The organism is Streptosporangium lutulentum, assembly GCF_030811455.1.
Lineage (GTDB): Bacteria > Actinomycetota > Actinomycetes > Streptosporangiales > Streptosporangiaceae > Streptosporangium > Streptosporangium lutulentum.
Genome location: NZ_JAUSQU010000002.1, coordinates 1 through 57,671, shown reverse-complemented (window position 1 = coordinate 57,671; position 57,671 = coordinate 1). Strand labels below are relative to the sequence as shown.

Below are 57,671 nucleotides of genomic sequence, written 5' to 3'. Positions count from 1 at the left end.
ACCCTTTCGTCGACTACCTGCAGGCCGGTCCCGGCGCCGGCTACTTCGTGACCGGCACGTACTCCGAGGAATGGACCCTCGGCGGGCACAGCGCCCTGATGAGCTTCTGGCGCCGGCCACTGCACGCGATGACCGACGCCTTCACCGCAGCCGGCTTCCGGATCGCCGTCATCAGCGAACCGTCCCCCGCACCGGGCGCCCGCGAATTGTTCCCCGAGATCTTCGCGGGCAAGCCCTCGGGGGCCTTCCTGTGCTTTTTGTTCTTCGTTCTTCAGGCCGACTGATGCCGTATCAGGCCACGTTTACCTTGGCGACGACGGCTCGGAGGCGGCGGTCGTCGGCATGACGGTTCCGCCACCCAGCCAGGGTGACGGCCACGCGCCGCCCGACACAGCACCCGGACGACGCGCCACACCGCAACAGGGCAAACGTTGCCGATACGGAACTAGAGTCCCGCCTCAAGCAACCTGAAGGATCCGCAATAGTGATGTCACCGCAGAGCGACGAAGAAGAACTGACCGGTGGAGGCATCAACCACGTCGTCCGGATCGGCAGCACAGTGCGGCGGCCCACCGGCCGCTGGACGCCGGCCGTTCACGCGCTGCTGGACCACCTCGCGGCGATGGGGTTCACTGGCGCCCCCACGAGTCACGGACTCGACAGCGAAGGCCGAGAGATTCTCGACTTCCTGGCCGGCCAGGTCCCCGACTACCCGCTGCCCGAGTACGCGCAATCGGACAGCGCCCTGCGTGCCGTCGGCGTGCTGCTGCGCGACTACCACGATGCCACCGCCGGTTTCATCGCACCGGCCGACGTCACCTGGTACTTCTCCCCGCAATACCCGGCCGAGGTGATCTGTCACGGTGACATCGCCCCCTACAACTGCGTCTTTCGTGATGGGCAACCGGCCGCGTTCATCGATTTCGACACCGTTCATCCTGGACCGCGGATCTGGGACGTTGCCTATGCGGCCTACCGGTTCGTGCCCCTGGCCGATCCCCACCGCGAGGACGGTATCCCTGCCGTCAAGGAGCAGGCACGTCGGCTGCGTCTGTTCGCCGACGCCTACCGTCTTTGCGACACCGACAGGGACGCGCTGACCGACACCGCGCGGGCCCGGCTGGACCACCTGGTCGGTCACATGCACGACCAGGCCAACGCGGGCAACGAAGCATTCGCCGCCCACATCGCGGCGGGCGATGACACCCTCTACCGCACCGACGCCGAGCACATCGCGCGGCACCAGGCCGTCTTCCAGGCTGCGTTGACGGCTTGATCTCTGCCTTGATGATCGCTCAGTTTTTCTGAGAGTTTCCCAACTGCCCGTTGTTCGCCTACCGCCGTCCGATATCGGCTCTTTGACCCCGAAACGTCAGCGAAGCCGTGTCCGGTGTGTCGTTCAGGGCCGCCTCGCCGGGGATTTTCTGGATCGCGAGCTGATCACCGAGCTCGGCCGAAAGCTACCCGCTGCATGAAATCGGGGTGTCGGTAAGGCCGTGTCACCAGGTACACGCGATTAAGACCCCCGACGAAACGATTAGTCGAGTAGGTGCTCGCGGTCGCTCAGTGTCGGTAGTTCACGCAGGTGCCGTAGCGGGGAAAGGATCAGCGGCAGGACCGGGATCGTCGCGCCGATGGCGGCCAGCCACAGGGTGGGGCGTGGTCCGAGGAGTTGGCCCAGCACGCCGCCGATGAGGGCGCCGATCGGGGTGGTGCCCCAGACGAGGAAGCGCATGGTGGCGTTCATCCGGCCGAGCAGGTGCTCGGGGGTCAGTCGTTGGCGGAAGCTGACCTGGGTGACGTTGTTGACCACGACGCAGCACGAGATCACCAGGTAGGCGCATGCGGCCGTCTATAACAGCCAGCCGGGCTGGGCCATCGGGATCAGCAGTTGGAACGGTGCGGCGATCGCGATCGGGACCCAGATCGCCGGGCCCTGGCCGATCCGTGCGGCGATCTTCGTGGCCGTCAGCGCCCCGAGGAGGCTGCCCACCGAGGCGATCGAATAAAAGAGCCCGATCGTGCCGGCGGACAGGTGCATCTCTCGGGCCAGCAGCACGAGGAGCATCGCCACCCGCGCCGCCGACAGCAGGTTGTACAGCGCGATGGACATCGCGATCGCTCGCAGCAGCCGGTTGCCGAACACGAACCGCAGGCCCTCCATCACCTCGGCTCTGAGATGGGTGTCGCGCGTGCGCGGCGGCAGCTCTTCGCGGGTGCGGATCCGCCTAACGAACAGGGCCGAGGCGGCGAAGCTCAGCGCGTTCAGCGTCACGGCCAGCGGCGCGGTCACCGCCTGGATCACCACGCCGGCGAGGGTCGGTCCGGCGACCTGGCTGCTGGCTCGCACGGCCTCGAGTTTCGCGTTGCCCTCGACCAGGTGTTCGCGGCCGACCAGGTGCGGCAGGTAACTCTGATAGGCCACGTCGAAGAACACCGTCAGCACCCCGGTCACCAGCGCAACCAGATATAGCTGGATCATGCTCAGCGCGCCCATGGCCCAGGCCAGCGGCACCGAGCCCAGCACCAGGGCGCGCCCGACATCACCGAAGATCAGTACGTTGCGCCGGCGCATCCGGTCCACCCATGCCCCGGCGGGCAGCCCGACCAGCAGAAACGCGATCGTGCCGCAGGCGGTCAATGCGCCAACCTGGAAGTTGGACGCCTCCAATGCCAAGACCGCTACCAACGGCAGCGCCAGCAGGCTGACCTGACTGCCCAGCTGGCTGATCGTGGTGGCAATGAACAGCTGCCGAAAGCCGAAATCTTGCAGCAATCCCCACCGGTTTCGCGGCCCCACCATTGCACCATGGTCACGCGGCCCGGACCTGTCAACGCCCCTACGCGCCGGAGCTTCTCGGGGAGGGGTCAGGAAGAGGTGAGCTGGGCCAGTAGCGCGGCGGCGGCCGCGGCCCGGGCGGCGGTCTTGCTCGCCCCGCTGCCTTGCGCGGAGATCGGCCGCTTGGCCCCGGCCGGGTGGGTGGTGGCGGTCGCGGTGAAGGCCGGCGCGTGCGATGGGCCGGTGGCCTCCAGGTGCCAGTCGATGCCGTCGATGCGGCCCTGCTGGGTCCACTCATTGAGCACGCTGACCGGATGATGCTCCCCCGCCGCCAGCGCGGGCACGGGCGCGCCGGAGGCCGGCGTCGGCGTCGCGGCGTGGGAGATGCTCGCCGGGCCGATCTGGATTCCGGCCTCTTTCAACCACGCCTTCAGGGTGAAGGTCGCCACGTGCAAGCTTTCGGCGGCCTGGCGGATGCTCAAGCCTCCCGACAGCAACGTCTGGGCGACCTCGATCACCCGCTCCCGCTCCCGACGCCGGTCGGCCTCGGTAGGCAGATCCAGGCGGGCGGCGTGTTCGGCCGCGCCCTCCCCCAGCATCTCCCCCGCCCGCACCAGGCAGGCGACGCTGCAGTACAACCCGAGCCGGATATGGCGGCCCTTGCCGCCCGGGGCGCGCTCCAGTAGATACCAGCCGGCCGGCACCCACACACCGCGCTCGGCGCGCTGGCACACCCGGCAGAAAAACGACCGCTCGCTTTCTTGGTGCCCGCCCCGGGTGGCGGCCAGGCCGCCGCGGCGCCGCGAGGCCGGAGGCGGCTGCAGCTGCTGTTGTTCGTCGGTGCTCACGGCGCACCACCCTGCCAGAGACACCCCAGCCCGGCAGAACCCGCGCGCGGTCCGCCGACCCCGACCGGCGGCGGGGGCGGCCGCGGCTCGCACCGCGCGCACCCCGTCGCCGGCGACGCCAGGAAAGCGGGAGCCGGCAGCCGGCACACCCCGCCTGACAAGAAAAATGACAACGCCAAAACAGAGCCATCCAGCACCATGTGAAGAGCAAAACAGATTGTCCAGGTCAATCCCATAGACACCATAAAAACCATTTGTCAGACTCATCTTCACACAATCAAAGATCACAGAAAAGGATCTTGGACGAAGGTATCTCCCGATACGGGCGGCCTTCGGCCGAAAGACCGGCACTGAGCTGGGCGGACGCAAGGAGGTGGTCGGCGTGGCATGGGTGACCAAGCTAGGCCCCTCCCAGACGCAGGTCGACTACCGCCTCACCGAGGGCGCCGGGTGCCGGCACGAACACCTCGGCGAGCACCAGGGCGACGCGCAGATGGCCTACCGGCTGGCCGATGAGCGCGGCCTGATGTGGATCGGCGAAGGCCTGCGCGATGTCGGCATCACTCCGGGCAGCGCGTTGACCGCCGAGCACTACGAGGCCGCGCGAGCCCTCATGGACGGCCGCCACCCCGAGTCCGGCGTGGTGTTGGTGGAGGCGAAGAAGGCCGTCGACCCGCGCGCCATGCTCGGCGGCGCACCGCTGCTGCAGGCCCTGGAGCAGACCGCGGCGATGCGCGAGATGACGAACACCACCGCGCTGCTGGGCGGCAACACCAAGATGGCCGCGCGCGCCGCGCAGCTGGCCCGGGGCGTGCAGCGCAAGGGCGAGGCATACCTCGTGTCGTATGAGGACGCGCGCAAGCTCGCCCGCGCGGCCGCCATCGACCTGAGCAACGTATATGAGGGCGAGCAGCTGGCCGAGGCGCGGCGCTGGCGAAAGGCTCGGGTGCGGGTCGGCAACCGCGGATATGACCTCACCGCGGACATGACCAAGTCCGTCAGCGCGCTGCACGGGCTGTCGGCCCCAGCGGTGGCGGCGGCGGTGGAGCAGGTGTTCGCCGAGTCGGTCATCGAGACCGTCGCGGCGGTGGAGGGCTGGGTCGCCTACGGCCAGCGCGGCCGCCAGGGCGGCGGCCGGCTCGCCAAACGCACCGACAGCAGCGGCCTGCTGGGCTGGGTGATGTGGCACCGCACCGCCCGCCCGGTCGACGGCCAAGCCCCTGATCCGCATCTGCACGCGCACGTGCAGATCGCCAACATGGTGCACGGAACCGACGGCAAGTGGTCGGCCGTGGCCGCCGGCGGGCGCGACCTGTACCGGCACGCGCACGCCGCCGACGCCTTGGTCAAGGCCCGCGTCCGGCGCCGGCTGACCCAGGAGCTTGGGGTGAGATGGGAGCGCGATCCGGTCACCGGGGCGTGGGAGATTGTCGGTATCGGCGAGGCGATGCGCACCCGGTTTTCCAAGCGCGACGGCCAGGTGAAGGCGATGCTGGCCGACCATGGCATGGACTACGACGCCACCCACCAGCATGCCCGGCGGGTCGCCAGCGCCACCAGCCGCCAATCCAAACAGAGCTCAATGGCGGACGGGGCCGCGCTCGTGGCGAACTGGCACGCCCAATGCGCGGCCGACGGCATCGACGCCGCCGCCGAGCTGGCCGCGTGCCTGCACCCCGGCGAAGGCCTGCCGCAGCGCCCCAGCGCCGAAGAGATCGCGGGGTGGATCTGGCGGGAAGGTGCCGGGTTGACCTCCCACACCAAGATGGTCAGCCGCGCCGATGTGCTGGCCGCCGTCATCGACGCCTGCCCCGACGGGGTGGCCGACCTGGTCGACGCCGAGACGCTGACCGATGAGGTCCTGGCGTTCGGCCCCGCCGTACGGCTGCCGGATGCCGGAGCCTCGCATCTGGTCAACTCCGCCCGCTACACCTCCCGCGACATCATCGACGCCGAACAGCAGGCCCTTCGCATCACCGGTGAACGCTACGACAAGGGCGTCGCCGTCCTCGACGCGAACGTGGCCGAACTGGCGATCGGCACCTTCGAAGTCGGCTACGACGTCACCTTCTCCCCCTCCCAGCGCCAGGTTCTGCAGCGTTTTTTGTGCGCCGGGCATGGGGTGGACGCGCTGATCGGCGTGGCTGGGGCGGGCAAGACGACCATCATGGCGGCCGCCCGCTCGGCGTGGGAAAGCCGCGGCCTGGTGGTCGCCGGCGCCGCGACCGCAGCGGTGGCGGCCGCGAACCTGAGCGCCGAGTCCGGCATCGGCGCGCGCACGATCTCCGCCTGGTTGATGCACATCGCCGACCCCGAACGCCCCGGCCTGGACGGCGTCGACGTCCTGGTCATCGATGAGGCCGCGATGGTCGACGACCGCGACCTGGCCGTCTTACTGAGCGAGGCCCAGCGCACCGGCACGAAAGTCGTCGCGATCGGCGACCCGCTGCAGCTGCGCGCGGTCGGCGTCGGCGGCACCTTCGCCGCGATCCACCGCCAGGTCGATGGCCTGATCCTCGATGAGAACCGGCGTCAGCGCGACCCGATCGAGCGCCGCGCCCTGCAGCTGTGGCGCGAAGGCAACCGCGGCGAGGCGCTGCACACCTTCAGCCAAGGCGGACGCGTGCACGCCGGACGCGACGCCACCGACACCCAGGCCGCACTGCTGGCCGACTGGAGCCGCGTTCGCACCAGCTACGACGAGGTGCACGACGAGCTCGCCGCCGTCCTGGTGCTCGCCGGATCCAACGCCGACACCGAACGAATCAACACGGCCGCCCGCGCGATCCGCCGCCAAAACGGGGAACTGACCGGCCCCGATGAGCTCTACCGGCTGCCCGGCGGCCGCACCCTGGCTTTGGCGGTCGGAGACCACGTCCGGCTGAGAAAGAACGACTACCGCTCGCGCAAGAGCAGAGGAAAACGCGCGGACGTGCTCAACGGCTACCGGGGCACCGTGCTCGCGATCAACCCCGACCGCTCGGTGGTGGTGCAGTGGCGACGGCCCGGCGCCGACGGTCCAGTCCTCATCGAGGAGCGGGTGAGCCCGGCCTACATCAGTGCCGGCGGCCTGAGTCACGGCACCGCGATGACGGTGGCCGCCGCCCAAGGCCTGAGCAGCGAGCACGCGCTGGTCTACGGGATGGGCCTGGATCCGCACACCCTGTATGCGGCGATGACCCGCGACCGGCTCAGCGCCCACCTGTATCTGCCGCGCACCATGCTGGAATCCGACGCCGACCGCGCCCGCCACGGCGAGCCCCGCAACCACGCCGAGGAGCTGCAGCGCGCCCTGGACGCCTACACCGCAACCCTGCAAGGCGACCGCGCTGATCGGCTCATCACCGCCGAGCCCGAGCCGATCGCCGCGGTGCGCGCCCGCGAGCGGGAAGCCGCCGAGCAGGCCGAGATCCAGGCGATCGCCGACACCGTCGTCGCCCGAGCGATGCTGCAGGAGGTCACCCATCCGCAGCGCCCGCACGGCCTGCTCCCCCAGGAGGACCTGCAGACCCGCCTCCTCGACGCGGCCGCGAAGCTGTCGGGCTTGGCCGAGCTGGTCCAGACCGAGCAGCGGCGCGAGCGGGCCCGCGCCGAGCAGGTCGACGCCGTGCGCGAGCAGGTACGCGCCGAACTGGTCGGCGAACGCGACCATCTCGCGGCAGCGCTGCCCGACCTCGAGCGCGCCGGACACCGCCACCAGACAGCGCAGGCCGCACTGCGGGCAGCCGAGCAGAAGGCCGTCACGCTGGAGGCGACGCTGCGCACCAAGTACAGCGGGCGGCTGCGCGGCTGGTTGCCCAGCGGTGAACGCTCCCGGCTGACCGAACGACTGTCGCAGGCGAAGGAGAAGCTGACCGATCTTTCGCGCCGCGCCGACCTCGCCGACCGGGCCGAGCAGGCCGCACAGCAGAGGGCGCTGAACGGCTCTCCCACCGCCACGACCACGGTCGACCTGCACAAGCGGCACCGCATCCTGAACGGCTCGCTGTCCTTCGCCGCCGCGCTGGAGAAGGAGAGCGCCGCCCGGCTGGAGACGGTCATGCCGGGGTTCGCCGACCGCCAGCGCGTGCAGGCCGCCCGGCTGACCGTCACAGGTGCCGGCGACAGCCTGGCCGATCGACACCACCGAGCCCGGCAGACCCTCGCCGCCCTGAGTGCCGAGGCCGACTACCGCCACCAGCTCGACGATGCCCGCCGGCGCGGCGAGGACCGCGCTCGCCGTCATCCGGCCGCGCCCGCCATGGCCCAAATTCGGCGCGAGCAGGTACAAGAACAGGTTGCGGCACGGCACCGCCCGCCCGACCTGGGACCCGCCTACCGGCCGCCCACTCCATCCGGCATCACCCCGAAGGGCTCTCGCCAGGGGTATGGCCTCTGATCACCGCTGGAGTTTCGCGACGTTCGCGAGGGCCCTACGCGCAGGCGCGTGAGAGAGCCCGGGTGGCGCACGGGCCGGGCACAGATGGCCTCCCCCGCCTTGCCAGGGGGCAAGGGTAGCCGTCGCTTGCCGCTGGTCAAGTCCCTACATCACCGTCGAGGTCAGCCGCCGTAAGGGACTTGACCAGCGGCGGCGCTGACGGCTGACGCAGGCCCCGGGCGAGGCGGGGCAGGGCGAGCGGGGATTCACTCGGACCCGACCTGATCATCGGAACGGGTAAACGCAAAGGCCGAAACCCGAGCCTGGCCAGCATCTACCGCGCCCTCGCCGAACACGACAAAGCCCAGACCTACCCCGACGCCATCGCCCAAGCCCACGCCGATTTCATCACCTTGCGGCCCACCGGCGTCTCCACCCTCCATCCGACTACCTCAACCGCAGGTTAGCCTTCGCAGGTCGAGCGACATCTCGGTGATAACGGCGGAGGAAACCGGGTAATGGGCCGACGATCGACGACAATGAAGGAGAAGGAGGGAGCCGATGGACAGTCAGGTTCCTTCTCGTCTCGGCGACGACGGGCAGGCGGCGGTGCGGCCGCTGACCGGCCGGCTTCCGGAGTCGGGAGAACGGGTGGAGGGTATCCGCTTGAGGGGGCGGGAGCTGGCTGAGCGGATACGCAAGACCGCAGAGCGGCTGCAGCAGGTCCAGGCCACCGCGAAGGACCTGATCCGTAAGATCAAGGCCGGCCCCCCTTCGCCGTAGACGAGCATCGCGGCAGACGTACCGGCTCCACCAGCGTGGTGTCACACCTCACCGGCGTCACTTTCAGAACGTGAGACGTGGCGTCCGCGCCAGGGGTGGGCCGCCCTGCCGCTGCGAGGCAGGGCGCCCTTGGACTGGTGCGGTGGCCAGGCCGGAACGAGGTCGGGGCGAGGTCGGGGCGAGGTCGGAGTGCTGTCGGAGTGCTGTCGGCGGCGGTGAGGACGATCGCGAGATGAGGGCGCCGGCCCTCAGGCCGAGCGGCGGCTCGCGTTGTCGGACTGGTGGCGGTCGCGGCTCTGCTGGAGTTCGGTGTTGATGCGCAGGGCCTCGGCGAGCTGGTCTTCCAAGATGATGATGCGGCAGGCGGCCTCCAGGGCGGTGCCCTGGTCCAGAAGTTCGCGGGCGCGGGCGGCCAGGCGCAGCTGGTAGCGCGAGTAACGGCGGTGGCCGCCCTCGGAGCGCTGCGGGGCGATCAGTTTGGCGGCGCCGAGGTTGCGCAGGAACGCCTGGGTGACGCCGAGCATCTCGGCGGCCCGGCCCATGCTGTAGGCGGGGTAGTCCTCATCGTCGAACCGGTGACCGGAGAGGTCGCCCGGCGTGGCGGGGAACCCATCGGCCCTACCGGCCCTGTCGGCTCTGCCCGCGGTGTCGGCCCGTGGGGCCGGTTCAGCCGTATCGGCGCCGGCGCGGAGCCTGGGCTGCGCGCGCACGGCCGACGCTATCGGTGCTTGGTCCATACAACCTTCCTGACAATCTTTTCCGAAATGCCAACAGGGCCCCGGCGCCATGATGCGCCGGGGCCCACGAGGTTCAACACCATCTACCGGCCCTCAGGGCCGATCTGTCTGTTCCGCATTGGCCGCCCGATGGGGCGGGGATGCGGGGATCGCGTATGCGTGACCGTAGACCACCTTCCGATCTGTGGGACTGCGGTACCCGTGCGGCGAACATCAGCCGACAACGGGCGATCCTGATGGCGTTCAACACTCCTTTCACTCTGTGCTGGCGCTACTTCCTCGACCTCATGCATCACTTGCGTACCGCAGCTGCGCCGTCCACGGCCGGGACCCTTCAACTCTTGCTGGTCCTGACGCGTCCGACGGTGGTACTCGTTACTCGTTCACTGCTTGGCTGCTGTTGCTGTGGCAGCGCGTCCACGGCCAGAACCCTTCAACCGCTCGGTCCTGGCACGTCCGACCTTCTGCCCGTTCACTTCTTGCCGCAGCTGCTTGTCCACGGCCGGGGCCCTTCAGCAACTGCTGGCCCTGGCGCGTCCGACGTTGTCTCTCGTTCGTTGCTGTTGCTGTGGCAGCGCGTCCACGGCCGGGACCCTTCAACCGCTCGGTCCTGGCACGTCCGACCTTCTGCCCCTCTTCACTTTCACTGCGTCGTCTTTGTCATCCAGCTATCCACGCTCGTCCGGGCAGTTCGTCGTGATGCCTACGTCCTGCTCTGCCCTCGTGGATCCGTTCCTTGCGATGTCAGAAACTCTACCCCCACCCGCCACGGATGTCTACTTCAGCCACTACAGATTTTCGGTACCGGGGACGTAAAGGGTTGAGCCTTCACGCCATCGAGAGCAGCGGGGCGACGGCGTGTTCGACGCTGTCGCGCAGCTCGAAGCGGGGTAGCAGGCCGGTGCGGTGCAGCAGGTGTCGCAGGCTGTGGGGGACGCCTACGAACAGGAGCCGGCCGGTGGCGGTGGCGTGGATGCGCTGGCGGGTGTGGGCCAGCACCGCCAGGGCGGTGGAGTCGTAGAAGGTCAGCTGCGACAACTCCAGCACCAGGCGGGGGCCTGGGCTCATTTCCCAGACCGCCTCCACGTGGCCGGTGAGCGTGGGTGCGGTGATGAAGTCCAGGTGCCCGCCGACCTTCAGCACGCTGCAGTGCCCGTGATGGGTCACCCGCACCCGCAACCCCGGCCCGCGATGCTCCACCTCAGTCCCCCTGGTCGCGATAGCGCCGTTGGATCCCCGCGATACCCCGATGAAGAGCGGCGATGCCCGTGGCCGCAGACGAAACGAAACGCGGCTTCGTCGAGGCCCGCCGCAGTCCGGCCGCCGCGAACACTTCAGGCAGCGCGAGCCGCACACCACCGCAACGACTGCCTGCCGTGTTGCCGTCAGCGGGCGGGCCCCCCGGGGTCAGACCGGCATGGTGTGGGCGGTGATCGCCGCGGCCATGTATCCCGACTCCACCACCGTCGCCGTTTCGATTTTTCTGAGAGTTGATAGTGCGATCTCGGCATTGGTAGCCAATTGCTGCTGTGTGTAACCCTTCTGAACGCGAAGCTCTTTCAATTTCAGCCCCAGACATGTCGCCGGCGAGGCATACCTTCTATCAGCTCGTTTTCTTCGCCCTAAAGCCACCGCATCGCCACTAGTAGTGATAAATTAATAGCGCTAGAAATTTATCACTACTATGACGCGAAGCACACTCCTCGACATGCTGAGACCAAGAAAGGCGTCATCATGGCCAGGCGAACGGCAATCGAATGGACAGAGGTCACGTGGAATCCTACGACAGGCTGTGACCAGGTTTCTGCCGGTTGCGACAACTGCTATGCGCTCACGCTGGCCAAGCGGCTCAAGGCGATGGGCGCCGAGAAGTACCAAAACGACGGAGATACTCGCACTTCAGGCCCTGGCTTCGGGCTCACGGTGCACCCTTCGGCACTGCGCCAGCCATACTCCTGGCGTACTCCTCAGGTGGTCTTCGTCAACTCCATGAGTGACCTTTTTCACGCTCGAGTCCCGCTCGACTTCGTGCGTGAGGTCTTCAAGGTTATTTCGGAGACCCCCCAGCACACCTATCAGGTTCTCACCAAGCGTTCCTCGCGGCTCCGCAAAGTCGCGCACTTACTCGAATGGCCAGCCAATTTGTGGATGGGAGTTTCGGTCGAGAACCACGATGCCCTCTATCGAGTTGACGATCTACGAAAAGTGCCAGCGCAGGTCAAATTCTTGTCCTGTGAGCCTCTACTAGGGCCATTGTCTGATTTAAAACTGGCGGGCCTGGATTGGGTCATTGCCGGTGGCGAAAGCGGGCCAGCACACCGTCCCATCTCTTCTGACTGGGTATGCGAAATTCGTGATCTATGCCAGGGAAGCCAAATACCATTCTTCTTCAAGCAATGGGGAGGACGTACACCCAAAGCGGGTGGCCGGCTGCTCGATGGACGCACGTGGGACGAACTCCCAGCTCGGACACAACCGTCTGACTTGACGAAGCCTCATGTCGTGATCGCCTGACCGATTTTGGCCAGAAGGACCGGGTGGGCCACTTTGCGAAGATGGGTAGGAAGTGACGTATGCCCACCCCCCAGCCGCTCCTTTGGTCCTGCGCACCCCACACACGAGCCAAACACGAGCTTTTGCGCCGATACCTGGAGGCGTGGTTCCCTATCCTTCTCCAGGGACCCCGCGCACGTGAATGTGTGACATACGTGGAAGGCTTTGCCGGCCCCGGTATCTACAAGACCGGCGAACCCGGGTCGCCTATAGTCGCGCTCCAAGTCTTCCTTCGTCAGCGGCGCCTTCTCGACACCGGTAAGAGAACGAACGTCGTTCTGATCGAAGAGAGAGCGGACCGGCTGGAGCGGCTGAAGAAGGAGGTCAACGACGCCACGACCCAGTACGGGAACGTTCCCGAGGGCATGAGGATCGAGTTCCGCAACGACAGGTGCGCTGACACCTTGCTCTCCGCCCTAGACGCTGTCAAAGCGATGAATACACCAATTTTCGCCTTCCTGGACAGCTGGGGTGGACCTGATATTCCCCTCGATGTCGCGCGAGCTATCGCTGGGGTTCCCTCCAGCGAGGTCCTCGTCACATTCGGTACGCGCTTCCTCATGCAATTCGGCAAGGCCGAAACACATCAAGCCGCCGGTGATCAAGCCTTCGGCGGGCCTTCCTGGCGCAAAGTCTGGGACCTTCCCTCCGACAAGAAAAAGAGTTTCCTCGTCAGTACCTACCGTGAGTCGCTCAAAGCGGCGGGCTTTCGCTACGTCCTGTCCTTCGAGATGCTCGGCGAGGGCGGCCATGACCTCCATCTCGTCTATGGCACAACGAACGCTCTGGGCCTGGAGAAGATGAAGGAGGCCATGTGGAAGGTGGATCCGATCCGCGGAGTGAACTATCGCGATCCTCGCGATCCAGACCAGCTGTCCCTGGAGTTCAGCTTCAATCCGGACACGGGCCCACTACGGCGAGCCATCCTTGAGGAACTGACCAAGGGGGAACGCACACTCGCACAGCTCAGGGAGTTCGCGCTCCTGGAGACCGTGTATCGCCCTCCTCAGGCAACAACCGTCGTCAGGGATCTCCTGGGACGCGGCCTTGTAGAGCGCGATCCTGTTCGTGGTCAGCTGAGCGCAGACAAGGTGATCCGGTTGGTACCCAAGGCCTCACCGGAGATGGATCCGCTCTTCTGATCACGGGGTGGAGACCACGACAATCATCCTGAGTCGCGGGCGATGCGCTCCAGCGCGTAGATGCCGCCCAGGCGGATGTTGAGCTTGTCCGAGCCGAGCTGTTCGATCGCCTTGGTGTAGCGATCGGTGACCTGGCCCTGCTCGCTCAACTCGAAGATGCGGCACGCGGTGGCGGCGTTGCGTGCGGTGTAGTACACCGCCACCAGCGCGATTAACCCGGTGGCGATCGCCAGCGCTCGCCCGCGGATCGCGTCCAGCGCCGCGGCCAGGTCCTTGCTGGCCAGGCCGCGTACCCCGTCGAAGTGCTCCAGCACCCACGCCGCGCCCGGACCCAGCACCCAGACCAGCCCCGCGACCAGTACCGCGAGCACGAACCGGAGGAAACCTGGCCACAACCTCATACCCGCCAGGCTGATCGATCCGTGCGGCCTTCATGGCGTGATGGCCGTCAGCGATGGTCAATCGTGACCGGGCGCTCGGGTGGCCCTTCGGCCGGCCGCGTCAGGTGCGGGGCGGGTCGCCGAACCGGGCACGGGCGACGGCAGGCGAACTCGCGTGCGCGCGGTCGTTCACTGCTCGCCTTGGTTATCGGCGACGGTGGTGCGGCAGACCTTCATCGCACTCAGTGGATAACCTTCATTATCCACTGAGAGCGGCCACCAGATCAGTGGATAACGACGTCCCGGAGCGTTGAGAACCCGGGACGGAAGTCCGTGGATAAGAAGGTGTGATGCCAACGAACACTCCCTGTGTGTGCCGCCGCGGCCAAGCGCCGCGCTGACCGCTGTGTTCCCCGACGCCCTGCGCGTTGCCCCGAGCGGTTTGCTGTGAGCACGTCCGTCGTCCGATGCGACCTGCTGCCGATCGGCGAGGAGCACTCGGCGAGCGTTGTCGTCGCGTTACCAGATCAGGCCGGCCTGCAGTGCCAGCACGATGGGAGAGACGGCTAGCCGCCGTTAATGGTAGGTGTGAGGCCGCCACCCGGCTCGCCGCGCAAGCCACTTCCCCATCAGACGTCGTCGCGACTCTTGCAGCCGCCAGTATCCATAAGATCAGATGTACGAATTAGCATCATTTTAGAACGTTCCATAACGTTAATTACTTTTACCCCTTACGATCAACGATCAACCAGTCGTCGATGGTAGGGGAGGGTCCATGCCGACAGTCGAGAGCAGTCCCGAGTGGACTGACATCGTAACTGCGCTCTTCGCGCTCCTCGCGCTCCTGGTTGCTATCTGGGCAGCATGGAAGGCTAGTCAGCAAGCCGACATGGCAGCAGACTCGGCACGATTCGCTGGCACGCAGGCTGAGGCTGCCAAGGAGCAGGTCAACATCGCCCTACGCCAACTCGAACTCTCCGAGAAAGTTCGCCGCGAACAGCAAGAGCCATACGTCGTTGTCGATATTCAACCAAATTCCTCTATAAACAAGGCATTCGATTTGATTATCGAGAATGTCGGACCAACTGTTGCGCGTAACGTGAAAATAGCATTCGACCCCCCTCTTGAGCGCTTCGAGGAGCGCGAGGAAGGCGGTTTGGAGCGAATCGCAGAATCCTTTATATTCACCGAAGGAATCCCATTTATGCCGCCTGGGCGCCGCATAAATCTCTTTCTCGACTTCGGCTATAAGCGCCTGAATTCCGACCTGCCTACCGGCTACATTGTTACAGTTAACGCGGAGGGACCGTACGGTGCAGTCGAGCCTCTTATCTACAAGATCGATCTTGGAATTTATACTGGGTATGTCGGAAGTCTCACGGTAAAGAATATACACGATGGAGTTAAGGCGCTCGAAAGAATTGCAGATAAAGTTAGCTTGATTGAGGGAAAGATTTCCCGATCTGCTAAACGTGCATTCCCTCCAGAAGAGTTCCTCGGGCCGATCGAATAAGGATAATAGGTGTCCCAAATTCCTGGCGAGCCCATGTGGACCGACGTCGTCTCAGCGTTCGGCACCTTGACCTCCGGTTTGATTTCGGTGGCCGCCCTGGTAGTGGCTGGGCTCGCCTGGCGTGCCACCCGCGTCCAGGCCCTGATGTCTCAAGAGACTTCGGCTGATACACAAAGGTCAGCTGACGGCACTCAGGACCAAGCCCACACAGCACGAGAACAGCTTGAGCACGCCGAGAAGGTCCGTCGTGAGCAGCTTGAGCCCTATGTGGTCGTCGACATCCAGCCGTCGATCCACAATACGCAGGCCTTCGTCCTGGTTATTGAGAACATCGGTCCGACTGTCGCCCGCAATGTGAAGATCACTTTTGATCCCCCAGTAGAGCGCCTCATGGAGCAGAGGGAATCATCGTTCGGCAGATTCAAGCTCGCCGAGACGTACATCTTCACTAAGGGCATCCCCTTCATGCCGCCTGGTCGGCGCATTGAGTTGCTCTTCGATATCACCTTCGAGCGGCTGAACTCTACACTTGACATGTTCTATGAGGTCACCGTGGAGGCCGAGTGGACAGAAGGACGCGTCGAACCCATGAAATACCCTATCGACCTCGCGCTCTATCAGGAGTGGGAGCTGCTCGGCCTCAAGAACATCAATGATGGGGTCAGGGTGCTGGAAGAGGTCAGAAATAAACTCGGAGAGATCAAGAACAAGCTCCCATCTAACGGAGTTGGATCAGGGGTGCTGGCTGACCGATCGCATCAGCGCGAAGCGCACAAATCCTCGACCCGTGCCCGTCTTGCAGCCATCTTGGGGCGCCGTTAATACTTGGAGCCCTGCACCAGCGACTCCGAGGCGGTCCGACGACCGGGAAGTAAGCCTTTTCATTGGCGCGCGTGGACGCGGTAATCCGGCCTCACCTGGTCGTTGGGCGGGCGAGGCTGAATTACCGTGGCGGGGGTTAGAGGCGCTTCCAGCGCCATTGGCCGTTGTTGTACACCGAGCACTTGTACCTGCGGTTGGTGACCTTCGCATACCCGTACTTGGTGCGGGCCGCCTTCGGGCAGTACGCGCCCGGGGTGATGCACCGCCACACCAGGCCGACGCGGCGATAGCTGCACGCGGCCGTCGAGCTCTTCGCGGACGCCGACGCCGCGGTGGTGACAGCGGAGGCGATGGCGGGGCCAGTGGTGGTCGGTGCGATCAGTGCGGCGGCGACCAGGGCGGCGGGGACGAGCCGGCGGTTGAGTAAGAAGTGCGCCCGAGCGTGGAGTGACAGGGCGCCTGTGAGACGACCGAGTCGCGGGCCGGTTGCCCGCTCTCCCGCGTTCCCGTGGAGCTCCTGGTTCGCGCCGCGCTCCGGGGGTCTTCGCGCCGGTTCGCAGGGCTCCCCGGATAACTGTCATTATCCGGGGAGTTCCGCTACGACCTCCCGGATAACGCTGCTCTGGGCCCGGAGCTAACCCCGGAAAAACTCCCCGGATAAGAAGAGGTGGCTGGAGCTGACCGCAACCGTCCACGGCAGCGTCGATAACGTGGTGCCGATCTGGCCAGCCACCGCTGACCTGGAGGCCGCAGTCGCGGCGATTGCCGCGTTCACCATGCATCTACAGTGTTGTTCCCTGGCTGCTCTCTCGCAGTCCCAAGATCTAAGCCCCGTTCATGCTGTTGCCCACTCACTCCGGCGGGTTTCCTCCTGGGGTTCTGTTTCGGTTTCCTTTCTCCTTTGTCGATCACGCTTCCTCAAGCCGCGGAGACAGCAGTCCGTCGATCTTCGAACGAGGGTTGGGGAGCGACAGACCACAGTTGCCGCAATTCGAACTTCGGTTGATGAATGACTCGCCGCAGTAGCGACAGGTGCCCTGGTCGGGTAGGTCCAGCGCGTGGTGAAGCGCTTCTGCGACGGCCGGGTTGGCAGCATCAGTGGTGGTTATCTGGTCAGCTGCTTTGTCGCGTACGAGCGCGTTGGGATGACCGAGTCCTTCGACTAGGAGGGCGAGGCGGTCGGCGTCAGCGCTGGCGCGTTCCATCACTGTGGCCACGAGTATGGGGTCGGCAGTATGCCGCCAACGGGGGATGTATCGAGTGGGGTTCATGTAGAGCGCGGTGAGGGCAGCAAACCGTTGTTGGCGTGCGGGGATCCTCGCTTCGGCCTGGGCGGCGGCCGCAGCGGCGGCTGCGGGCTGATCCGAATCCAATACCTGGACTAGGACGGTGAAGGCGAGGTAGGCCAGCCAGTAGCTTTTGCCGAATAGCCGGGCTGTCGGTGCGATCACTTCGGAGATGTCGTCGTTCCAGCTGAACCTGCATTTAGGTGGATCGTAGGCCAGGTACAGCCAGGCGTATCTGTCGTCGCGAAACTCGGCGAGGAACGACGCCGCTTCGGCCGCGATCATGCTTCGATCGAAACCTCCCTGACTGAGGAAAACCTCCACCACAGCGATGACATCGTCTTGGTGCTGTTGGACGGCGACTTCAAACACGCCGGTCTCAAGTCGACTGATGGCCAGGCCCTCGATGAGGCGGCTGAGGTGTTCGAGCCGACGCCGTTCCACTACCCGAAGATGGTGCGGCTGGTCTTGCTGGGCCAGGTGTTCCAGCAGCCATCCAAAGGTGGTTTCAAATATCTTTCTGCTCAGGCCTACCGTTTTCTCTGGGTGTTCGCGCTGTTCTGTCGGTGGGTCGTTGCGGAACCCACGTTGACCCAGTTCATGCCGTACCGCCTTCCAAGACTTCGACGGGCAGAAATGGTAGGCGACCTGCCGGATGTGTTCGGCCATGTCCTCTTCTCCGGCGCGGAGCCAGCCGGTCGTCGCCAGTATGACCTCGCCGAACGCGCCGGCCGTCTCGTTCGGAAACAGCATCGCTTGAGTTCGGGTGAGATGTGGCGGTGGCGGTGGCGTCGGCGGTAAGCCGGCCAATGTCGCGGCCCGGCACGTCGCCTCCGCCGTCGGGTCACCCCATCGCTGTTGGAGAAGGGCCTGCCACACGAAAGCCGTCGTGGCAGGCAGTTTGGCCTTGATGACGGCCAGGATCCGGTTCCGCTCGGTTGGCGGTGCGGGTAGGTCGACCAGGTATCGGACGATCGTCGCCTGATCAGCCTCTCCGGAGGCCGGGAGGGCGCCGAGCGCATCGACCAGGCGCCCGACAGCGGCTGGTGAGACTTCTGCGCTGCTCTGGAGGCCCGACGCCACGGCGATGAGCAAGTCTCGATCCGTACGGTCGACAGCCACGTCGACAACTTCATCGGCGGCGGATCCGTCAAGCGAGGCAAGCAGGCTCAATACCTCGAACGTCGTCGACTCAGCGGCGAGGTGAGTGATGGCGATTGTCCGGTCAGTCGAAGATAACCCGGCAACATACCGGGCCGCGGCCACCTCGACGACGGGCCGCGCCAAGCTGGACAGGCACCCGTAGCGATCCAGTACGACGATGCCCGCCTCATCCCAGAAATGCACCGCCGCCTTGGCGAGAACTCGGGCGACCCCAGGCGCGAGACCGTGCTCGGTCATGTACCCGGCGGTTAGTTCAGCTTGGATCGCTTCAGCTCTGGGAGACTCAGCGTGACTGACCACTGTCCAGGCAAGCAGGCCAAGGGCGGTGCGCAGGGCATCGGCGACCTGGAGGGCAGGCAAGCCCGGAGGCAGCTCAGCACCAATACGGTCACTGCGGCTCTCCCAGTTAGATGCCACCCATCCAGTGGTCCGCTCCAGGAGATGCGCCGGTCCGGTGACCTCATCCAAGGAGTCGCGCTCGGCGGCGTCGATCGCCAACGCGGTCAACAGCAGCGGCGTTTCAGCCAGCCTAGGGACCTGCGCTGCTCTGTCGAGGACCCACCGTAACCGCGTCTGTACCCAGTCTCTGTCTCGTCTATACCAACGGGCGAAGGCCTCCAGCACTTCCACGACCACGGGCTCGATCTGCTCAGGAGGAGCAACCCACCGCTGTTGCCAGCCCAGCGTGGCTGCTTGCGCGTAGGCGCTGGCGCGGGTGGCTAGGACAAGATCACAGCCGGCATCGAGGCGTTCAAGCAGGCGGCGCAGCCACGACACAACCATGGGGCGGTGATCGCGGGTCTCATCCAATGAGTCCAGGCAGACCAGCAGCGAACCCTCCTCGGCGGCACGGCGAACGGCGCCGGCCAACAGGTCACGGTCCTTAAGCGGAGTAGCAGCCGTCGCCAGCTCAACCAAAGTGTCGAGCGGGTCGATGCTGCCGTCCAGACGCAGTGGGCGCCCACAGCTGGTGGGGGCGAGCAATGCCCGAAGATCGACAAAAACCGGCGTCGACCAGCCGCGTTCGGCCTCCCGCGCGGTGAGTCGGCGCAACATGGTGGATTTGCCCGCGCCCGGTTGCCCCAGCAGCAGCACCCTGCCGTGGCGGCGCAGCACTTGATCCAGCTCCGTACTCTGTTGTGAGCCATCGGCGTCGGTTGGATCGTTGGTGACTCTGGTCAGCGGTACCGCGGGAATCGGCGGCAGCGCCGTCCCCAGCGTTAGCAGATTCACCGTCTGCCCTTCCGCGATCAGGCGGTGACGGTGGCGAGACAGAGCCGCCTGCTCGGCCGCTCGCCTGGCTGACCTGCATCCGTCGGCGTCCGCGACCACATCGAGCTGAGCTTTGCGAAGTACCTCAATCCACCCGTCAAGATCGAGACCAGTGCGGCGGGCGGCACGCCTACGGTAAGCACCTGCCAATGCATCAAAGGCGGTTGGCCCTTGCCCGACCGCTACCACGATGCCGTCTAACAGGCCGATGGGAACCGCATCGCCCCGGCCCGCTGACACGTCGATAATCGCGATGGATGCGCGCTCAAGCACCTCATCGACTACACCCGGTCCCCGTTGGATGAGTGCGGCTGAAAGTTCCTTGAGTACTGACTCCTGTCTGAGAGTGAGCGCGCCGGCATACGGGTCACGACGCCGATCGAGCGCGTCGGCGAGGTGCCGCACAGATGTTGACGCTGATTGGACCACGGCGACCAACGGGGTTTTGTCCGTTGCCGAAGTCGAACATTGGTCAACCCATTGATCGATGACCTTCGTCAGCGGATAGCCGGGGCGCAGGTCAAAATCCAGGTGCCGCTTCACCTGCACCAGGACGCGATGACCGCCGACGAATCGAACCTCAAGGTCGTCCACTGCCTCGTCTACTTCGCAGCGCACTACCACTGGAATACCCCGTGCCCGCTCATCGTCGCCAAGTCGGACCTCGATGCCACGCAACCCGAAACTGGCCACGAACGCGGCAAGGTCGGCCCGCAGCTCTGCGCCCAACTCGTTGTTGGCACCACCCAGAGGGCCGGGCTGAGCAGTGGCAGTCGAAGGAACAGCGTGCGACTCCCCTTTCACAATGCCACCTCGCTTGGGGGAGCCTCGCCACTGGCCAGGTAGCGGTGCAGAGAGGTTTTGGGGATGGCGGTCTTGGCCGTGATCTGGCCGAGGGATTCGCCTTGAGCTTTGAGTAGAAGGGCGTATTCGATCTTTTCAGCCGGGTGGGCGATGGCGCGGCCGATGTGGCGGTCGTTGGCTTCGGCGACCGCGCGGGCGTGGGCGGCGCGCTCGGCGGTGAAGGTGCGTTCCATTACCTGAGCTCGCTTCCATTGATCCACCAGTCCGCTAACTGATTATCTGTCACCTCGGTGTAGTGATTTACGCAGGTACCAGGGAGACGGGATCGCGTTCGTTGCCGCGGCAGACCTGGTAGGTCCCGGTTTGGACCTCTTTTGAGCTGCTGCGGATCTTATCTTCTAGGCCAGGTGGCCAAATGGTGTCGTCGGTCCAAAGAACGCCGGTAAGCGTGTCCAGGTCTGTGAGATCCAGGTGGGATAGATCGGTGTCGGAGACATCAAGTTCTATGGCATCCAATTCGCTGGTGATCAAGTGCGCATTATTGATAGCGGTGGCCAGGTCGATGACTTCGACTCGGCCGCTGAGGACTTCGTCAATGTCACGGACCAGATCTCGGGCACGCGCGAGAGCATGGGAAAGGATGTGTGCGGCACCGATGGCATGTCCTAGGCCGCCGGCGGGTTCGGCCTTGAACACAGTGCCGGTGTCTATCGAGCGCGAGATGGCAGTGCTGATGTGCAGAGCATAGGTGTCGGCCAAGGTGTAAGCGGCGTCGAGACCGTAGGCGAGGGTGCGGACGACCTCGCGCGTCTGGAAATGATGACCTGAGTCGGAACGTTCTGAGGCATCCAAGGCACTACTGAGAGCTCTGACCTGGATACGTGTCATCAGAACCGCGACCATCCGCGCACGATCCAAATCGTACTTTCCGCAAAGGCCGTGAACGGAGTCGGCGATGGCATTTCCACCGTCAGCGGTCATGATCGCGACCAAGGCAATGGTGGGATCAGCCGTACGGCGTACCTGTTCGCCCAGCGCCGCCTGGGTGGCGTCCAGGAGGACGTTCAACTCCTCATCAGTGAGTTCGTCACGCGGGACGTCGGAGTGCCTGGTCATCGGTTGTCTCTTTCCTCTAACTCCCGGTGCTCGGCGAGCCTGCGTTTTAGTGCCTTACGCCCTTTCTTTACTCGATCGCGAACTTGTTGATCGGTCATGTTCAGTTGGGCTGCGATAGCGACTGCGGAGAATCCATCCAGATGGAACGCCATGACGCTGCGGCATTCTTGGTCCAGAGAGTGCAGCGCTGCCAACACCGCCAGGTGCTGAGCGATAAGTTCACCGTGATCGAGGCCAGGGTGAGGGGTTTCGGGGATCTCAGAGACCGGTTGTGCCAAAGGCTTCCGCCGTAGTCCTGGAGGCCGTCGGAGCAGGTTGAGCGCGACCTTACGGATCCAGCCTCGCGGGTTTTGAATGGACGCCCAGTATCCGGGCCGTCTCGTTAGTTCCCAGGCTTCGAGGAATGCCTCTTGAGTGGCGTCTTGAGCATCATGCATGTTCGCCCCGTAGTTCCTCAGGAACTTAATGACTGCCAGGTATTCGCGATCGTAGAAGTCCAGGTAGGCGGCCCGTGTCTCCTCGAGGCCGCCAGCCTGCAGTCCATCGGTGGCCACGCCAGCGGGCCGTTCGGAAGGGGAGGGAAGGTCTGTCATGGACGGTCATCACGTTGAGCTCTCCGACTGGCCGGGGCGCCGACCTCGATCACTATCCCGCGCCCTCCCAAATCGATAACGCGGCTGCCCGGCGGTAGGTGGCGCAGATGGTCGCGTCGAGAGTCTTCCCGGGATCGCTGCCGTCGTACGCGTCCCCTTAGCCATATGCCGCAGAGGGCGGCGAACGTGCTCAGTGTGGTTGTCACCAGCACCGTGATGGTGAGGGGATCCATCTCATCGTTTCCTTCCGGATCACTTCCTACAGGGCAGACCCACACCGGTGAGGGCCTTCTGCTCGATAAGTGGCCATCGGACAGCATGATCGGGAAATCGAAAACAAGATTCTTTTTAAGCCAACGCCGCGATCGACGGCGAACGTCTTCGGCGCTCGCCACCGGAGCGGCGTTGGTGACGCTCGCCGAGAGGGCGGGGCAGGGCTTGGGGTAACGCCGAAGGCGGCGATAGGTACGTGTTCGACTGATCAACTTTCGTGATCTTTTGGTGTGGTTGATGATTCTTCTATGACGAGACGGTCGCTGGTGTGGGCAGGCGGGATTTTGATCGCGGTGGCCGCGGGTCTGGGTGGTTACGTTGTCGGGGTAGGGCTGGAAGAAGGCGATCGGCTGGCCAGTGTGATCGCCGCGATCACCGGCTTGGCCGGGCTGGGGGTGGCCTTGTATGGGCTGAAGCGGCCGCCGGTTGGCGCTGCTCCTGAGGTCGTGGCTGCGGAGTTGGCCGGGGCGCCGCGGCCGACAGCGGACCCGCCGCAGCCGATGCCGGCGGCGGGGCGGTCCTACGGCGGGGATCATGTGGAGATCCACGGCACCTTCCACGGGCCGGTCCAGGGCAAGGGCACTCAGCACACCCCTCCGTCGGCGTAGCCGTGATGAGCGGCTACGACGGTGACCACGTCGAGATCCACGGCACCTTCCACGACAAGGTCTTCGGCAAGGTCGGCACCTACATCGAGCACTACCACCCCCCGGCCGCCGCGGCCGTGCAGTCGCAGATCGTCGAGGGTGTCATCCCCCAGCAGCCCCGCGGATTTCAGCCACGCGAGGAGTTGGTCCGGCAACTGGACGAGCAGGTCGCGCAGCAGGGGGCGGCGGTGGTGTGCGCGCTGACCGGCACCCCCGGCGTGGGCAAGACCCTGCTGGCGGCCTCGTATGCGTGGGCGTGTCAAGCGGCGGGGTGGCCGCTGGTGGCCTGGATCGCCGCCGAGACCGAAGATCAGATCCTCGCTGGTCTGGACGCCCTGGCCGCCCGGCTGGGAGTGCGTAGCGCTGACGATGACGCTGTGGTGGCGGCGGGCCGGGCGAAGGCGTGGCTGGCGGGGGCGGATCGGCCGTGTCTGGTGGTGTTCGACAACGCCGCGCAGGTGGAGGTGGTGCGGCGTTGGTGTCCGGCCACCGGAGCCACCCGGGTGGTCATCACCTCCCGCAACCGTGCCTTCCACCGCCATTACCCCCCGGTGGAGGTGGAGGTGTTCACCCCCGACCAAGCACGCGCTTTCCTGACCGAGCGCACCGGGTTGAGTGGTGAGGCCGCGGCTGGCGCTGATGAGCTGGCCGAAGAGGTCGGCTACCTGCCGCTGGCGCTGGCCCAGGCGGCCGCGCTGATCGCCTGGAAGCGACTCGACTACCGCGCCTACCTGCACTCACTGCGCGCCTTCCCGCTGGGTGAATATCTGAGCCCGCTGCCCGACGACCCCTATCCGGCCGGGGTGGCGCAGGCGATCTTGTTGTCGGTCACCCAGGTCGCGACCACTGTCCCCGGCGCTCGGGCGATGCTGGAAAGGCTCGCGGTGCTCTCCCCAGCCGGTGTTTCCCGCCTCCTGCTATATGGCACCCCGGTCTCCGTGGTTGATCGCGGTTCCACTGATAAGGAGCACGTCGGAACGCACGAGCAACAAGAGGCGCGGGTCGATGAGGTCGTGGCCCAGCTGGCCGATGCCTCGCTAGTGACCTTCAGCGAGGACGGCTCGACGGTGTTGATGCACCGCCTGGTTCAGCGAGTGCTGCGCGAACGCGCCCAGCACGAGAGTCGGCTGACCGACCTCGTGCTCGACGCCACAACCCTGCTGCACGTGTTCAATACCACCATCCCCGATGGGGCGAAGACCTGGGGCGCCCGCGCCGCGGTGGAAATGCTGCACGAGCACACCAACGCGCTGTACGCCCTCGCCTCCACCGCCGACACCCTCTCACCCGAACTGATCGTCCTGCGTTCCCGGTGCGGCCAGTACCTGGCCGACTTGGCCGATCTAGACCGTGCCATCGACCTGCAGCAGCAGGTACAGGTCGACTGTGAGCGGGTGCTGGGCACCGACCACCCCGGCACTCTGATGAGCCGTAACAATCTCGCCGGTGCCTATCGGGCAGCAGGTCGGGTGTCGGAGGCGATCACCTTGTACGAGGTGACACTGGCTGCGCAGGAGCGGGTGCTGGGCGCTGACCACCCCGGCACTCTGATGAGCCGTAACAATCTCGCCGGTGCCTATCGGGCAGTAGGTCGGGTGTCGGAGGCGATCACCTTGTATTTGGCGATGCTGGCCGACTGCGAGCGGGTGCTGGGCGCCGACCACCCCGGCACCCTGACCAGCCGTAACAACCTCGCCTTCGCCTATCAGGAGGCGGGTCGAGTGTTGGAGGCGATTACCTTGCACGAGGCGACGCTGGCCGATCGGGAGCGGGTGCTGGGCGCCGACCACCCTGACACCCTGAGTAGTCGTAACAATCTTGCCCTCGCCTATCAGCAGGCGGATCGAGTGTCGGAGGCGATCACCTTGTTCGAGGCGACGCTGGCCGACTGCGAGCGGGTGCTGGGCGCCGACCACCCCGGCACCCTGATCAGCCGCAGTAGCCTCGCCGGTGCCTATCAGAAGGCAGGTGAGGTGTTGGAGGCGATCACCTTGTTCGAGACAACGCTGGTCGAGCAGGATCGGGTGCTGGGCGCCGACCACCTTGACACCCTGAACAGTCGTAACAATCTTGCCCTCGCCTATCAGCAGGCGGGTCGGGTGCCGGAGGCGATCACCTTGTTCGAGGCGACGCTGGCCGATCGGGAGCGGGTACTGAGTGCCAACCACCCCGACACTCTGATCAGCCGCAGTAGCCTCGCCGGTGCCTATCAGCAGGCGGGTCGGGTGTCGGAGGCGATCACCTTGTATGAGGTGATGCTGGCCGATCGGGAGCGGGTGCTGGGCGCTGACCATCCCGACACTCTGGCCAGCCGCAGTAATCTCGCCGGTGCCTATCAGCAGGCGAGTCGGGTGTCGGAGGCGATCACCTTGCGCGAGACAACGCTGGCCGGCTGTGAGCGGCTGCTAGGCGCTGACCACCCCGACACCTTGGTCAGCCGTAACAACCTCGCCAGTGCCTATCAGCAGGCGAATCGGGTGCCGGAGGCGATCACCTTGTATGAGGCGACGCTGGCTGGCTGTGAGCGGGTGCTGGGCGCCGACCATCCAACCACGCGAATAGCGCAGCTAAATCTTGACGGGGCTCGTGCCGCCATGCGGTCGAAGCGTTCGTGGTGGCGGTACCTCATCAACCGGAAAGGTAAGGATGGTTGATGGGGGCCCATGAATTGTTCGTGAGCCCCTGCTATCAGTCGCCAAATAGTTGACTAGGTGGCACGGGGGCGTCAGTCGTTTTAATCCCCAGTGCCGAGTCGGCGGGCGTTGCGGCCGGTGCGGAGTTCGCGGAGGTCGGGGATGTGGTTGTACAGCGTGCCCGCGCTGACCCCGAGCAGCTTGGCGATCGAGGTGACCGAGTGCTCGGGGTTGGGCAGCAGATCCCGGGCGGCGCGCAGGATGTCGGGGGTGATGACGGTGGGCCGGCCGCCGACGCGGCCGCGGGCGCGGGCGGCGGCCAGGCCCTCGCGGGTGCCGGAGATGATGAGTTCGCGGATGAACTCGGCCAGCGCGGCGAAGACGTGGAAGACCAGGCGGCCGCCCGGGGTGGTGGTGTCCAGGCTCTCGTGCAGTGAGGTGAAGCCGATCTCGCGGCGGCGCAGTTCGGCCACCGTGGTGATCAGTTCTTGCAGGGAGCGCGACAGCCGGTCCAGCGAGGGCACGACGAGGGTGTCGCCGGGTTGCATGAACTCCAGCGCCGCGGCGAGCTCGGCCCGCTCGGCGTCGGCGCCGGATTTCTTCTCGGCGAACACCCGCCGGCACCCGGCCGCCTTGAGCGCGTCCAGTTGGCGTTCGAGGTTCTGGCCGCCGGTGGAGACCCGGGCGTAGCCGATCTTGATGCCGGACGGGTCGGCGGGTTCGGCGGCGAGCAGCTCGGCGGGATGCGGGGGCGCGGTCACCCCGGAATCCTCTCAGAAAACGGTGCCGGGAGGTTGTTGACAACCCCTGGTTTTTGAAGGGGTTTTTGACGGGTTTTCGGGGCCCCTGGAGGTCCTCTCTCATGATCGTCAATAAACGATCGTTTTCTGACGGACGATGGCCAATGCGGTCGCAGAGTTGTTGATCTACGTACTGGGTTCCGCGATCTAATGGGCATGGACCGGGACTCACGAGGTGTCTCTTCGCGGACCTCTCAGTCTGATCACCGTGAGGACACCTATGGAAGTCGTCGCGAGTCCCAAGGCGATGGACGGACCGACGGCCGCTGCGTAGTACTCCAGTCCCCCGACGCTCCACACGTAGAAGGGCATCATGATCGCGTAGTAGGCGACGGTCGTAGCGACCACACCGATCGCCCACACCCGGAGCCGTTTTCCGCCCCGCACAGTGATCGTGATCATGATGGTCACGCCGACGGGCACCAGCACTGCGGCAAGGAACGCGGCGAACAGATTGAACAGGATCGGTGTAGTTCACCCCCGAATAGAACGCCCAGACTCCCACTCACAGCGCCAGCGCAGCCTTGGCGAAGTCAGATCGTCGCACCCCACATCCGAGCGGCACCATGAGCGATTCGGAGCTGGGCGTCGAGGCCTAGCAGCGCGGCGGCACGCCGTAGTTCTCCCGCCTCCCGACGGTCACGGTCAGTTGGAGGCGGTCCCGGAAACCGAATGTCCCCGGGACCGGCCCGGGAGCTGGTCCCCTTTCCCAGGGCCATGACCACTACCGCAGCGATCCGGAGCAACCCGGGCCGACCGGCATACACTGGGCGCAGGCAGGATCCGCCTCGATGCGACCCCGAGGAGATGACATGACAGCTCAGCCGGAGGACCACCACGGCGCCGGGCACGACCCCGACGACATCCTGAGCCGTCTGCCGGCCGAGCATCGTCTTCAGTTCCTGGCCGACTACCGCGCCGCCCTGGAGGCCGCCGCCGAGCCCTGGCGCTACCGGCAACTCCAGAAGGTTCTCCACCTCTGGCACCTGCGCGCCCTCATGTACGCCAGCCCCGGCCACGAGCAGGCCCGCGCCGAGGCCGCCGCCGGCATCAACACCGTACCCGCCGAAGACGTCATCCCCGGATGGGCCGACCTCGTGGCCGCCCGCTCCGCCAGCCGCCCCGCGTGAACTACCACATCACCTACCACGCCTCCGCCTCCAGCAAGATCCCCGGACTGCCGCCCGAGGCGTTCACCACGCTCGTGGAGCGACTGCTGGAGATCGGAGACGACCCGCTGGACAGCAGCCCGATCCGCAGCGAGGAACCCAACTTCCGGCACGCCACCTTCGGCGAGCACGGCATCGTGGCGTTCTTCCTGGACCGGCCCGCTCGTACCGTCACCGTGTACGACATTCTCTGGGCAGGCTGACCCCACCACCTGCCTGTCGTATCTCCGCTGTAGCGAGAATTCCCTCACCGTGAGGAAAGAGATCTCTGCGTTAGGCGCTCCTCCGCGATTTCCAATCTGCATGAATTTGTCAGAGCGGCATGCTTACATCTGTTTCAGCCAACAGAGCATTAAACGCATCTTTCGCAGAGGGAGTGACCATGCCAGAGGGGAAGTATTATCGGCGCGGCCATTGGGTAAAAAAATCCACGCCGAAAAAGGTGAAGGGGTCGGGATGGGTGGTGGCCGCAGGGCTTGCGGCGCTGGCATGGTTCTGGATCCAAGGGTCAATCGAGCAGCAATCCGCCCCACCTCAGCCGGCCCCTTCGGTCTCCGAATCGGCTGCTCCTACCCAGGTCGGTGACGCCGACTCAGCGCAGGACCCTCCTATGCCGTCAGAGCCGCCGCTGCCGTCTGAGGGCCCGTGAAGCGCTGGGTAGCCAAGCAGATATCGTGGCTTCCGCGTCCGCGAATGCCCTTGGGGGTCACGGAGTGGGCTGCCGCAGCTGTTTTCGCGGGCTTCGCTGGGCTATTGGCGCTCGATGTAATCCGGGCCGTCATCGGCTTGATTTTCAGCCACTGGTATATCACGGCGGCGATGGCGGGTTGCGCCGTAATCGGCGCGGGAACCTGGTGGCAATGGACGCTGCGGGCGGAACGTCAGCGAACCGAACGGCTTTCCGCTTTACGGCTGAGCCTTGCAGATCTGGACGCCATGGGCTCGACTGCGTTCGAATATGCCACACGTGATCTCATGATCCGCGATGGCATCCAGGCTCGGCGCGTCGGGCAGCGCGGCGACCAGGCCGCCGATGTCATCGGCCGTGACCGCGTTGGCGGCGTCATCGTGGTGCAGTGTAAGCACACCACCACCGGCAACAAGGTCGGGGCGCCGGTGCTCTACCAGGTCAACGGCACGGCTCAGCCCACTCACGGCGCCGACATCGCGGTCATCGTCACCAACGGGGACTTCACCCGTGATGCCCGCCGACGCGCGCAGGACTTCCGTATCCATCTCATCGGCCGTAAGGAGTTGGCGCGCTGGGCTGAGGACGGGATCACGCTGCACCAGTTGTTGCGGTTGAGCCTGCCGCTTCGGCGCTGGCGACGGCTACGGCACACCGCGCCCCGGCTGACCCGTCATCCCCCCCAGCGCGAGGTCTCAGGTGTGGAGCATTTCGAGTGAGCGCTGCCCGCCGGGGCGCGACTGCGATCATTGGTCATGGCCCTGGGGGATGGGCGCTTCCTGGGGGCGGCCGGTCGGGTCACCCCGGGCTGAGGACAGCGCGTTCTTGTCGGTGATCCCCCTACGCTCCGGGCATGTCATCGGAGTGGCTGTATGAGCACAACAGCGGACGGACGTTCGCCTGGACCGACAACGGGCGGGATTTCTGGCGGCAGGGTAGCGGCACTTGGTGGGCCTGGCGCCAGGGTGATTGGCTCTACGCGGCACAAGGCGGACAGCCTCTCGGTTGGTTCGCCGGCGCGACCTTCTACGACCACGCCACAGGTCAGGCGCTCTACTACCTTGATCGGTAGCAGCGCTGCGGCGAGCCGCTGCGCTGGCACCGGCGGCCTCCGGCCATACCTCCACCGTACGCCCAGCAAACGGAATCACCCTGTGTTAGTCCATGTCAGCGGTATTCGGCCAAAATCTCCCCGAGGCTACAGCGCTCCTTGTCTCGGCGCTGCCCTGGCAGGGTTAACAACCGTGAGGAAACCGGCGGGACACTGGACAGGTGGCAGAACATACTCCCCTACCTGATCGGGATGCGTCTTACCTCGACCAGATCGAACGCGGTGCTCTCGACCTGAACACGTCCATCGCGGACGTGCTCCGCCTATGCGTCGCGCTGGGCGGCCGCGCCAAGTCCCAGCATCTTCGGGACTGGGCGCTGAAAGAGCTGAACGGCTACGAGCTGGACGATGAGCTGCCGCCGTACCGGATCGTCAATGCCTCGCTCTACATGGACAACACCAACCGAGCCGGTCTCAACCGAATTCCTCAACAGATCGCGCCCGCGATGTTGCCGAAGGAGGTCCGCGCCGACATCGGCGAGGAGATGCACCTTCGCCAAAAGATCGTGGTCCTCGAAGCCGAAGCCCGAAAGGCGCAGGCGCAGGACGAACATCTGACCTACACCTTCTCCCAGTCCGCCATGGTGGCGAACTTGATGACGACGCGCGGCTGGGAGAAGGGCGAGATCCCCCAACGGCAGATGGTCAGCGCCATCTACTGGCGGGTCAGTCCGGCCGAACTGCTCGGCGTGGTCGATCACGTCCGCACGGTGCTGACCCAGCTTGTCGCCGAGCTCGTCGCAACGATGCCTACTGGCCAGGAAGTGCCCTCCGCCGCCCAGGCTGACCGGGCGGTGAACATCGTGGTCAACGGCGGCGACGGGCACCAGTTCGTCCTGTAGGACACTTCGGGCGGCGGCCCGAGCGCGGCAACGGTGAACGGCACGGCTGCCTCACCGGCCACCGGTAACCAGAAGTGGGGGTGGATCTGGGCAGGGCTAGGGTTCGTGGTCGCGCTCGTCGGGACGATCGCCGGACTCGGGCAGTGGCTCAAGTGGGACTGGCCCTGGCTTGGAGGGTAACGTTCGGAGGGGCTGTCGTCGGCTCGCGCGTGTGAGAGTGTCGCGAAGCTCGCGAAAGTCCAGTTGAGGGTCAGCTCCTGCGGTCACCGGGGCGTCTCCGGAGGAGGCCGATCCCGACTCGGGGAACAACTTCCAGTTGCTCGCCGCCGGGTCCCTGGAAGGGGAGCTTCAGGCAGCCTCGGCAGGTGACCGCGCCCCGGTCGGGGTAAGCCGCGGCGGGGTTCCAAGCGTTGACGCCGACGATGTAGGCCGGACCAGGCATGCGTTAACGGCCCTGGGCGGTGGCTGCGGCCACCGCCCAGGGTGTGCTCGCGAATCATCTCGCATTCCATCTCCGCGAGCAGAAATAGAGGCTTGTTGTCCTACCACCAGCCGGTTGGTATGCCTGCAGCCCCGCATGCAGACCCGTGGGAGAGCGGCAGATGGGAACGCCTGAGGTCAGGGCATCTTGACGACCGCGCCGCTGGAGAACAGGTGAACCACCGTCACCGCGATCTGCACCGCTGCCCGTGCGGACTCCAAGGTGATCGGCTTGGATGTGCCGCCACCTGGATGCCGATCACGGTGACCGTCCCACAGCACCCGCATTAGCGCGGTAACTGCAGAGGCCGAGGCGGGCGCACCAACCTTGTCGTCGATCACTAAGGTGTATTTACTTGCAGCCCCGCCCTCAAGGTGGCTCAACACGCTGCCCAGGGTCGGTGTGCCGGCATTCGGCAGAGTCAAGGGGATCACTGCCGCCTCGACCGCCTTGACGGCCTCGCTGTAGGCCAGACTCGGATCGGGCCGAAAGGCGTAGGCTGCGGTCCACGCTTTCTGCAGGTGCGCGGCCGCGTCATATGGTTTATGCATAACGGCCTGCGCAGCCGCGTGCACGGTGTCGTCCACACGGGTTTCAAGTTCGCCTCGGTCATCGCTGATTCGCCACACCGAGTCCGCTTCCTGCAGACGCTCCTGGAGCTGGTCGACGAGGTGCTTCCACATTGCACGCTGTTCGTACATCGTGTAGTCGTCGCTGTAGAGCATCGGACGCATAGTCGTCAGTGCGGCGTCGATGGCTTCTAGAAGCTCGTCGCCGCGGGGCATAGTGATGACGTTCTTGCGCAGTCGCAGTTGCAGAGACATACCCAGCCCTGGGAAGTCCTCCAGGACGAGCTTCAGCCACGATTGAAGCATCTTCTCCAGATACGCGGGCAGGTCGTAGACGGGGTCGCGGGGGCCGATTTTACCGGCACGGCGCTCACGAAGAGGCCACCAAGTGCTGGATCTTGAGGACACGCCTCAAAAGGTAGACAACCCCTCCGACTTTTTGGTAACTCCCACGAACTCTACTGCCGGTCGTCGCTTTCCAGGGCCCGGTACAGCATGGAGCGGCCCACGCCGAGGTGCTTTGCGGAGACCCTCCCGGGGAGCGCCCCGAGCCACGCTAACCGTGACCGCTACCTCCGAGATCACCACGGCCGCGCCAACCACCGAGCAGCCCACCGGCAGCTGGCGCCGCCGAGCGGGCTCGGACCGAGCGGGCCGGCGCCGAGGCGCGCCAGGTGCGCAGGGACGCGGAGGCCTGCGTAAAAAGATCTTGATTGTGAGGTTCATATGGACAGCCAGTTCGGGCTCTTACTCCATGAAGGGCTCGATCGGCGGGCCCCCTATGAGGAGACACATGGACACGGCTACGGCAGTGGTCACGATCGTGACGGCTCAGACGTGCGCGCTACTGGGCTTATTGCTGCGGCTGCGTCGGCGGGTCCGACCCGCACAGATCCAAGACCAGTCCCTTACCGACATGGCCAAAGTGATCACGCACGGTGGTCAGCTGGAGTTTAACGAGGAGCGAGGCGCGGGACGCCGCCCGCGCATGACGCTGACCCACACTCAGGCTCCGACAAAGGGCAGGGCGGCGTGAGCGATCATGACCCGTCGGAGCGCACCACATCCCCGGCCTCCCCAGCTGCGAGCCGCCATGGCACGCTTGAGGAACGCAGCGCGGCGCGGCTCGCGATCGATGAGGAGTTCTCCTCCTTTTACCGCTCTACCCTCTGCCAGCTGGTCGGCTTTCTGGTTAACCAGGGTGCGGCGTTACCTGTCGCCACCGACATCGCCCAGGAGACCATGATCAAGGCGTATCAGCGCTGGGGTGAGATTAATCAGCCGAAGGCATGGGTTCACACAGTGGCCTCACGCGCCTTGGTTCGCATGGTGGCCAGCGCCCATGAGGAGCCCCTCGAACACGTCCCCGAAGCGACAGCACTGCTTCCCTGTGACAACGCCGCCGCGGAATGGGAAGCCCAGCACGACACGCTTGGGATTTTACGGAGCCTCCCGCACCGTCAGCGCCAGGTCCTGGCCTGGACGCTCAGCGGTTACACCCCCTCCGAGATCGCCGAACAGCTCCGCATCACTCCGAACGCGGTCAGCGCGAGCCTGAAGAAAGCCCGCCGCGCTACAGCCCAGCACCTCATGACAAGGGACGGGGAACAGTGAGCATCCACCATCAGCCCGGTCACCACGAGGAGACCGTCGACCACTGGCTTGAAGAACACCAGATCTCCCTCATGAGGGACCTCGACACCGTTCTCGACGTCGAAGCCGGCCTGCGTGAGGCTCTCCTTCCATCCCGTCACACCGCCCTTGTGGACGACCTCGACACCATCCTCGACGTCGAAGCTGGCCTCGCCGCGATCCTGCACTCGCCGACTACCCAGCCGAGAACGCACGCAGAAAAGCAGAACCTCACCCCCCTGGAGCAGACTCCGCATTCGATCAGCCCACAAGTCCGCCTGACACTACGGCGCCACCCCAACGTCGTAGCGGTATCTCGTGAGCTCGCCCTCGTTCTTGCCCTCGACCATGACCTCACCCTCGCTTACAGCTTTACCCACGATCTCGCCCGCGACCTCAAACGCGACCTCGCCCGCGACCTCGACCTCGACCTCGCCCTCGCCCGCGCCCGCGACCTCAAAGGCGACCTCGCCCTCGTCCGAAACCTCGTCCAAGACCGCGATCGCGACCTCGTCCGCGTCCTCGATCCCGTCCTCGCCTGCGCCTTCGACCGTGCACATGACCTCGTCCGAGCCCTTGTCCTCGGCTTCGGCCGCGCCCGCATCTTCGGTCTCGCCCGCGCCCGCAATCTCCGCCTCGTCCTCGTCCTCGACCACGCTCTCGCTCTTGCTCTCGCTCTTGCTCTCGCCCTCGATCGCGTCCATGACCTCGTCAATTTGTACGCGCAGAGGGTCCGGCGGGTCATCGGTGAAGTGCTGGGCCAAGATGTATCGATCTGCCAGGAGGACTCGCTACAGGCCTTCTTAAATGACTTCACCACAGCTGATTTACGCGCCGCCAGCTTGATCGATATTGATATGGAGGGCGTGCGCTGGTCTGAGTGTGGAACGCTCTGGCCACCAGAGCTGAACGTCGAAGATCTCAAGATGCGCTCAGAAGAGGTCGGCGTGGGGAGCGGGACCTACGTTGTTGGATCAGGCTCAGCAACGGTGCGTGACTTCGCTGATTTGGCGTGAGCGGAGGACCGCAGCCGCCTCGCCAGGCCGGTCCTGGCCCTCACAACAGCCTGTTCATCATCGAACGGCCCGAGGCCTCCACCGTGGGTATCGCTCCGGTCTGCACCGCTGGCCACGAGCGACCTGAAGCTCGGCGTCAAGGCCTTGTGGCGCGGCGGCACGCTATGGCTCTCCCACCTCGATCGATACCAGCAGTGCCAAACTCTCAGTTCGGAGAAACCATGCGCGTGTCATTCTCAGCAGCAGTCGGACGACTCGCCCTGCCCTTTTCGATGGCATCGGTGATGTGCTCAGCTCTCCTGGTGTCACCCGTCGCCACGGCTGTTGATCAGACCGTTGCTGCTGGTCAAACCTATGTGACCATGGATGTCGCAACAGGAAAGGTGCTCTCCGTTAGCAAGAGGCCACCCTCTGAGGATTTCGACCACACCATTGATCGCCGCCTGACCGGTCACGGACAGCTCGCCTTCCCGTGATCGGTCAGGCGTCAGGCAGTAGGTGACGAACTCGGCCCCACAACCGCGCAACGCTGGTCTTGGCAGGGCCCGAGCTTTGGCACTGGGAGAGACCTTCGGTGATCGTTTTGGGGAAGGAAAGGTGAAGCGCCGACGCGACGATCACTGTGGACAGTGCCACCGCGGCGGCGCTTCGACGCTCAGTAGATCAGGCTGCGGGAGTCACAGCAGCCTGATCACTTGGACTTCGCCGCTCTCACTGTCACGAAGCAGTAGCTCCTTGCCGGAGCTCAGCTGCTCATCGATGTAGTCGTACAAAGCGATAGCGCGGTTGACGATGTCTGTCTTGGTCAGGCCGGTGCGGTCCTGGGAGCGCTGCAACGCTTCCGTGGACTTCGGAATGAGCGCAGTAGTAATCCGTTCAGCAACGGCCTGCCGAGGCGACACGCCTTCACCGGTGATGGAGGACATTTGTCGGGGCTCCCTTGCAGGTCTGTTCACGCATGGACTGGCGCTGGGGAGAGGTCGGGTGGCGGAAGTCGGGCGGTGGAGGGTCGGGAAGTTGGAAGGGCCGGGGATGGAGGGAATCACCTCCGCCTCGCCCATCCATTTACCGTGTCACATGACTACACGGGTTCGCCAGTCCATAGGCATAATACTTACAGCTTATTACTGTTGATCATACAGGCAGGGTATGTGCATTCGTAACATGAAGAGCAGTGATTTGCTGCTTCATGGTCTATAGTCGGTGCCGGATCACGGTGATCCGAACGCACGTTCCTCACGCGAACCTGCCCGAGGTCACCGTGACGTCTCTCCGAGGAAAGCGTGCCTATGCAAGAGAAATTGGTACGACCTGCACCATCTGTGGTGCAGCGCCCATGTCGAGCGCGACGAGGAGAATCCCTCGATGTCTATAGAGCCCACCGTGAGTCCCCCGCCTGGCACTCCCACGGAGCCAGCTGAAGAGCCCTCGGCTTCGGCCTGGCTGGTTATCAGCGCGGCCCCCTTGAAAGGGGAGCTGCGCGCTCAGGTGCCCGCGCGTGAGACAAGCAACATGATCAACATGGTTGGCCGGATCGTAACCGCCGTGGCTCTTGTGCTCGGCGCGCCGGCGACCGTGCTGTACCTGGCCCCTGGAGCGGGACTGGACCCGGCGTGGGTTGTCGCACTCATCGCCGGTATTTTCCTGATCGCCGCAGTATGGCTGTGGCGATGCCACAGCTCTTTCCTCACCCGTGCAGGTCGGCGCCCGTCCCGCCCCCGCAAAAACTGACCCGCTTATATAGGCGGCGACGCTTCCCCTCAGCGTCGCCGCCACCTCCTGCTCATGCAAACCGCGGCGATCGACCTCAAGCGATGCGAGGCGCCCAGTTTGCTCCTCGGCGACCGGAGCGGCCCGCTCCAGCGGCACCACGTGCGCTCGGTCTGCCGCATCTGGCTGGCTAATAACTAGAAGGGGCCTGACGGAACCTGCGGAAACCCTGACACTCGAATCGGAGTCACCCGGACCGACGCCAAGACCGCGACCTCGGTCGACGTCTACGCTGGCCCGATCTGGAGACATCTCACCGCGAGGAGTACGGATCCGATGGCAGCAGCGCAGGAGGAGCCCATCTGGCAGCCGCTCAGCATGCTGGCCGTGCTGAGCGTGCACGTGAAGGAGGGCGGGACCGCGGCTCGCGAGCACCGGGCCGCACTGGAGAAGGGCCGCTTCGCGCCCCGCGTCCTCGATGACGCCACGGTCGCCCGGGTGAAGAAGGTGTTCACCCAGACCGCTGAGGACAACGCGTTGTTCGCCGAGCAGGGCCGGCGCTGGGCGGCGGAAGACCTCACCCCGGTCCAGCGCAACCAGGTCGAGCGCTACGCCGCCCTGGTCGCCGAGCTACAGCGCGAGACCACCGCGATCCTCGCCCTGGCCGACGAGCTCGCCACGACCACCATCGAGACGGTGCTGGCCACGAGCGATCTGGAGCTCGGCGTCGAGGCCCTGCGGCGCGGCGGCACACCGTAGTTCTCCCGCCTCCCGATGGTCACGGTCAGCTGGAGGCGGTCCCGGAAACCGGATGTTCCCGGGACCGGCCAGATGTCAGGTGACGGGGCAGCCGACGAACTCCGCACCACTGCGGAGTTCGTCACGACTGCGCAGGTCACATGGGGTGTTCATGGCGAAATCCGCAGGCGTGCACGCATCCGATCCGGCTCCTGGGCTCACGTCCCTCCGTGCATCAGCGTCACGACCAGCTGGGCGACCGCGACTCCGATCGCGACGACCGCGAGCAGAGCGTTGATGAGCCAGCCGATCACCGGCGATCCGTGGCCACCGCCGGACGGCTCACCGCCGTTGGTCACCGTGGTGGAGGTGGAGACCGGTCCGGTGTGGATCTGGACCGTGTTGCCGTGGCCCTGGATACGGATATCGGGCACTTGGACATCATCCGGCGAATTAACAGAACCGTCAAAATTACTCATTACGCGTCTTTCTTGGGGGAACGGGAAAGCCATTTGCTTTCCCTTCTCAAATGGTCCCAGAGCGGCCGTACTTTTTGTTAGTACGGGCCATTCGTGCAGGTGAGAGCGCCGTCGAGTTGTATTTCCCTTGGCGGATGTGTTCGCCGGATGTGCCGTATGACGCGTCGAGCATGAGCGTGCTGCGGCTCTAGCGTGCTGCGGCTCTAGCGTGCTTGGCGCCGAACTGCTGAGCCAGCCGCGTCGGGATGCCGTGAAGCGGTCCGGGGACACGGCCCTTCGAGCCCTGCATCGGTCCCGGACGGAGCGCCAGCGCGCCCGGCTCTGGATTCCGCCCCAAACCCATCCCTTTGCTCGCCGCGCCTTCCGTTCGGCGATCACGGGTTCTCTGGATCCCGAAATCTTGGCGATCATGACATGAAGATCAAATAGTTTTGACTTTTGAAAACTTCGAAATACTTAATAGTTTTGATGAAACAAAAGTGATAGAATGAGGGCATGACAGAGACGACCAGCACCACCGGCCCGGCCGACCAAGACGGCCGCGCGTGCGGCTACTCCCGGTGCGACCGGCGCATCGCCTACACCGGCGCCGGACGGCCCCGCGAATACTGCGGCCCGCCCGAGCGGGTGTGGGAGGACGGCAAGACCTGTAAGGCCAAGGCGGCCGAGGAACGGCGCGGTGCTCAGGCCGCCGGCCTGGATGGGGCGCTGGCCCTATACGCGGTGGCCGCGGGCCCGGTGCTGGAGGCGACCAGCGCGGTGCAGACCGACCTGGCCGCGCTGGCCACCGCACTGGGCGCCCACACCCGGCACGCCACCACCATCCGCGACACCACGCTGGTGCGGATCGGCGAGGCCGAGCGGGAGGCGACCGAGGCCTTGGCGCAGGCCGCTCAGGCCGAGGCCGGGCGCGAGCGGGCCGTGCGCCAGGCGGCGGCCGCCGTCGCCGACAAAGACACTGCGGTAGAGGCCCGGCGGGTCGCCGAGCGGCTGGCCCGCGACGCCGAGGCCGAGCGCGAGCGCCAGGTCGGCGATGCCTGGATGCGGGTGGTCGAGCACGAAGGCCGGCGCGCTGCCGCCGAGCAGAAGGCCGCCGACCAGACCGCGGCCGCCGCCCACGCCCTGTCCCTGCAGCAAAAGGAGTTCGAGCGCGCCGAGGCCCTGGCCAAGAGCAACCGGGAGCTGGAGAAGACCCACCGCGCCGAACTGGCCCAGGTGCGTGAGGAGGCGGCCGGCCAGCTGGCCGCCGTCCGCGCCGAGCACGCCGACGAGCTGCGCCGGGTACGCCAGGAGGCGGCCGATCAGGTCGCCGCTGAGCAGATGCGCGCTGAGCAGGTACGCGCCGAGCTCGCCACCGTCCGGGAGCAGGCCGACGCCCTGCAGGCCGACCTGGCCGACTTCCGCCAGGCCCACGCCGTTGAGATGGCCGCCGCCCGCTCCGCCACCGAGGCCGTGCGCGAGGCGCTGGCCCACGAGCGGACTCAGCGGGCCGCCGCCGAGGCCGCGCTGCGCACCACCGACAAAACAGGCCGGTCCTGACCTACCCAGCTACCCGTACCGGAGATGACATGAGCCCGGCCGGCGACCAGCGCCACAGCGACACGATGCTCGTCGCCCTCTGGACCGGCCTGGCTCATGTCATCGCATCGGAGAACAGTGGGCCATCCCCGGCCTTGATGTGAGAGGAAGAGTACGCATGACGACGTACACACACCCCGACGTGTTCGATATGGGCTGGTTATGACGGCTTGAAACGGCCCCACTCGGACGGCTTGAGCTGGACCCACTCGACCTCGTTGTTGATCTCGGAAACTCGATGTCGGCCTGAGCTGGCCCCAACCCGAGATGCGACGTCCAGAGGTTCCCGAGGGCCTCAACGCCGTGGTTCGGCGCGAGGGTGTCGCCCGCCCTGCACGTCGCCAGCCCCCGCGCCCGCTGGGCGGGCGATGCCCTCGCCTGGCAGGGGTCCGGGGACGGCAGTCCCCGGGTTCACAGACCGTGCTGTCGTCGGCGCTCCCGACCGACCGGGGTGGGGCCAAATCAAGCCGTCACCCCGATTTTCCGATGATCGCCAAGTGGTCCCAGGTCAAGCCGTCCAAAGGGGCCAAATGGAACCGTCCTAGCCAAGGGGCGTCCGGGAAGGGTGGGCGGACTCGCAGGAGGACCCCACGGAGATCGACTGGGCCGCCCGGCAGCGTTCCGCCGCCATCCCGTTCCGGGTCGTCGACGGCCGCCCGGTCAACCCCTGCCAGAAGACCGGCATCAGGCACGGCCGCAACGAGTTGGGCCACTGGGGGGAGCAGGTCTGCGCGGACGCCGTGGTGACCGCCACCGACGAAGCCGCCCGCCGGTGGCTGGTCATGGTTGAGCGGTCCGACGGCCACGGGTGGGCACTGCCCGGAGGCTATGTGGACTCGGGGGAGGACCCGGCCCAGGCGGCGGTCCGCGAACTAAAGGAGGAGACCGGCCTGATCTTGACCGGACTGCCTTGGCAGGTGCTTCCGGCGCGGTACGTGCCAGACCCCAGAGCGAGTGATGAGGCGTGGATGGTGACGGTGCCTTCCCGGCTCCACTTGGGTACCACCAGCCGGGAGAGCTTCCCCCCTCTCGTAGGGGCCGACGATGCCAAGCGGGCCGAGTGGGTGCGGGCGGACACCTACGCCGTGCTGGCCGCCTATCTCGAGATGACCTACCAGGGCCGGATATTCACCGCGCACCAGTCCATGCTGGAAACCCAGCTCACTTCCACCGTGAGCGAACTGAGGTCCGGATCCTGATGAAAACGTCGGGGCTCTGGTCTACCCTGCGGAGGTAGTGGCAGCTACGCCTGCCCGCTTCCGAGCCGTTCGGCGCCCACGTCGCCGACGGCAACGAGGACAAGGGTCTCCGACTCGCGTACCGATCTTCCCCTGCCTGGCTTTCGTGATCTTTCCTTGGCGGGGTGACGTGGGCACCTCCGCTGAGAGGACCCGATCATGACCAGCGACAAGTCCCGCAAGCGCGACATCCGCCGCCGCATGCAGCAGCACAACGAACCGTACGCCGAGGCCGCCCGCCGCCTGGCCGAGCAGGACGCCCCGCCCATCCTCGCCGACGACGTGCCCGCCGCCCGGGTGCCCGCCCCAGTAGCCATGATGCTCGCCCGCCACCTGGACGCCGCGACGCACCACATCGGCCGCGCCGAGCGGCTGGCCCGAGGGCATGGCGTCTCTGCGTTCGCAGAAGGCGACTCCCTGCGCGACAAGCCGAGCGGACCGCTCGCCGAGATCGCCGATGCCGCGACCTACGACCTGCACCGGCTGGTCGACTGGGCAGGCCGTACCGCGCACGAGTCCGGAGCGGTCCCCGCGGTGCCTTCGCCCTGGGGGGATGCGACCCCGAGTCAGCGCCAGGCCTACGAGATCCTTTACCCCGAGCGTCACCACTGGTGCGCGTCCCCCGGCGGCGTGCTGCCCGGTCCGGGAGAGCGGCCCCGCGACGACAACGGCCGCATGGTGACGCACAGCCTGCCCGGGCCCGTGACCGGCGACCGGCTGAGTCTGCGTGCCAGCGGCCAGAGCGTGGTCCGTGTCGGCGACGTCGCCCCGGGCACCCCGGCCGCCCCGATCTGGGACGCCGCCGAACGCCTGGAGCGCTACGCGTGCGAGTGGATGAACCGTGGCGGTGACTCACCCGCAGACCTGGCCGCTGCGCTCGACGGCCTGGAGGAGGTCGCCGAGCGCCTGCAGAGCGTTCTCGGATCGGTGACCGCCGAGATCGAGCGCCGCTATGCCGATGGGTGCCTCGAAGGTGGCGACCACGTCGGCCTGGCCGCGCAGGGCGGCCAGGCTGATGAGGCGGCTCGCACTCTTCACCGCCGCATCTACGCCATGCGCCACGCGATGACCGGCGCGGCCGCTGCACTGCCACCGGCCAGGCCCGGCACCGTGCCGCCTCACATCGCCGGCCCCATGGACGGCAAGACCCTGGCCGAGGTCCGGGCCGAGCTCGGCGACGAGGTCTTTATGCAGCGCCAGGTCGGCAAAACCCGCCCTGGCGATGACCGGCAGACCACGGCCCTGGCGCGGATCCTCACGTGGATGCACGTCAAAGGCGCGAGCGTCTATGACGCGCCTGCTCATGCGAAGACCGACGCTGCAGCCCGCCTGACCGGCTGACGCGGGCGGGCGAACAACACCGAAGGCCGCCGTCGATGTGACGGCGGCCTTCGGGCGAGCTGTCCTGGCGGTCTGGCGCCGGGGGCACAACCGGCTGTGGATCCCGTTCCGAACCGCTCTACGGTGAAGCCTCTTCCTCGGAGGACGACCCAATAGCGGCTCCCAAAGGGGCCAGGACTTCTCTGGCTCCACGCCTCGCCGGCCGTCCCCCGGGGGCACAACCCGGAGATGTTGGACGCTCGTGGTGAGGAGCTGATTGAAACCATACCCTACGAATGAACGCTTGTACCAAGCGTTTCTGTGAGCATAACGGTACCACCCCTACCCTTGCACCCCAATAGGTAGGGTTGTAGCCCACGAAACCCCTACGCTTGCACCCGAATAAGAGATGCGCCTGTGACCATGACTATGTAACCTAGTAATACTTCCTCTTACTAGTATGACTGATAGGGACGGAAATGGCCCCGGCGCAAGCCCCACGAGTTCCCGCGGAGTCGCTCGACGTTGCCTCGGGTCTGGCGCTGGACGCCGCGAAGAAGGCTGCCAGGATCGCCCGTAAGCGGGCACAGATCCGCTTGGGCTTCATCTCGCGCCCTACGTTCGACCCGCAGGCCCCGCTACCTCCCCTGGCCCGATGCCTGCGCGGTGGACGCGGCGGCCAGGTGCGACTCAAGCTCCTGCTCACCTACCTGTGGATGCAGACCAAGGACCACGGCGTCGCGCTGGCCTATCCCGCTCAGGTCTGGGCTCGCCTGCTCGATCTCGACCAGCCCGAGACCGCGGGCGCCCGGCGCATCAACGAGGCTCAGGCGTGGCTAGAAGGGCACATGTTCATCGCCACCCAGGCCCAGCCGGGCCACGCCAACAAGGTGACCGTCTTGAACGAGACCGGCAACGACGAGCCCTACATCGCTCCCGGCGCCGCGGCCAAGGCCCTCAGCAACGACCCCGAGAAGGCCAGGCCCCACTACTACGCCCAGATTCCGGCGACTCTCTGGACCAACGGCTACATTCAGCTCATGACCGGCGCAGGCCTGGCCATGTACCTGATCCTGCTCGACCAATACGCCCTCACCGGTGCCGCCCCCCAACCGGTCTGGATCAGTCCCTCGGCATTCAAGGCCTACTACGGGCTCAGCCAGGACACCCGGGCCGCCGGTATCAAGGACCTGACCGAACTCGGGCTCGTCACCACCGGCCGTCAATCCATCAACCCCAACGACTTCGACCTCGAACGCATCCGCAACGTCTATACCCTCAAGCCCGACCAGCTCGACGTACCGGCCCGCCGCCTTCAGCAACCCGTCCGCGGCTCCCGCGACGAGTTCGTCGACCCTCACCGGCGCCTGGCGCGACCAAAGATGTGAGTTCCCACAGGTGACCCCCGCCGCGCCCTCCGGCAGCCCCGATGTCGCGCTGGGCGCCACTGGCAAGGAGAGGTAGCGGCCGTGAGGAACACCGCCCGCTAGGCCTTCCCCAGGCCGTACCTGATGGCGACCATGTTCGTTGCGGCGAATCCGGGCGCCCGGCTGCCATGCTGAAACTCGGTTCACGAGGAGTCGGAAAGGTATCGCAGATGGCCACCGCAACCGCTGTACGCCCCCAATGGGAAGACGTTCCGTCCACGGTGTCGACGGCAGTGAGGCACTTGCTGGGTCATGACGTCGTCGAGGCGCGCTCTCAAGACGGCGGCTACACCCCGGGGCTCGCGGCGCGGTTGCTGCTGGAGGACGGCTCGCGGGCCTTCCTCAAGGGCATCGCGCTGGAGCATCCGGTGGCGGGCACCTACCGGCAGGAGGCCGAGCTCAGCGCGGCGCTGCCGGAGGCCGCCCCGGTGGCGGCGCTGCGCTGGACGCGGCAGGTGGGTGGCTGGGTGCTGTTGTGCTTCGACGACGTCGCGGACCGTCACCCCGCTCTGCGACCGGGTTCGCCGGACGTGGCCGCCACGGTGCACGCGGTGAGTCGGCTGCGGGAGACGTTGACGCCGTGCCCGCTGCCTGCGGCGCCGGCTGTCGCTGAGGTGCTGGGACCGGCGCTGCGCGGGTGGTCGCGGCTGACCGAGGACACCCCGGCCGACCTGCCCGCCTGGGCGCGCCGCAACCTGATGGCCCTGACCGCGACGGAGAGCGCGTGGGAGGCCGCGGCCGGCGGTAGCACGCTCGTGCACGGCGACATCCGCCCGGACAATCTCCTGGTGCGCGAGGCGGGTGGTGAGGTGGTGGTCGTGGACTGGTCGTATGCCCACCAGGGGGCGGCGTGGATCGATGTGGCGGCGCTGGTGCCGCACCTGATCATGGCCGGGCACGCCCCGGCGGAGGCCGAGGCGCAACTCGCGGACGCGGTGGCGTGGGGTGCGGCGCCTGCGCAGGTGCTGACGTCGTGGGCGGTGGGGTGCGCGGGCTATTGGGAGCACGCCTGCCGACAGCCGGCGCCGCCCGGGGTGCCGAACCTGCGGGGCTTTCAGGCGCGGGCGGCGGCCGCCGCGCTGGATTGGGCCCGGTATCGCACCGGCTGGTCATAACCCGCGACAACCGCGGCCGAGGGCCCGGGGCGGCCATGCGCACCCCGGGCACTGGGCACGCAATTGGAGGGTCAGGTGAGGGATGGCCCCGGCGATGTCGTCGACGATCTGGGACGCGGTGCCCAGGTGCTGGCCATGGCATGGACCAGAGCCGTCTGCCGCATCACCCAGCCGGGATCGCCCGCCTGCACCGCTTGGCGAATATCAGCCAAGACCGCCGGATCGGGGCGTGCTGGTCTGGCTCGGCGGGTTCGGATGAAGTGGGTGAACAGCGCCGGCAGCTGCCCGGAGTGCACGCCGTTCTTCTCTTTGAGTGCATACAGCGGCAGGAACCACATCTCGAACGCCGCCTGGGTGGCGGCGTCGGCTCGGTGGCTCTCATACAGCTGCGCCAGCAGGTGGGTGTGCTCGTACGGCACGTGTCCGTGCAGGGCGTAGCGCAGGCGCAGGCCTTGGTGGGTGCGGAAGGGCTGGCCGTGCGCGGCGATGTTGATGGCGGCGTTGGCGGTGGTGGTCATCACCGCGACCTCGGCCCGCAGCTGCCGGGCGGCGGCCAGGACCGCCACGTGCAGGCCGGCCCGGGGATCCAGCACCAGACCGGGCAACCCCACCGGCGCCAAACTGATGCCGTGCTCGCGGGTGCGCGAGAGGATCAGCCGGGTCGGTGCGTTGCCCGCGGCGTTACGCAGCTGCAGCGGCGGTCGCCGCCGGTAGACGTGGATGTCCTCGCGCTCCAGCACTGGCCGGGCCGGGTCGCGCTCGGCGACCAGGTGCTCCGTCCGGTGTGCCCGAGTGGTGGCGTTCCCACAGGCCCGGCAGGCATGAGCTCCGGTGCCGGTCATGTGCCCGCACCGGGCACACACCCGGACGTTTTCGTCGCAGATGACCAGCGTGCCGGCCGACAGGGCGGCGGCGATCATCTCTAAGGCCAGGTCGGCGACCGGGCGGTCGGCGTCGGTGACGATCCCGCCGCGCGGCAAGGGGCCGGGTGCGTACTTGGCGGCGATCGCGTCCGCTTCGACGTCGGCGCGTGGCCGCGGCGGCTGCGCACTCCGGTGACGGAGGTCTCCGGCCAGGGTGGCGGTGTTCCACAGGTGCGGCACCACCTCCTGGCCCAGGAGGTGGTTGGCCGCCTCCGCGATGCGGATCCCCACAGCCTTTCCCGGTTTTTCCGCGAACGTGAATTCCTGATTCTGTATGGGGCCGTTGAAGAACAAGTACCGCGACGCCATCACTTTCTCCTCTCTTTTCTAGATCAATGGCGCGATAACGTCGGTCTTCGTGAACGCGCCGTCGCTCATCTCATAGCGGAAGATTGCCGCGTTCGGGGTCTTAGCCGCCTTGGATTCGGCGACGACCTCTTCGACCGGCCGGTCCTCTAATAGGGCGCGCAATGCCAGGATCATGGTGTGGTGGGTGATGGCCACAATCGCCGATCCCACCCCCGGACCAACGCCAGGATCGGAGTCGAGGTTGGTCTGCAGGAGCTCGGTGAATGCCCGTGCTCGCTGCCCGACGCCGCCGGCCAGGGACTCACCGCCGCCGGGAGGAACCCACAGGTGCTTGCGCAGCCGCCGATCATCGGCCCCCTCGGGGTAGGTGGCGAACAACTCCTGCTTGGTCATGTAGGTCGCCTCCCCGTAGTGCTGCTCATCCAGCAGCGACGTGCGCCGCGGCCACCCGTCGGGCAGGCCGGGGAAGGCGAGCGTCGCGGTGTCGATCGCCCGCCGGTAGGTGGAGGTGTAGACCCGCACCCTCGCCCCGACCAAGGGCGCCAGGGTGCGGCCCAGCCATATCGACTGGTGGAAACCGCGCGGGGTCAGACCGACCACGGTGCGCGAAAGGTGATGAGCCGCCCGCCCCCCATAGGGGCGCCGATCATGGTAAAAGCCAGTGTATTTATCGGCGTTCTCTACAGACTCAGCATGCCGCACCACAGCCAATAGCATGTGCATACGCTACTGCCGCTCCGCGACCTCCTCGCGGATGAAAGGAAAAGACAGTGAGCGACTGGGAATTCATCAAACACCGCACCGCCGCCGACGGCGCGGTATGGCGCAGCACCGACGGCGGATTCTACAAACGCACCGGCGATCACACCGTGAAAGAAGAAGCCGACTTCCAGCGCCGGGCCGCCGAACTCGGCTACCCCGTGCCGCAGATCGTCGCCGACGGCATCGAGGAGGGCCGGCACTTCTTCACCGAGCGCAGCCTGGGTGAGGTCTCCCTGCATGACGCGGCCCTGACCGGCGCCGGTGGCCAGGTGGCCGACAGCGTGATCGAGGCGGCGGCCGCCATCTCCGGCCGGCTGCTCGAAGCCCAAGCCCGCACCGCGCTGCCCGCCGGGCCGCAACGGGTCCGGGCATGGGTGCGCCAGGCCGGCTTCACCGACAACGTCTTCGCCGAAAACCCCGACCTGGACACCCCCCGCGTGCACGCGGCCCTCGATGAGGTCGTCGAGCGGCTGAGCGGGGTGGCGATGTGTCACAGCCACCTGGACTACGGGCTGCCCAACGCCTTCACCACCGGGGTGATCGACTGGCAGCACCACGGCCTGGCCCCCCTGGGCTACGACGTCTACCCGATGCTCGACATCGTCGCCTTCAAAGGCGGCGGCAAGGGATACCGCCTCACCCCGGCGCAGCGGGCCCACTACCTGACCGCCCTCGATGAGGTCGCCACCGGCGCATACGGGTGCCCGCTGAGTGGGTACCTGGCCGACTTCCTGCTAGTCAAATGCCTGTTCTTCCTGGCCTTGATGCGACCGGTCGATGTCAGCCGGCACGACAAGCGCCTTAAATGGCACTACCGCCGCGCCCTTGCGCAGATGGGACTGGAGCACTATGCGTCGACCACCACGATCGACACCGCCACCTTCCCCACCCTGGCCCAGTTCACCGCCACCTTCGCTCCCACCGCCCCATAGCCCGCTGGGCAGGGCGCTGCCCCTGGTGCGCGACCGCGACTACCTCATGGACCGCCACGGCGTGGTCTTCAAAGTCATCGGCGACGTCCACCCGGGCAGCCACTACCTCGGCTACGTCAAATACCACCCCGACGACAACGGCGACCGCCAGCTGCTGGGCCGCACCTACCGGCAAAACAGCGTCGTGTCCAAATCCTTCGGCATCCTCGCCGAGCGGCCCGAATGCTACGTCTACTCCGACGTCCTGGGCTGCGTCATCACCGGCCTGCCCCGCCAGGAGGTGGCGCTGCGCTACTCCTGCCGCGAAGCCCTGGCCACCATCCACGACAACCCGGCCCTGGTCGAAGGCGCCCGCGCGGGCGCGGACCTGCTGGCCATCATCAACCGGATCGTCTCCCTCGGCGCCCAGCACCTGTTCGGCATCACCGGCTCCTTCCTGGTCGGCTGCTTCAACGACCGCTCCGACATCGACCTGGTCTGCTACGGCCACGACGGCTACCAGGCCGCCGGCGAGCTGTTCGCCGCCGGTGAGCTGATCCGCCCCTATGAGGGGGAGAACCTGATGCAGCTGTACATCCGCCGGGCCAAGTACATGGCCGGCAGCGCTTTTGACACCCTCATCAAGCAGGAACGCCGCAAATTCCAAGGCCTCACCGCCCGCACCGGTGCGCACATCAACTGCGAGCCGATCCGCGGCGACGGCGATCAGACCTTCGCCCGCACCACGGCCAAAGAGATCGGGCACATGGCCCTGCTGGCGAAAATCACCGACCACACCGAAGGACTCGTCACCCCGGCCCTGTACGGGATCAAGGTGAAGACGATCCTGTCTTCCACCGTGGATGAACCCGAATCCTTCGCCCGTAAGATCACCCACATGCGGTCCTACCTCGGCGCCTACACCGGGGCGTTTCGCACCGGCGACATCGTGCACCTGTCGGGCAAACTCGTCCACACCCACGACGGGACCCACAGCGGATTCGGCATCGAGCTGACACCCTGGAGCGTGACCGAGTCCTACCTCGCCACCCTGACCGGGTAACACCCCCGCACGCCTTCCCTCCCCTGTCGCCGGTCGCTGGGGCGCGGCCCCGGCAACCACGACGACCCGCACCAAGGACACGCGGCCGGGAGCATTCCCTGGAGGCGACCATGCGCCCTCCCGATCTCACACGTAACTGGAATCACGCCTCTAACCATTGCTTTTCAAGCTTGCAAGCTTTTAAGACCGGTCCGTCAGGGCCCCAGCGGGATCTCGGCGGGCGGCGCAAGAAGGGCCCGGTCGACGGCCGCACGCCAGATCTCCCCCGGGGTCGTCACCTGATCGGCCAGGCGCTCGTAGAGGGCAAGGGCGTCGACGTCGAACACCGGGGCCGGGCGCGCGTCGCGCCAGGTGCGCAGCTCCGCGATCGCCTCTTTGCTGGTGTGCCAGCAGGCCGCGTGCACCTGCGCCTCCAGCTCTGCGGGGATGCGGGCCACGATCTTCTCCGGCCAGCCGCCGTCACGTGAGCCGGGCCAGCGTCCGGCCCTGGGCGCGCCGGCCGGAACCGGTGGCCAGTCCACATCCCAAGCGCGCGCCGCCATCTCCCCCCGCACCGCGTGCGTAAGCAGCACGTCGACGGTGTCGGCCAATTCGCCGTGCTCACGCAGCTCGGCCAGTCGGCGCGTCAGGGCGGCGCGCCGCTCGGCGCGCTCCAGAGCGGCCAGGTGCGGCCCGATCTCCGCCCGCGCCGCCGTCAGCAGCGCGCTCCGCCGCGCCCGCTCCGCCTCCATCCGGGCGGTCAGTCGCTTGCGCGTGCCATGCGCCACCCGCGCCATCACCGCCACCGTTCCCGCCATACCGACGACCTTAACCGTCGAGCTGTACCGATCAAGCTTGCGAGCGTTCGAACCCGCGTCGGGTGGAGTTCACCGTGCTCTGGCCGCATTGCGGTTCCGCGTTTGGCTTTGTAGGTGAGATCCGGAGCCACATGTTCGCGAGCGGAGAGCCACCTCGGCCGGAGCGTGGGCTCGTATCGACGAGTTTGAGAGCCACCTCGCCGAGCTGTTCGGTTATCTGGGGTCGCCGTGAGGCGCCAGGCACGTAAGGCATGTGGGGTGGTGCGCACGTGGCTTACAGATATCCAGGGGTTGTTCTGTCACGTCAGCCACGTAAGGGACGCGCCGTGCTCCAGACTTCGCCCTGAACAGGAGACCGGGCAGGCCGGCGTCTGGAACGAGGTCGGTGTTCCGGTGGTCGCCGGCTACCTGGCGTGGCAGCGCAACGGCTGGCGGATGGAACGTCTTCTGGCCGTACCTGACGACGCGCCGAGGCAAGACACCTTGGAGGCCAGGGTCAACGCCCTGTTGTCGTTCTACCGTTGGCAGTTCGCCGTGTACGTGAGTTCGAGCTCTGACCAGGTAGACGGTCGGCTTGGTGACGCCCCGAGGCCGCCTCGCGGGTTTGAGCCCGGTGCCGCGACTGACGAACCTGGCGAAGAGTCGTGTCCTACCGGCTCGAGGCGCGGCCAACCGCCCCCGCTACGTCCTACTCCTCCGGCTCCCAGGCGCGGAGCAGGTCGAGCAGCCCTGTGTCTCCGTCAACGTGCAAGGAGTCGGCCGGGATACGGTCGTACAAGTAGAGGACCAACTCACTGGCCGTGCCATGGATGGAGGCGCCGGCTGCGTCCGAGTCCTCGCCGGTCGCGGCAGTGGGCGCGGGGATGCGGGTGGAGCGTGCGCCGTCGCCGTCGACCGTGAGGCGCCAGGAGCGGCCCTCGGCGGCGTGGAAGTCGAAGCCCGTGGGCTTGTGCGGCCAGGCACTCTGCGTTGCGCAGACGGTGAACAGGAACTCCTCCACACCGTCGAGTGCCACCTCGACTGGCAGCGGCTGCGGGGCGCCCCCGGTGAGCTGGGCGTCGTACGTGTGCACCGCGGTCTCCTGGGCCCGGTGCCGGGCGATACCGCCGGAGGTTTGCGGTGACTGCGACGCAGGCCACCACGTCCAGCAACCGCTCTCCGGTCCTGCCTCGCGCAGGGCGCTCAGCAGAAGCTGCGTCGACGCGGCCAGCCAGGCCAGCAGGGCCTCACGCTCCCGCGGCACTTCCAGAGCGGCGCGCGCAGCGGTGGCCTCGGCCGGGGGAGCGTCGGCAGGCCCCGCGCCGACGATGGCGGCCCAGAAACGGTCTCCCCCACCCAGGTGCTTCACCAGATCGAACAGCGTCCACTCGAGGCAGGTCGGCACCTGTGCGTCGAGACTGGGCGCGGCGGCGACCGCGGCGCGGAAGGCGGTCGACCGTTCATCGATCAGTCGCAGCAGGTCAGGGAACTTAAGATTCTTTTCCACGCCGAATGTCTATCACCGTGCATGACGCGGCCGGGCAGCGGGTGACCGAATCGACGTGAATCTGACCGGCTGCCGTCTCCGCGCCGCCGAATTCCACGGGGCGACCTTCACCGGCGGCGCCCGGTTCGTCGGGGCGCGGGGGCTGAAGGCAGCCGGGTTTGAGGGGGTGCGGCTGGCTCCTGTGCCGGCGGGCGTGGAGCGGCTGTGGCCGGATGACTGGCGAGCGGAAGATGCCGGGGACGGGTGGCAGACGCTGCGCCTAGCCGCCGCGGGCGGAGACACGGCGGAGGACGGCCCAGGTGCGGGGCCCGCCGGGAAGCCGGGCGGTTGACATAGCTTCATCGAGCGCCTGCCAACGTGCCTTACGTGCCTGAAAAGATCATCGGGCTCTGACCTGCGAGAAGAGACCAACAACCCCAGATAACGATCGCGGCGCCAGGCTCGCGCCTCTCCTCGTTGCCCCGGCCGGAGCGGAGCAGCAGGTCTCCGGCTCGCCGGTCATATCCGTCGAGCACGTCGGGCTCGACCACGTCCGCCGACCACTGGCGGGCAGTGGCCGCCGGCTCCCGATCTCACCGACATTTCTGAACGAGGAAGATCACCAAGTGGCTCTCAAAGTCGTCGACACCTGGCTCTCGAAGTCAGTGACGTAGCCACGCGTTGAAAGCTCTGCGGTGACTTGTTGAAACTAAGCTTGCAAGCCTGAAAACGTGCCGCTGGTCGCATTCCGTATCAGTGCTCATGCATATTCTGGGGTCCCCTTGCCCGAGCCGCGCGCTCTCGGGGCTGCGGCAATCCGGGAGTTCCAGGCGGCGTGCTGACCTGACAGCGACGGTGCTACCGGTTATTGTTTTGGTATGACCGCGAAGAAGATCTCTATCTCGCTGCCGGAGCATCTCTATGAACAGCTCAAGGCCCGGCCGCTGGAGTCGGTGTCCGGGCACATCGTGGCCCTGCTGGAGGCCGAGCAACAGTGCCTGGACTGGCTGGCCGAGCGCGAGCGCGTCTTCGGTGAGCTCCCCGCCGACCCCGAGGCCGAGGCCTACTGGAGCGCGCGGCTGCGGATGACGGCTGAGGAGGTGCTGGCTGAGAACATCGCCCAGGACGCCCAAGCTGCCCAGGGCGTCGAGCCGGGTGCGGCCGGTGGCGGACGCGGCCGGGCCGCATGAGCATCGGCCACATCCTGCACACCCCCGCGGTGGCCGCCTACCTGGCCGGCGAGGCGGCCATTCACCACCTGGTCAGCGCCGCCGCCCGCGAACTGATCACCCTCATCGTCCCTTCGGCCGTCCTGGCCGCGGCGACCGGCTCTCTCACCGCCGCGGCGCGCGCGCCGCTGACCTTCGAGACGAGCGGGGCGCGCTCGGTCAACCTGCTGTGCGCCCCGATTACCGTGCTCGATCACCTGGTGAGCGGCCCCGGCGACGACCCCGACCCCGATCGGGCGATTCGGGTCGGCCACCTGGCCTACGGGCTGAACCTGGATCTGGCCGACGCGCACACCGCCGCGATCGCCACCCTGCGCTGGTGGCCGATTTTCACCACCCGCGCGGCCGCCACCGGCCTGCTGCGCATCGAGCCCCGCCTCGCGCTCACCTACATTGGCTGACCCGCCGCCCGACACCAGGGCCGCGGCGATCGTGGCCACCACAGTCCTTTCGCGCTTTCAAGGCGATCCGCTACGGCAGGCCGCTCCCGCGTTGCCGGAAGAGTCCCGGCTTTCGTCGCCCACTGCGGCGGGAACCGGCGAACGATAACTCGGACTGAGCGGTTACCGGCGAAGCCTCTCCGGAGCGGGGTATGTCAGGGATATGAGTAAAAACACACCGTGGGACAAGGAAGCTGCCGCCCGGGTTCAGTCCGCAGCGGCACGCCATCCCAACAGTGCCAGCGCTCGTGATGCCCTGGACCGGGAAGCCCAGTCGCAGGCGGACAAGAACGAGCACCGACAGCAAGAGGATCAGGACAACGAGGAGTAGAAGTCGCTGAGGTGCCGCCGGGCGGTCACGGGCCGGGGCTGCAGCTCTTCGGCTGGCCTCGGCCTGCACCGCCCGGCGGACCCCAGCAAGATCAGTTCAGGTCGGCCGCGTCACCCAACTGCAGCCGGTAGCGACCCGGGGCGACGGGATGGCCATCGACCAGGAGGCGCTCGTTGTCGATGTAGGTAATGCCGTCACGAACCAGCAGCACGGGTAAGGCATCGTCATGTGATGTGTCTACAAACGAAGAGCGTGCCGTCGTCGGCTTGGTCATCGTCCGTGGATCGAGAGCATCGTGGTTAGTCTGTGACTGACGATCACGGGCAAAACGGGCGAGGCCCCGAGCTGGGACGACGGTCGCGCTACGGCCAGTGACCATGTGCACTCACGTCGCAAAACATCCAATCCTCGGCCCGCGAGTCGGCCATGAGCGCCCGCGCCGATGCCCTGCAGTAGGTATGAGGGTCCGATCCGCCAGCTCTGGCAAGGACAGGTTTTCTTACCCGCAGGAGAGAGAGGCCTATCCTGCTGCCACCTGATGTGTCCTGCAGGTGACTCATAATGTGTCCGGACATGAGCCGCCGGACCGTACGAGTCAGAGGACATCTCCGGACCCTGCGCAACGGCACTCGGATCAGGGTCCGGGCGCATGATCGGAGCGTTCAGACGGTGGCGACAGCCGGAGCTGGCGTTGTTATCGTGGTCGTCATGGTCGCGATCTTGGCCAATGTGTTTAGCGATCCATCGGCAACGGATCCCGTGCGCCCACCATTGCCGACGGTTCCGGCACAGGTGGAGACGGATCCGCCCCCCGAACCAGTCACCGAGCCGCCACCACCAGAGCCAACATGATCTTGTCGCACGGTGCGACAAGATCGCGGTTCCGCCGTTCTGGGTGACAGCGTGGGACGCGGCCGCGCAGGGCGTATAGAGGTTACCCAGCGCAATCTGCGCGTCGTACCGCACGTCCGGGTGACGGCCTAGCGCTGCCCTGGACGTTGCGGCTTGGCCGGTATGCTTGAGGTGCGAAAGAGTTCCATGAGGGCTGTCCTACGGGATGGCCCTCATGCTTTGCTCCCCCTACTTTCTGCATGGCGTCTCTAGGATGGTGCGCGCGTGCCACACGGTGTGCGGAACTCTTTCGCAGGAGACGATCATGCAGCAGATAACACAAACAAGCGGGGTGTGGAGATGACCCTCGCCGACGCGGCGGCCCTCACGCCACAGTCCGCCGAGCCAGAGGCGAAGCTGCCTGCACCTAACCAGCAGTTCCCGCTACGGGTTCCGCTGATGGAGGGTAAGCAGAATCTGAGGCTTCCCATGCCCTTAATCATCACGATTGGCAACCTGAAGGGAGGGGTCGGCAAGACCACCAGCGCCTTCTTCATCGCCTGCTACTTTGCACTCGTTTACGGCCTACGCGTCCTGGTAATCGACTCCGACCCGCTGAGCCAGACCGGTTACTCGTGGTATCGCGCCATTGTCAAGGCCGGAATGAGTTGGCCGTTCAAGCTCATCCCGTTCCCGTCTAAGCACGTTGGCGACTGCATCGACGATAACTCCGCTTCCGGCGACTACGACGTGATCATTGTCGACACCGGCGGCGAGAGCGACGAGATCTTCAAGGCTGCCGTTCGCAAGTCGCATGAACTGATCATCGCCGCAGCGCCGACCGAGGGCGAACTGGAACGCATCCCATCTTCGTTTGTCGCGGCGGCCGAGGCTGCCCAGGGCGTGCCGCAGGAGATCCGTGTTCGTGTATTGCTGACCAAGGTTCCTCCGCCGCAATCCAAGGAGGGCCCAGACGCCCGCGTCCAGCTCGACGAAGCTGGCTACGACGTATTCGAGGCGCAGGCAACGAACTGGAAGTGGTATCGGCAGGCCGTCAAGACGACGAATCCGATGGATGACCTCTCTGAATACGAGGACATCGGGGACGAACTCGTCATCGAATACATCGCTGATGCAGCATGACCAACGCCGATGAGAAGAAGCCACGGCGTCGTCCACCCACTGCTAATCGCGCTAAGGGGCGGATTGGCGGAGGCAACTCGCTCGATGACGCCGCCGAGCACACTAGCCCCGTATCACCTCTCGCTGGGGCTCCCTGGAATCCAACTGCCACCGTCGAAGGTGATGACACCTTTGATGATGCGCCCCTTGTTCCCCTGCAGGAGCCGGAACTGGAATCAGAGCCGCTGGAGCAGGTACTGACAGGACAGGTGGTCAAGCCCGACCAACAGAGAGGTTTCCTTGATGAGCCGGAATTTGAGCTGGCCCCAGCCGACGCCGATCCGCAAGTCCAGTTCGCTCACTACCAAGGGATCATTTCCAACGCGCGGCGCAAGGTCGAGCGGGTCCTCGATAAGACCGAGCGGTACTTCCGGCTGACAGCAGGCCCGGCTCTCATTGAAATCCATCGCGAGGAGAGCTATAAGGCGGCCGGATTCTCGACGTGGGCGGCAGCGACCGAGTTCTTCGGCTTGTCGGTGCGCCGCTCCTACCAGCTCATGGATTCCGTCCGGGCGATGGAGTGGCTGGACGGCGTCACCTCAGAGGTGCCCGGCGAGCGCCAGCTGCGAGCGATCCTGCCGATTGGTGACAAATACGGCAAGGAGGCGGCCCAGAAAGTCTGGCGGTTGGCCGAGGAGCGTGGCCGGACGTCGGGTTCAGCGCTGGACCAGGCGGCGATCGATCTGAACTTCAAAGTCGCCCTGGAAGCTACTCCCGCTGAGCAATCGAAGCAGGTTGAACTGGCGTGGCGATCGTTTGAGCCAGCACTGCAGGCACTTAACGATTTGTCGACGCTGCGGCGGATCGCTGCCGAGACCCCAGAGAAGGGGCGCGAGATCAAGGGCAAGCTGCAGGCTGCGCTCGCCGCGCTGGGCGATTTACTGGACGAAGAATAGTTGATCTTGTGTACCAATTTGCAACTTGGTACACAAGATCAACTATCTCAAGGGGCGCGGACTATGGGCCCGCGCCCCTTGTCGCGCAATAGATGTCATTCTGTGGATCCGTTTGACAAGAACCCGAGCTCCTTAAGGTTCTTATGCGACAGCCGTGGTTGCTCTGATCTGATGTAGCTGGTCAAGGTACGTGCGGGCATCTGGGTCGTCGCCATGTCGCTGCTGGACGACGCTGGCCAGCTCCCGGGAAACCATCAGCAGGCTGGGCAGGGACTGGCGGTCAGCGCCGAGCGCCTTATAGCCATAGCTAAGTGCCTGGTCCAGGTCTCCGGCCCGGGCGGCGACAACGCCGAGCGTGACGCGAGCTTCCGCGATCCGCATCGGTGCTCGCTCCTGCCCGTCGTGGTCGATGCCCGCTCGGATCACCTCGCGAGCGTAGGTCTCGGCGCGCAGGTCTTCACCAAGAATTCGATAGGCGTCCATGGCATAGAAGTCGTACTTGGCCGGGTCGACGACGAAGTGGTTGCTGATGTTGTCCGGGTAAGGGAGCGCTTCTAAGATGGCGCGGCCACGGTCAAGGGCCACTTCGACCTGGCGACGGTCGCCGATTCGAGCCCATGCCTTCGCCTTCTGCGCGGCGAGTTGCACGGCGACACCATGGTGTCCGGCGACGACCTGGCCTTCATCCGAGGCCGCGATAACGCCTCGGTAGTCGCCCTGGGTTAGCGCCATCCAGGCTCGCATCTCGTGTCCCCATGCCTGGATTTCGCCATGGCCAGCCTCGCGTCCGAGGGACAGTGCGGCCTGCCGTGTGCCCTCAGCTCCCCGGCGCGATCCCATGTCGTACTCCACGCAGCCGACCAGCAGGGCCAGCCATCCGGCCAGGGCCAAGACTTCACGGTGCTGGTCCAGTGTCAGGCGGTGGTCCAGCAGAGTGGTGATTCGGGCGAGCCACTGGCGGCCCTCCGTCAGAAGCTGCCCTGGTGCCAGATACGGATAGTCGCTGCAGAGTTGGTCCACGGTGATGCGCAGACCATCCAGGGTGGCCGCGTCGACTGTGGATGCGCGCAGACGGGTCAGGATCTCCAAGGTGTCCATCCCCGCGGCCGCCAAGGCGAGGTCACGATCCCGCGCCACAGGGAACATAGCCGCGGTGACAGTACCGAACGTCCGGGCGATGAGCGGAGCGTAAAAGTCATCGGGGCGAGAGTCGCCGGCTTCCCATCGCTTCCAGTTCCTCAGCAACGTTACCGCTTCGGGTAAAGACTGGTCGGAATGGGCCTCCAGAGCTCGGACGGCATCAGCCTGCGACCAGTGCCTCGCCTCGCGTTCGGCGCGGATACGGCGTGCCCATGACGGCCGATCATCCATCTGGTTGCCTCCTGAAGCGGGGAGTCTGCGCGGTTCTACTCCAGTTTCAGCCAATGTCCTGTTCGTGGGGTGGTGACATGGAGGTGACACCTGAGATGACACCTGGGCATGGAATCTCTGCTGGCAGATCTTCATTGCATGGCCTTCTGCATGCCTTCCGTGCCCAGGCGGCAACACCCCTCTCTAGCCGGAGGGCTCGATGGGATACCTGTACTGCAGGTCCCATTGGTGGGTCGGCATGATGTAGATCGTCACCTTGACGGGTCGATCATCGTGGGTCCAGCCAATGTGGAAGATCTCATAGACACGCTGATCCTCGGTCATCCGCAGGAAAGTAGCTTCCTCTGGCACGGGTGGGCGAACGGTGATGTGCTCTTCGATCTCTACTTGAGCGTGGCCAAGTTCCGCCAAGCGGCTGCTGATGCCACCAACGCCAGGGTCTTTCTGCTCAATGGGGGTGTCCTTGGCGATGACAAGAGGGATGTAGCTGGTGACGATCTGGATAGGGACGTCTTCGGCTCGCATGTAGCGAGCGCGAATCACCACGCTGGCCTCATCAGGGGCCACGCCGAGCACTTCGGCGACGTGTGCGGGTGGATGGCCAGGACCAACGGTGTTTTTGGACCGCAGCTCGTAGTCCAAATTAGCAAGTTCTGTGGCGAGTGCTCCGCGACTTCCCTCACGTTCACGGTGTGTGCGGCTATGTCGAGCGGCGGCGTTGCGGACGATCGGTGGCAACTCGTGGACGATCGTTCCAGTCGGGCGCTCGACACGAATCAGTCCCTCGGCCTCCAGGATTGCAAACGCGCGGTTGACGGTCTGACGACTTACGCCGAACCGCCCTGCAAGTTCGCTCTCCGCAGGGAGCATGCTGCCACGAGGGTGCTCACCTCCCGCAATGGCCGCGCGCAATATGTCAGCAACCTGGCGATATTGACCCCGGGCGGGCGTTACTTCCATGCCACAACCCTAGTACTCAATGCTCAAGGTAGGGCATTGAGCATTGACACGTTGAGAACGGAGGGTTACTACTTACGTAGAACAATCAACGTAGGGCATTAAGCCTAACGAAGCGGGCCCCGTCCGGCTGGTACCCGGACGAGGCCCTAACACCGGGTCCGCCTCGCGAAAGGACAACCCCGGATGAGAGCCATCTTTGCAGTTCGTGCTGCCCGCATGAACGCGCTGCCTACCAATGTCTCGAGCAGAGTGCTGGCGCAGCATGTGGACGCGAGTGGGACCTGCGTCCGGTCGCCCAACGCCGACGCCTGGTTTCCCGAGAACGGCAGGCCCGCAGGAGCACGGAAGCTGTGCAAGGGCTGCCCCGTCATAGCCGAGTGCCTGGAGCTCGCCCTCCGTGAGGAGGCCGGCCTGGGACGCTCGCGTGTCCAGGGCGTCCGCGGCAGTCGCACTCCCACCGAGCGGTACCGGATCAACCGGCAGCGCGCCGACTTCGCCGCCGCCCGCCAGAGCGCTGACTGCTCGGACGACGTCGCCTCGTACAACGAGGAGATCGCGGCATGAGCACCTCCCAGATCAAGACGAT

At 66.0% G+C, this 57,671-nt stretch carries 57 protein-coding genes (1 of these 57 running past the window's edge); 34 read left to right on the top strand and 23 right to left on the bottom strand.

All coding sequences use genetic code 11. From position 1 onward, the window contains the following. Positions 1-284 carry the end of a class I SAM-dependent methyltransferase gene (locus tag J2853_RS46730; RefSeq protein WP_307569242.1) on the top strand. It extends 418 nt beyond the left edge of the window, so only the last 284 of its 702 coding nucleotides appear in the window; its start codon lies off the left edge, out of view; it ends in the stop codon at positions 282-284. A gap of 203 nt (positions 285-487) precedes the next feature. After that, a complete protein-coding gene (locus tag J2853_RS46725) occupies positions 488-1,276 on the top strand; it encodes a phosphotransferase enzyme family protein (RefSeq protein WP_307569240.1) in 789 nt (262 codons plus the stop codon). A 261-nt stretch (positions 1,277-1,537) separates the two neighbouring features. On the opposite strand, the gene J2853_RS46720 is transcribed toward J2853_RS46725, so the two are convergent. From J2853_RS46720 to J2853_RS46710, 3 genes are all read right to left on the bottom strand, one after another. Then, positions 1,538-1,813, bottom strand: a complete 276-nt coding sequence (locus J2853_RS46720; protein WP_307569238.1) for a hypothetical protein — start codon at positions 1,811-1,813, stop codon at positions 1,538-1,540. A gap of 39 nt (positions 1,814-1,852) precedes the next feature. Beyond that, complete coding sequence (locus tag J2853_RS46715; RefSeq protein WP_307569236.1) at positions 1,853-2,803, bottom strand: MFS transporter; 951 nt, start codon at positions 2,801-2,803, stop codon at positions 1,853-1,855. A gap of 65 nt (positions 2,804-2,868) precedes the next feature. Beyond that, on the bottom strand, positions 2,869-3,627 hold the full coding sequence (locus J2853_RS46710) for a putative dsRNA-binding protein (protein ID WP_307569235.1): 759 nt from the start codon (positions 3,625-3,627) through the stop codon (positions 2,869-2,871). Between the two features lie 382 nt (positions 3,628-4,009). Between J2853_RS46710 and mobF the strand changes: the two genes are divergently transcribed. Further along, positions 4,010-8,005, top strand: coding sequence for a MobF family relaxase (mobF, locus tag J2853_RS46705; protein WP_307569234.1), 3,996 nt, complete (start codon positions 4,010-4,012; stop codon positions 8,003-8,005). Between the two features lie 540 nt (positions 8,006-8,545). Next, complete coding sequence (locus J2853_RS46700; protein ID WP_307569232.1) at positions 8,546-8,767, top strand: hypothetical protein; 222 nt, start codon at positions 8,546-8,548, stop codon at positions 8,765-8,767. A 248-nt stretch (positions 8,768-9,015) separates the two neighbouring features. On the opposite strand, the gene J2853_RS46695 is transcribed toward J2853_RS46700, so the two are convergent. From J2853_RS46695 to J2853_RS46685, 3 genes are all read right to left on the bottom strand, one after another. Continuing rightward, complete coding sequence (locus tag J2853_RS46695; protein ID WP_307569298.1) at positions 9,016-9,309, bottom strand: helix-turn-helix domain-containing protein; 294 nt, start codon at positions 9,307-9,309, stop codon at positions 9,016-9,018. 1,023 nt (positions 9,310-10,332) lie between these two features. Next, a complete protein-coding gene (locus tag J2853_RS46690) occupies positions 10,333-10,704 on the bottom strand; it encodes an STAS domain-containing protein (protein WP_307569230.1) in 372 nt (123 codons plus the stop codon). A 207-nt stretch (positions 10,705-10,911) separates the two neighbouring features. Continuing rightward, positions 10,912-11,067 (bottom strand): helix-turn-helix domain-containing protein, encoded by a 156-nt coding sequence (locus tag J2853_RS46685; RefSeq protein WP_307569228.1) that lies wholly within the window; start codon positions 11,065-11,067, stop codon positions 10,912-10,914. A 171-nt stretch (positions 11,068-11,238) separates the two neighbouring features. Here J2853_RS46685 and J2853_RS46680 point away from each other — a divergent pair, with 171 nt between their 5' ends. Continuing rightward, positions 11,239-12,018, top strand: coding sequence for a DUF5131 family protein (locus J2853_RS46680; protein ID WP_307569227.1), 780 nt, complete (start codon positions 11,239-11,241; stop codon positions 12,016-12,018). Between the two features lie 59 nt (positions 12,019-12,077). Further along, entirely contained in the window at positions 12,078-13,199 is a 1,122-nt protein-coding gene (locus tag J2853_RS46675; protein ID WP_307569225.1) for a three-Cys-motif partner protein TcmP, read from the top strand. Between the two features lie 23 nt (positions 13,200-13,222). Here J2853_RS46675 and J2853_RS46670 read toward each other — a convergent pair whose 3' ends face one another. Next, positions 13,223-13,600, bottom strand: coding sequence for a hypothetical protein (locus tag J2853_RS46670; protein ID WP_307569224.1), 378 nt, complete (start codon positions 13,598-13,600; stop codon positions 13,223-13,225). 754 nt (positions 13,601-14,354) lie between these two features. Between J2853_RS46670 and J2853_RS46665 the strand changes: the two genes are divergently transcribed. Beyond that, positions 14,355-15,092: a DUF8453 domain-containing protein gene (locus J2853_RS46665; RefSeq protein WP_307569222.1), complete on the top strand. Its 738-nt coding sequence runs from the start codon at positions 14,355-14,357 to the stop codon at positions 15,090-15,092. Between the two features lie 9 nt (positions 15,093-15,101). Continuing rightward, a complete protein-coding gene (locus J2853_RS46660) occupies positions 15,102-15,914 on the top strand; it encodes a DUF8453 domain-containing protein (protein ID WP_307569221.1) in 813 nt (270 codons plus the stop codon). Between the two features lie 908 nt (positions 15,915-16,822). Here the strand turns inward: J2853_RS46660 and J2853_RS46655 are convergent. From J2853_RS46655 to J2853_RS46640, 4 genes are all read right to left on the bottom strand, one after another. Next, complete coding sequence (locus J2853_RS46655) at positions 16,823-20,365, bottom strand: NACHT domain-containing protein (protein WP_307569219.1); 3,543 nt, start codon at positions 20,363-20,365, stop codon at positions 16,823-16,825. A gap of 71 nt (positions 20,366-20,436) precedes the next feature. Beyond that, positions 20,437-20,673 carry a hypothetical protein gene (locus J2853_RS46650; RefSeq protein ID WP_307569217.1) on the bottom strand — a complete coding sequence of 79 codons (237 nt, stop codon included), beginning with the start codon at positions 20,671-20,673 and terminating at the stop codon, positions 20,437-20,439. A 67-nt stretch (positions 20,674-20,740) separates the two neighbouring features. Further along, positions 20,741-21,556 carry a hypothetical protein gene (locus J2853_RS46645; RefSeq protein WP_307569215.1) on the bottom strand — a complete coding sequence of 272 codons (816 nt, stop codon included), beginning with the start codon at positions 21,554-21,556 and terminating at the stop codon, positions 20,741-20,743. After that, positions 21,553-22,149 (bottom strand): RNA polymerase sigma factor, encoded by a 597-nt coding sequence (locus J2853_RS46640; RefSeq protein WP_307569213.1) that lies wholly within the window; start codon positions 22,147-22,149, stop codon positions 21,553-21,555. Before J2853_RS46640 ends, J2853_RS46645 begins: the two co-directional genes overlap by 4 nt. 521 nt (positions 22,150-22,670) lie before the next feature. Here J2853_RS46640 and J2853_RS46635 point away from each other — a divergent pair. Beyond that, entirely contained in the window at positions 22,671-23,030 is a 360-nt protein-coding gene (locus J2853_RS46635; RefSeq protein ID WP_307569212.1) for a hypothetical protein, read from the top strand. 5 nt (positions 23,031-23,035) lie between these two features. After that, entirely contained in the window at positions 23,036-25,723 is a 2,688-nt protein-coding gene (fxsT, locus tag J2853_RS46630) for an FxSxx-COOH system tetratricopeptide repeat protein (protein ID WP_307569211.1), read from the top strand. 80 nt (positions 25,724-25,803) lie between these two features. Here the strand turns inward: fxsT and J2853_RS46625 are convergent, their stop codons facing one another. Continuing rightward, positions 25,804-26,463 carry a recombinase family protein gene (locus tag J2853_RS46625; RefSeq protein WP_307569209.1) on the bottom strand — a complete coding sequence of 220 codons (660 nt, stop codon included), beginning with the start codon at positions 26,461-26,463 and terminating at the stop codon, positions 25,804-25,806. A 207-nt stretch (positions 26,464-26,670) separates the two neighbouring features. Further along, positions 26,671-26,931 carry a hypothetical protein gene (locus tag J2853_RS46620; protein ID WP_307569208.1) on the bottom strand — a complete coding sequence of 87 codons (261 nt, stop codon included), beginning with the start codon at positions 26,929-26,931 and terminating at the stop codon, positions 26,671-26,673. A gap of 383 nt (positions 26,932-27,314) precedes the next feature. Between J2853_RS46620 and J2853_RS46615 the strand changes: the two genes are divergently transcribed. The 5 genes from J2853_RS46615 (at position 27,315) to J2853_RS46595 (ending at position 30,312) form a co-directional block, all read left to right on the top strand. Continuing rightward, positions 27,315-27,632 (top strand): DUF6247 family protein, encoded by a 318-nt coding sequence (locus J2853_RS46615; protein ID WP_307569207.1) that lies wholly within the window; start codon positions 27,315-27,317, stop codon positions 27,630-27,632. After that, positions 27,629-27,874, top strand: coding sequence for a type II toxin-antitoxin system RelE family toxin (locus J2853_RS46610; RefSeq protein WP_307569205.1), 246 nt, complete (start codon positions 27,629-27,631; stop codon positions 27,872-27,874). Before J2853_RS46615 ends, J2853_RS46610 begins: the two co-directional genes overlap by 4 nt. 550 nt (positions 27,875-28,424) lie before the next feature. Next, a complete protein-coding gene (locus J2853_RS46605; protein ID WP_307569203.1) occupies positions 28,425-29,078 on the top strand; it encodes a restriction endonuclease in 654 nt (217 codons plus the stop codon). A 134-nt stretch (positions 29,079-29,212) separates the two neighbouring features. Next, positions 29,213-29,431, top strand: coding sequence for a 4-fold beta flower protein (locus J2853_RS46600; protein ID WP_307569201.1), 219 nt, complete (start codon positions 29,213-29,215; stop codon positions 29,429-29,431). 200 nt (positions 29,432-29,631) lie between these two features. Then, a complete protein-coding gene (locus J2853_RS46595) occupies positions 29,632-30,312 on the top strand; it encodes an AbiTii domain-containing protein (RefSeq protein ID WP_307569200.1) in 681 nt (226 codons plus the stop codon). 618 nt (positions 30,313-30,930) lie between these two features. Here the strand turns inward: J2853_RS46595 and J2853_RS46590 are convergent. After that, a complete protein-coding gene (locus tag J2853_RS46590; RefSeq protein WP_307569199.1) occupies positions 30,931-31,770 on the bottom strand; it encodes a hypothetical protein in 840 nt (279 codons plus the stop codon). Between the two features lie 624 nt (positions 31,771-32,394). Here J2853_RS46590 and J2853_RS46585 point away from each other — a divergent pair. The 3 genes from J2853_RS46585 to J2853_RS46575 all read left to right on the top strand — a co-directional run bounded on the left by J2853_RS46585 (position 32,395) and on the right by J2853_RS46575 (position 34,486). Beyond that, the gene (locus tag J2853_RS46585) at positions 32,395-32,976 is read left to right on the top strand and encodes an RNA polymerase sigma factor (RefSeq protein WP_307569197.1); all 582 of its coding nucleotides are present in this window, start codon (positions 32,395-32,397) and stop codon (positions 32,974-32,976) included. Beyond that, entirely contained in the window at positions 32,973-34,010 is a 1,038-nt protein-coding gene (locus J2853_RS46580) for a hypothetical protein (RefSeq protein WP_307569196.1), read from the top strand. Before J2853_RS46585 ends, J2853_RS46580 begins: the two co-directional genes overlap by 4 nt. Before the next feature lie 221 nt (positions 34,011-34,231). Next, on the top strand, positions 34,232-34,486 hold the full coding sequence (locus J2853_RS46575) for a hypothetical protein (protein WP_307569195.1): 255 nt from the start codon (positions 34,232-34,234) through the stop codon (positions 34,484-34,486). Positions 34,487-34,687: 201 nt separating this feature from the next. Here J2853_RS46575 and J2853_RS46570 read toward each other — a convergent pair whose 3' ends face one another. Next, on the bottom strand, positions 34,688-34,936 hold the full coding sequence (locus J2853_RS46570; RefSeq protein WP_307569193.1) for a hypothetical protein: 249 nt from the start codon (positions 34,934-34,936) through the stop codon (positions 34,688-34,690). A gap of 586 nt (positions 34,937-35,522) precedes the next feature. On the opposite strand from J2853_RS46570, the gene J2853_RS46565 reads away from it, so the two are divergent. Continuing rightward, positions 35,523-35,741 (top strand): hypothetical protein, encoded by a 219-nt coding sequence (locus J2853_RS46565; protein ID WP_307569192.1) that lies wholly within the window; start codon positions 35,523-35,525, stop codon positions 35,739-35,741. A gap of 315 nt (positions 35,742-36,056) precedes the next feature. Next, positions 36,057-36,479, top strand: coding sequence for a hypothetical protein (locus J2853_RS46560; protein ID WP_307569190.1), 423 nt, complete (start codon positions 36,057-36,059; stop codon positions 36,477-36,479). Between the two features lie 197 nt (positions 36,480-36,676). On the opposite strand, the gene J2853_RS46555 is transcribed toward J2853_RS46560, so the two are convergent. Continuing rightward, entirely contained in the window at positions 36,677-36,892 is a 216-nt protein-coding gene (locus J2853_RS46555) for a hypothetical protein (RefSeq protein ID WP_307569189.1), read from the bottom strand. Positions 36,893-37,432: 540 nt separating this feature from the next. Here J2853_RS46555 and J2853_RS46550 point away from each other — a divergent pair. The 5 genes from J2853_RS46550 (at position 37,433) to J2853_RS46530 (ending at position 43,615) form a co-directional block, all read left to right on the top strand. Continuing rightward, positions 37,433-38,476, top strand: coding sequence for a hypothetical protein (locus tag J2853_RS46550; RefSeq protein ID WP_307569188.1), 1,044 nt, complete (start codon positions 37,433-37,435; stop codon positions 38,474-38,476). A gap of 743 nt (positions 38,477-39,219) precedes the next feature. Continuing rightward, entirely contained in the window at positions 39,220-39,714 is a 495-nt protein-coding gene (locus J2853_RS46545; RefSeq protein WP_307569187.1) for an NUDIX domain-containing protein, read from the top strand. A 198-nt stretch (positions 39,715-39,912) separates the two neighbouring features. Further along, positions 39,913-41,094, top strand: coding sequence for a hypothetical protein (locus J2853_RS46540; RefSeq protein ID WP_307569186.1), 1,182 nt, complete (start codon positions 39,913-39,915; stop codon positions 41,092-41,094). 458 nt (positions 41,095-41,552) lie between these two features. Beyond that, the gene (locus J2853_RS46535; protein ID WP_307569184.1) at positions 41,553-42,461 is read left to right on the top strand and encodes a hypothetical protein; all 909 of its coding nucleotides are present in this window, start codon (positions 41,553-41,555) and stop codon (positions 42,459-42,461) included. A 272-nt stretch (positions 42,462-42,733) separates the two neighbouring features. Beyond that, entirely contained in the window at positions 42,734-43,615 is an 882-nt protein-coding gene (locus J2853_RS46530) for a phosphotransferase family protein (protein ID WP_307569183.1), read from the top strand. Between the two features lie 71 nt (positions 43,616-43,686). Here J2853_RS46530 and J2853_RS46525 read toward each other — a convergent pair whose 3' ends face one another. Continuing rightward, positions 43,687-44,769 carry a hypothetical protein gene (locus tag J2853_RS46525; RefSeq protein ID WP_307569182.1) on the bottom strand — a complete coding sequence of 361 codons (1,083 nt, stop codon included), beginning with the start codon at positions 44,767-44,769 and terminating at the stop codon, positions 43,687-43,689. 96 nt (positions 44,770-44,865) lie between these two features. Next, entirely contained in the window at positions 44,866-45,447 is a 582-nt protein-coding gene (locus tag J2853_RS46520) for a histidine phosphatase family protein (RefSeq protein WP_370879565.1), read from the bottom strand. 170 nt (positions 45,448-45,617) lie between these two features. On the opposite strand from J2853_RS46520, the gene J2853_RS46515 reads away from it, so the two are divergent. After that, on the top strand, positions 45,618-46,541 hold the full coding sequence (locus J2853_RS46515) for a phosphotransferase (RefSeq protein ID WP_307569179.1): 924 nt from the start codon (positions 45,618-45,620) through the stop codon (positions 46,539-46,541). 25 nt (positions 46,542-46,566) lie between these two features. Continuing rightward, positions 46,567-47,583, top strand: coding sequence for a hypothetical protein (locus J2853_RS46510; protein WP_307569178.1), 1,017 nt, complete (start codon positions 46,567-46,569; stop codon positions 47,581-47,583). A 194-nt stretch (positions 47,584-47,777) separates the two neighbouring features. Here J2853_RS46510 and J2853_RS46505 read toward each other — a convergent pair whose 3' ends face one another. Together J2853_RS46505 and J2853_RS46500 are read right to left on the bottom strand one after the other, a co-directional pair. Then, complete coding sequence (locus tag J2853_RS46505; protein WP_307569176.1) at positions 47,778-48,380, bottom strand: hypothetical protein; 603 nt, start codon at positions 48,378-48,380, stop codon at positions 47,778-47,780. Positions 48,381-49,068: 688 nt separating this feature from the next. Further along, on the bottom strand, positions 49,069-49,866 hold the full coding sequence (locus tag J2853_RS46500; protein ID WP_307569174.1) for a maleylpyruvate isomerase family mycothiol-dependent enzyme: 798 nt from the start codon (positions 49,864-49,866) through the stop codon (positions 49,069-49,071). Between the two features lie 55 nt (positions 49,867-49,921). On the opposite strand from J2853_RS46500, the gene J2853_RS46495 reads away from it, so the two are divergent. The 4 genes from J2853_RS46495 to J2853_RS46480 all read left to right on the top strand — a co-directional run bounded on the left by J2853_RS46495 (position 49,922) and on the right by J2853_RS46480 (position 51,845). Further along, complete coding sequence (locus J2853_RS46495) at positions 49,922-50,197, top strand: hypothetical protein (protein WP_307569172.1); 276 nt, start codon at positions 49,922-49,924, stop codon at positions 50,195-50,197. 526 nt (positions 50,198-50,723) lie between these two features. Next, a complete protein-coding gene (locus J2853_RS46490) occupies positions 50,724-51,035 on the top strand; it encodes a hypothetical protein (protein ID WP_307569171.1) in 312 nt (103 codons plus the stop codon). Continuing rightward, entirely contained in the window at positions 51,032-51,475 is a 444-nt protein-coding gene (locus tag J2853_RS46485) for a hypothetical protein (protein WP_307569170.1), read from the top strand. The genes J2853_RS46490 and J2853_RS46485 overlap by 4 nt, the downstream gene beginning before the upstream one ends. Positions 51,476-51,677: 202 nt before the next feature. Beyond that, the gene (locus J2853_RS46480) at positions 51,678-51,845 is read left to right on the top strand and encodes a hypothetical protein (protein WP_307569169.1); all 168 of its coding nucleotides are present in this window, start codon (positions 51,678-51,680) and stop codon (positions 51,843-51,845) included. Between the two features lie 91 nt (positions 51,846-51,936). Here J2853_RS46480 and J2853_RS46475 read toward each other — a convergent pair whose 3' ends face one another. Then, positions 51,937-52,119, bottom strand: coding sequence for a hypothetical protein (locus J2853_RS46475; RefSeq protein ID WP_307569168.1), 183 nt, complete (start codon positions 52,117-52,119; stop codon positions 51,937-51,939). Positions 52,120-53,036: 917 nt separating this feature from the next. Between J2853_RS46475 and J2853_RS46470 the strand changes: the two genes are divergently transcribed. Both J2853_RS46470 and J2853_RS46465 read left to right on the top strand, forming a co-directional pair. After that, positions 53,037-53,819 (top strand): ParA family protein, encoded by a 783-nt coding sequence (locus tag J2853_RS46470; RefSeq protein ID WP_307569167.1) that lies wholly within the window; start codon positions 53,037-53,039, stop codon positions 53,817-53,819. Then, positions 53,816-54,754 (top strand): hypothetical protein, encoded by a 939-nt coding sequence (locus tag J2853_RS46465; RefSeq protein ID WP_307569166.1) that lies wholly within the window; start codon positions 53,816-53,818, stop codon positions 54,752-54,754. The genes J2853_RS46470 and J2853_RS46465 overlap by 4 nt, the downstream gene beginning before the upstream one ends. 141 nt (positions 54,755-54,895) lie before the next feature. Here J2853_RS46465 and J2853_RS46460 read toward each other — a convergent pair whose 3' ends face one another. Beyond that, positions 54,896-56,125: an NsdA family TPR-like regulatory protein gene (locus J2853_RS46460; protein WP_307569164.1), complete on the bottom strand. Its 1,230-nt coding sequence runs from the start codon at positions 56,123-56,125 to the stop codon at positions 54,896-54,898. A 183-nt stretch (positions 56,126-56,308) separates the two neighbouring features. After that, positions 56,309-57,085, bottom strand: coding sequence for a GntR family transcriptional regulator (locus tag J2853_RS46455; RefSeq protein ID WP_307569163.1), 777 nt, complete (start codon positions 57,083-57,085; stop codon positions 56,309-56,311). Positions 57,086-57,301: 216 nt separating this feature from the next. On the opposite strand from J2853_RS46455, the gene J2853_RS46450 reads away from it, so the two are divergent. Next, positions 57,302-57,649 carry a WhiB family transcriptional regulator gene (locus tag J2853_RS46450; RefSeq protein WP_307569161.1) on the top strand — a complete coding sequence of 116 codons (348 nt, stop codon included), beginning with the start codon at positions 57,302-57,304 and terminating at the stop codon, positions 57,647-57,649. Positions 57,650-57,671: the final 22 nt, after the last annotated feature.

Excerpts from the sequence above, each read along its gene's own strand:
- J2853_RS46480 (WP_307569169.1), top strand. The coding sequence starts at position 51,678 with ATGAGTAAAAACACACCGTGGGACAAGGAAGCTGCCGCCCGGGTTCAG.
- J2853_RS46635 (WP_307569212.1), top strand. The coding sequence starts at position 22,671 with ATGACGAGACGGTCGCTGGTGTGGGCAGGCGGGATTTTGATCGCGGTG.
- J2853_RS46675 (WP_307569225.1), top strand. The coding sequence starts at position 12,078 with ATGCCCACCCCCCAGCCGCTCCTTTGGTCCTGCGCACCCCACACACGA.
- J2853_RS46485 (WP_307569170.1), top strand. The coding sequence starts at position 51,032 with ATGAGCATCGGCCACATCCTGCACACCCCCGCGGTGGCCGCCTACCTG.
- J2853_RS46460 (WP_307569164.1), bottom strand. The coding sequence starts at position 56,125 with ATGGATGATCGGCCGTCATGGGCACGCCGTATCCGCGCCGAACGCGAG.
- J2853_RS46475 (WP_307569168.1), bottom strand. The coding sequence starts at position 52,119 with ATGACCAAGCCGACGACGGCACGCTCTTCGTTTGTAGACACATCACAT.
- J2853_RS46700 (WP_307569232.1), top strand. The coding sequence starts at position 8,546 with ATGGACAGTCAGGTTCCTTCTCGTCTCGGCGACGACGGGCAGGCGGCG.
- J2853_RS46490 (WP_307569171.1), top strand. The coding sequence starts at position 50,724 with ATGACCGCGAAGAAGATCTCTATCTCGCTGCCGGAGCATCTCTATGAA.
- J2853_RS46560 (WP_307569190.1), top strand. The coding sequence starts at position 36,057 with ATGGCAGCAGCGCAGGAGGAGCCCATCTGGCAGCCGCTCAGCATGCTG.
- J2853_RS46715 (WP_307569236.1), bottom strand. The coding sequence starts at position 2,803 with ATGGTGGGGCCGCGAAACCGGTGGGGATTGCTGCAAGATTTCGGCTTT.
- J2853_RS46565 (WP_307569192.1), top strand. The coding sequence starts at position 35,523 with ATGATCAACATGGTTGGCCGGATCGTAACCGCCGTGGCTCTTGTGCTC.
- J2853_RS46535 (WP_307569184.1), top strand. The coding sequence starts at position 41,553 with ATGGCCCCGGCGCAAGCCCCACGAGTTCCCGCGGAGTCGCTCGACGTT.
- J2853_RS46575 (WP_307569195.1), top strand. The coding sequence starts at position 34,232 with ATGCGCGTGTCATTCTCAGCAGCAGTCGGACGACTCGCCCTGCCCTTT.
- J2853_RS46650 (WP_307569217.1), bottom strand. The coding sequence starts at position 20,673 with ATGGAACGCACCTTCACCGCCGAGCGCGCCGCCCACGCCCGCGCGGTC.
- J2853_RS46680 (WP_307569227.1), top strand. The coding sequence starts at position 11,239 with ATGGCCAGGCGAACGGCAATCGAATGGACAGAGGTCACGTGGAATCCT.
- J2853_RS46450 (WP_307569161.1), top strand. The coding sequence starts at position 57,302 with ATGAACGCGCTGCCTACCAATGTCTCGAGCAGAGTGCTGGCGCAGCAT.
- J2853_RS46640 (WP_307569213.1), bottom strand. The coding sequence starts at position 22,149 with ATGACAGACCTTCCCTCCCCTTCCGAACGGCCCGCTGGCGTGGCCACC.
- J2853_RS46540 (WP_307569186.1), top strand. The coding sequence starts at position 39,913 with ATGACCAGCGACAAGTCCCGCAAGCGCGACATCCGCCGCCGCATGCAG.
- J2853_RS46550 (WP_307569188.1), top strand. The coding sequence starts at position 37,433 with ATGACAGAGACGACCAGCACCACCGGCCCGGCCGACCAAGACGGCCGC.
- J2853_RS46695 (WP_307569298.1), bottom strand. The coding sequence starts at position 9,309 with ATGGGCCGGGCCGCCGAGATGCTCGGCGTCACCCAGGCGTTCCTGCGC.
- J2853_RS46600 (WP_307569201.1), top strand. The coding sequence starts at position 29,213 with ATGTCATCGGAGTGGCTGTATGAGCACAACAGCGGACGGACGTTCGCC.
- J2853_RS46505 (WP_307569176.1), bottom strand. The coding sequence starts at position 48,380 with ATGGCGGGAACGGTGGCGGTGATGGCGCGGGTGGCGCATGGCACGCGC.
- J2853_RS46645 (WP_307569215.1), bottom strand. The coding sequence starts at position 21,556 with ATGACCAGGCACTCCGACGTCCCGCGTGACGAACTCACTGATGAGGAG.
- J2853_RS46725 (WP_307569240.1), top strand. The coding sequence starts at position 488 with ATGTCACCGCAGAGCGACGAAGAAGAACTGACCGGTGGAGGCATCAAC.
- J2853_RS46570 (WP_307569193.1), bottom strand. The coding sequence starts at position 34,936 with ATGTCCTCCATCACCGGTGAAGGCGTGTCGCCTCGGCAGGCCGTTGCT.
- J2853_RS46465 (WP_307569166.1), top strand. The coding sequence starts at position 53,816 with ATGACCAACGCCGATGAGAAGAAGCCACGGCGTCGTCCACCCACTGCT.
- J2853_RS46670 (WP_307569224.1), bottom strand. The coding sequence starts at position 13,600 with ATGAGGTTGTGGCCAGGTTTCCTCCGGTTCGTGCTCGCGGTACTGGTC.
- J2853_RS46615 (WP_307569207.1), top strand. The coding sequence starts at position 27,315 with ATGACAGCTCAGCCGGAGGACCACCACGGCGCCGGGCACGACCCCGAC.
- J2853_RS46665 (WP_307569222.1), top strand. The coding sequence starts at position 14,355 with ATGCCGACAGTCGAGAGCAGTCCCGAGTGGACTGACATCGTAACTGCG.
- J2853_RS46470 (WP_307569167.1), top strand. The coding sequence starts at position 53,037 with ATGACCCTCGCCGACGCGGCGGCCCTCACGCCACAGTCCGCCGAGCCA.
- fxsT (WP_307569211.1), top strand. The coding sequence starts at position 23,036 with ATGAGCGGCTACGACGGTGACCACGTCGAGATCCACGGCACCTTCCAC.
- J2853_RS46455 (WP_307569163.1), bottom strand. The coding sequence starts at position 57,085 with ATGGAAGTAACGCCCGCCCGGGGTCAATATCGCCAGGTTGCTGACATA.